The organism is Alteromonas sp. H02 (genome assembly GCF_059682525.1).
Window position 1 is genome coordinate 5,355,869 of sequence record NZ_CM185021.1, and the last position, 57,671, is coordinate 5,413,539.

The window sequence follows — 57,671 nt, forward strand, 5'->3', positions numbered from 1 at the left end:
TCGACCCGCTTCGATTTTCGTGGCGTAGAAGCCAGCTTCGAATACAAAGACAAAACCGTGGTTATGGCCGCCCAGGCCGAATTCCAGCTGCAACAGATGGAATCGATGTTCCGAAATGCCTGTGCCAAGCGAAATCTGGATACCTCAGCCATCGACTGTAAACCGCATACTGTTACCGGCAAAAACTACCGTCAGATTATTGCGTTTAAAGAAGGCATTGAACAAGCCGTCGCCAAGAATATTGTTAAACTGGTCAAAGATGCCAAAATTAAAGTACAAACGGCTATCCAGGGCGACCAGCTGCGGGTTAGCGGTAAAAAGCGCGACGACCTGCAACAAGTCATGCAACTGGTTAAACAGGCTGAGCTGGGCCAGCCATTTCAATTTAATAATTTCCGCGACTAGAGCTTAATTATGACTATCAGCCATACCGACACCATCGTTGCACAAGCTACCCCGCCCGGGCGAGGTGGTGTTGGCATAGTGCGGGTATCCGGCCCGCAGGCGTTAACAGTGGCTGAAAGCATATTGCGTACCCCGCTATCACCCCGACAGGCAACCTACACTGACTTCTACAATGCCATGGGTGAAATCATCGATCAGGGCATCGCTATTTACTTTAACAACCCGCACTCCTTTACCGGTGAAGATGTAGTGGAATTTCAGGGTCATGGCGGACCGGTCATTATTGATATGCTGCTGGAAGCCATTTTGGCAGTACCCAATGTCAGGCTGGCACGGCCAGGAGAATTTAGCGAGCAGGCGTTTTTAAACGACAAACTTGATTTGGCCCAGGCTGAAGCCATTGCCGACCTGATTGATGCCAGCTCTCAACAGGCCGCGAAAAGCGCGTTACGCTCGTTACAGGGTGAGTTCTCAGAGCAAATTAATACCCTCAGCGAAGCCATTATTCATTTGCGCATGTATGTGGAAGCCGCTATCGACTTCCCGGATGAAGAGATCGACTTTTTATCCGACGGCAAGGTCAGCAATGACCTCACCACTATTATCGAGCAGGTTGGCAAGGTTCACAGCCAGGCAAAACAAGGGACGCTGCTACGGGAAGGTATGCAGGTAGTGATTGCCGGTAAACCCAATGCCGGTAAGTCAAGCCTGCTTAATGCACTGGCCGGCCGCGAAAGTGCCATCGTAACCGATATCGCCGGTACCACCAGGGATGTTCTGAAAGAACAAATCCACATTAATGGTATGCCGCTACATATTATCGATACCGCCGGTTTGCGCGAGAGCCCGGATAAAGTAGAACAAATAGGTATTGCCCGAGCCTGGGAAGCGATTAATCAGGCCGACCGGGTATTGTTTGTGGTCGACAGCACCGAATCAGACAGCATCGACCCGTACCTCATCTGGCCAGAATTTATGCAACAGCTGCCTGCCGGTATGCCGGTAACAGTTATCCGCAATAAGGTGGATAAAACCGGCGATGAAATCCGCCTGCATCAGGTCGACTCGGCCCATGGCGCATTTACCACCATCGCGCTTTCTGCCAGTACCGGTGCCGGAGTCGATGTGTTAAAAGACCATCTGGCAGCCAGTATCGGCCTGGACACCACCACCGAAGGCCAGTTTATCGCCCGCCGCCGTCACATGGATGCCATTGATACCGCGCTGGCGCACCTGGAAACCGGCGAACAGCAACTAAACGATAACCTAGCCGGAGAATTACTGGCTGAAGAGTTGCGCCTGGCCCATCAGGCACTCACCGAAATCACCGGCGAATTTACCTCCGACGATTTGCTCGGTCGTATCTTTTCCTCGTTCTGTATCGGCAAGTAACCAGCAGCCGGCAACCTACCCCGACTAAACATATTCCCTGGCGGTTATTATTGTTATAATGCCGCCACTTTAAGCATAACTGCCACAAGGTTTATCCGGAGTAATATGGATCGTCACTTTACACTGCTAGTAGGTTCTGTACTGGGGGCCAGCGAATATGTTGCTGATGCCATTGCTGAGGCACTTCGTGCCCGGGGATATAAAGTTACTATACTCACTCAGCCCGATATGGACGATATCGAAGCAGATTCCACCTGGTTTATCTGCACCTCTACCCATGGTGCCGGCGATTTACCCGACAACATTCAGCCTTTTGCAGCCCAGTTAGAAGACGAAGATCTCAGCGATATTGAGTACTTTGTGGTGGGCTTAGGCGACAGCAGCTACGATACTTATTGCCACGGCGCAATGGCCATGGAAACGCTGATGAATAAAGGCGGCGCTAAACTCATGGCCGAGCCATTACACATCGACGTACTCCACCACCCCATTCCGGAAGATCGCGCCGTAGAGTGGCTGGAACCCATTCTCGACACGCTGGACTAAATGTTTACCCAGGCCGAATTAAATGCCCTGACCTCGCCGCTGAGCAATGCGGCAAGGGTGCTGTATTGTCTGGCGCTGCGTCCTAAAGCGAATCAGGACACATTGCTATCTAACCCGCTGCAGTACAAAGAGCTACTGGCTCTGATGAACAGCGATCCGCAACGAGAACCGGTAACTCGCGGTCGTGAGATTAACACTTTACTCGATGAACTCACTCAGGCCGGTCTGGTGTCATTACCTGAATCGCTGAGCCTGGATATGTCGCTTAACGGCAAACGTGTTCTGTTGCCCCTTATCAGTAATACCCAGGGCTATCAGCCCTTTCATCAGCAACACTACGCCATGCATCGCGACTGGCAACCAGAACAACAGGTGTTTGATGACATTGCAGCACTGATTGGATTAATTGATAAAAGCTTTGATGAACAAGACATTGGTGAGTTTGTGGCCTATTGGCTAGGCCGTCCGGAAGCGGTGTTCAGTAGCTATCAATGGACGCAGAAGTTCACCTACGCGTTGAAGAACCGCCGCACCGCCAAAGGCTATCAGGCCACAAAAAAAGTGGGTAATCAGGTTGTCACCGTTGAACCGGGCATCGAAGCAGATGATAATGCCAGACAGCTTGTTGCTAAATACGCCAATAAATCAGGTAAAAATTAATCATGGATTCATTTAAAGATAAACTTAACTCACTGGCCAGAACGCTGGGTAAAGCGGTGCCAAATGAATCTGAATATATCGATTACAAGACCCTGCGAAAGCAATACGAAACCCAGGCCAATCAGGAAATCGCTCAGCTCCAGCAACAATCCAAAAAGCAGCGCATCGAAATGCTCCATGGTCGCTCTGATCTTAACCCTCGCTGGACCTTCGCCAACTTAATTGAAGACAGTGATGACGTGGTTGAAGCGGTCAGCATTGCCCAGTCTTTTATCGCCGCCCACGAAGACAAAGCCTGGCGTGACGCGGGCTCTCATATGATGATTTTCTACGGTGACTATGGTCGCGGTAAGTCGCACATTGCCGGTGCTATTGCACACCAGCTTATCGATCAGTATGAAGTTACCGTGTTGTACCGCCAGCTATCCACACTGCTGGAGATGCGTCATTCTGCCTATGACTTTGGTTCTCAGGACAACGCCGGGCAAAAATTCCGTGCCGCCCATCAGGAACTGCTGGATGTGGACATGCTGATCCTCGACGAGGTTTGCGTTAACGAGACCGCATTAAAGAAAAACTCACAAAGCTGGCTGGGTAATCTGCTCCGTCAGCGCCTGGTCAACAAGAAAAACTGCATTCTGATCACCAACCACAACCTTGGCGATCTGGAACAGGCACTGGGCCGTTACTGCTTTGAATCGATCAAAGAGTACGATACCTACAAAGTCAGGTTTTCCGGCCCGAGCCGACGTAAAGGCCTCACTCTCGACGAAGAAGATCAGGTCACTACCACACCTCGCTATCAGCCTAATCAGGTCCGCTAACGTCCCAACAAACCACTGAGAAACGCCGTTTATACGGCGTTTTTTTATAGCTGGCGTCTACTATTTACGCTTAAAAATATCCATTCAATAGGTTTCAACGGCCTTCTGACAACAATTATTTGCCCTCCATAACCTGCTATTAACTATTTTTATAAACATTGCCGCATAATGTGATCGGATCGAAAACGTGATCCACAGATCCAAAACCGTTACGATCTGAATAACTTTTTTCCACAGAAAAACACCGCTATAAGCCGCATAATAAGGGTTAACGGCCGATCGGATCCTGGATCTATTAAACAACTTATCCCCAGTTAGATCAAAGCTAGATCACTGCTGTGAATAACCTCTGAGAAGTAGCTGTGTACAAGCTTTGATCTGAATTGTGATAAGATCCGGACGGTGTTGGCATGTGGATAAAACAGTGCCTTATACACAGGATCCCAGTACGGTTGTGATCGGGGTCTTCCAGATCTTATTGATCGCGTAAAATCATGTTTTAAATGAGGAAAAATGACTTACACACAGATCCGGCGATCCCTAATAAGAATAAATATAAAAGATCTAAATAGATCCTATACTTTAATAACACGATCCGCTTTTCAGCTTTACCGGCAAAATGTAGAAAATTTAACCGTTTTCATTAGCCAAGAACTCAGCTAAAATACGCGCCCTTTTTTCTCCACTGGCTAACACTTCGTCCCAGTTAGGTAATTAGTGAGGTAACTATGTTTTATCAGCAGGATTACGATGTCATCGTAGTTGGCGGCGGTCACGCCGGTACCGAAGCTGCACTTGCTGCTGCCCGTATGGGCGTGCGTACCCTATTACTTACCCATAATGTCGAAACCATCGGGCAGATGTCCTGTAATCCTGCGATCGGTGGTATCGGTAAAGGTCATCTTGTAAAAGAAATCGATGCCTTAGGCGGCGCAATGGCACTGGCTATCGATCAGGGCGGGATCCAGTTCAGAACACTTAACTCCAGCAAGGGCCCCGCTGTGCGTGCAACCCGTGCCCAGGCTGACCGTAGCTTATATCGTCAGGCGATTCGTAACATCGTGGAAAACCAGCCAAACCTCACGCTGTTCCAACAAAGCTGTGATGATCTGATCGTCGAGAACGATCGCGTCTGTGGTGTGGTAACCCAGATGGGCCTGAAGTTCCGGGCGAAAACCGTGGTGTTAACCGTTGGTACATTCCTGGGCGGTACCATTCACATTGGTCTGGAGAATTATCGTGGCGGTCGTGCCGGCGATCCACCGTCGATTGCCCTGGCCGAACGGCTACGAGCGCTGCCGTTCAGAGTCGATCGTCTTAAAACCGGTACCCCGGCACGACTGGATATCCGCAGTCTGAACTTTGATGTAATGCAGGCTCAGCCTGGCGACACGCCGGCACCGGTGTTCTCGTTTATGGGTAACCGTGAAATGCATCCGCAGCAGATCCCGTGTTACATCACTCATACTAACGAGCAAACCCACGAGATTATTCGTGGCGGACTGGATCGCTCACCAATGTTTACCGGCGTAATCGAAGGCGTTGGGCCGCGTTATTGCCCCAGCATCGAAGATAAAATTACCCGTTTTGCCGATAAGAATTCACATCAGATCTTTGTTGAGCCTGAAGGGCTGAACAGCGTTGAGGTGTATCCTAACGGGATCTCGACCAGCCTGCCCTTTGATATTCAGCAGGCGCTGATCCATTCCATCAAAGGCTTTGAAAACGCGCATATCATTCGTCCGGGTTATGCCATTGAGTATGATTTCTTTGATCCCCGCGACCTCAAACAAACCCTTGAAACCAAGTACATTGAGGGTTTGTTCTTTGCCGGCCAGATTAACGGTACTACCGGCTACGAAGAAGCCGGTGCCCAGGGTCTTATTGCCGGTGCCAACGCGGCCTTACAGGTACAGCAAAAAGATCCGCTGATCCTGCGTCGCGATCAGGCCTACATGGGCGTACTGATTGACGATCTGGCAACGATGGGCACTAAAGAACCTTACCGCATGTTTACCAGCCGGGCTGAATACCGCCTGCTGCTGCGTGAAGATAACGCCGATATGCGTCTTACCGCTGCAGGCCGCGACATCGGGCTGGTGGATGATGCTCGCTGGCAGGCCTTTAATGCCAAAATGGAAGCGGTTGAACAGGAACAACAGCGTTTGCGTGGTCAGTGGATCCATCCTGAACACGCCGCGGTTGCTGAGCTAAACACGTTGCTTAAAAACCCGGTGAGCCGCGAACATTCACTGGAAGAGCTAATCCGTCGTCCGGAAATGACCTATTCGTCACTGATGAGTATTGAATCGCTGGGGCCGGGCCTTGCCGATCCCATTGCCGCCGAGCAGGTGGAGATCCAGATCAAGTACGCCGGTTACATCGCTCGTCAGCTCGACGAGATCGCGAAAACACAGCGTCATGAAAATACCCTGTTACCAGCAGACTTTGATTACAGTAAAATATCCGGGCTGTCCAATGAGGTAGTGGCTAAGCTTACCGATGCCCGCCCGGAAACCATTGGCAAGGCAGCACGGATTTCAGGAATTACGCCGGCCGCCATTTCGCTGCTGTTGGTTTACCTGAAAAAACACGGCATGTTACGTAAACACGAGAAGCAGTCTGCCTAAATGAGTTTTGACCGACAAAAACTAAGTATCATTTTACGCGACGGCATCGATGCGATGTCATTGGTGCTGTCTGAAGAACAGCAAAATTTGTTGCTCGACTATGTTGAACGTATCCACAAGTGGAACAAGGCGTTTAACCTGACGTCGGTTCGTGATCCCGAACAGATGATGGTAAAGCACATCCTGGATTCACTGGCTGTGGCGCCGTTTTTAACCGACCAGCGCTACATCGATGTGGGTACCGGCCCCGGTTTACCAGGTATTCCACTGGCCATTGCCTGCCCGGATAAACACTTCACGTTACTCGATAGCCTGGGGAAACGGGTGCGCTTTATGAAGCAATGTGCATACGAGATGAAACTGGTCAATATCGAGCCCATCCAAAGCCGGGTTGAGGAACATGTGCCTGCGCAGTACTATGATGCAGTACTCAGTCGGGCATTTGCCTCGCTGAAAGATATGTTGCACTGGTGTGAGCATCTGGTAGATACTCAAGGGAAGTTTCTGGCACTGAAAGGCCAGTATCCGACCGACGAAATCGCTGCCATTCCGGCTACCTTTACTCTGGAATCATCTGTAGAGCTATTCGTACCGGGGCTGGAAGGCGAACGTCACCTGCTGACGGTTCAAAAATCATAGTTGGGATCAAACGTGGCTAAAGTAATTGCAATCGCAAATCAAAAGGGCGGTGTGGGTAAAACCACTACGGCAGTAAACGTATCTGCGTCAATGGCTGCCACAAAACGCAAAGTGTTACTGATTGACCTGGATCCACAGGGTAACGCTACCATGGGTAGCGGCGTGGATAAGTACGAGGTTGATGCAACCAGCTATGAAATGCTGATTGAAGACAAGCCGGTTGACGAAGTCATCGTTAAATGTACCTCGGGTAAATACGATTTAATTGCCGCCAATGGCGACGTTACCGCGGCCGAAATTAAACTCATGGAACAGTTTGCCCGCGAAGTGCGTTTGCGCAATGCCCTGCAGTCGGTTCGCGATTACTACGATTTTATTTTTATCGACTGCCCGCCGTCACTAAACCTGCTTACGGTTAACGCGCTGGCAGCCGCTGATTCAATTTTAGTGCCCATGCAGTGCGAATATTATGCACTGGAGGGACTCACGGCGTTGATGGACACGATTCAGAAACTCGCTTCGGTGGTGAATCCGGAATTAAAAATAGAAGGTGTGCTGCGGACCATGTATGATCCGCGTAATCGCCTGGCCAATGATGTGTCTGAACAACTCAAACGGCATTTTGGCGAGCAGGTATACCGTACCGTGATCCCTCGCAATGTACGTCTTGCTGAAGCCCCAAGTTTTGGCGCGCCAGCCATGTATTACGATAAATCATCGACTGGCGCCAAAGCCTACCTGGCGCTGGCCGGAGAAATTTTGCGACGCCGGGATAAAACGTCAGAAATGCCTGCCAAGGCTAGTTAAGAAAAAGAACATTCAGGCATTGAGGATATTATGTCAGCAAAAAGAAGAGGATTAGGACGCGGGCTGGATGCATTGCTAGCTACCAGTCAGTCAGCCTCACGCAGCGAAGATGGCGAAGCCGTAACTTCACAAAACAGTGAATTGAGAAAACTGCCTATCGAATTTTTGCAGCCTGGCAAATATCAACCCCGTAAAGATATGTCGCCGGAGGCACTGGAAGAACTGGCCTCCTCTATCCGATCGCAAGGTGTTATCCAACCAATCGTTGTGCGGTTAGTAAGTACTGATAAATATGAAATTATTGCCGGTGAACGCCGGTGGCGTGCCGCGCAGCTGGCGCAATTGGATGTAGTTCCCTGCCTGATTAAGGACGTTCCCGACGAAGCTGCCGTGGCCATTGCGCTGATCGAAAACATTCAGCGTGAAGACCTCAATGCCATGGAAGAAGCCCAGGCTCTGGACCGCTTAATGAACGAGTTTGAATTGACTCACCAGGAAGTGGCCGAGGCGGTAGGTAAGTCACGTACGACCATTACCAATCTGTTACGCCTCAACAATCTTAACGACGATGTAAAGTTACTGGTTGAACACGGTGATATAGAAATGGGTCACGCCCGTGCTTTACTGGCGCTGGAAGGTGAATCTCAGTCTGATGCCGCGCAAATTGTTTCTGGCAAGGCGCTCACCGTTCGTGATACCGAAAAACTGGTGCGTAAAATTCTTGAACCTGCAGAACCCAAACCCCCCAAAGAAATTGACCCGGATGTAAAAAGTCTGGTGAATAAGTTGTCGGATAACCTGGGTGCTAAAGTGTCGATTGACCATAACGCGAAAGGGAAAGGTAAGCTGGTGATCAACTTTAATGATTTAGACCAGCTTGACGGTATTTTGTCGCGGATAAAATAGCCTTTTTAAGGCGATTTTTGCGGCTAACTCGTCTGACCTTCTGTTATAGACTCAGAAAATTTTCACAATAACATACAAAAAATCCATAACGGTTGAATTCTACCGCTAAAACAGTATACTTCTGTCGCTTTTTGTTGGGTTTCACAACCAGAGAATACATGTGACAAAAAACTTGGCCGACAAAGGAAAATCAGTGGCCAAAAAAGCGGCGCTTTTTCAGATTATAGGTGCGCTGATTTTCATTCTCATAACAGGGTTGTTGAGTACCGTTGATAAAGCCTTAGCTTTTGCAGCGGGGACTATCATCAGTATCTTACCCAATCAGATTTTCGCATTGTTTGCGTTCAGATATGCCGGGGCGAGTCAATTAAGACTGGTCACGAAAAGTTTCAGCCAAGGCTCAAAGTTAAAACTGGCTGCAACAGTAATTTTGTTTGCTATTGCCTTTGCAGGTTTAAAGTTAGAACCGCTACCGGTATTTGCCGGGTTTGCAATAGCAACGGTCAGCTACTGGCTGGCGTTGTTTCGTCAACGATAGTACTAACAACTAAAAATAAAACGTATCGCCCATAGTCGTAAGTAAACTAAGGCGAAGGTCGTAGAGACGAAACCAGTAAAGCATTTTAAACTTTAATTTTTTAGGTTGAACAATGGCATCTGAATACACTACCTCAGAATATATCAAGCACCACTTGACCAATGCCTCCATGTGCAGCACCGAAAACGGCATCGCGTTTAACGCGCAATGTGCCGATGCTGGATTTTGGACCTGGCATATCGACACGCTGGCATGGTCGATTGGTTTAGGTTTACTGTTTTTGTTTTTATTCCGCTCGGCGGCCAAAAAAGCAACCACAGGCGTGCCTACCAAATGGCAGGCATTCGTGGAATTAGTTATCGAGTTTGTCGATGACAACGTAAAGAGTACTTTCCACGGTAAGAGTGACCTGATTGCGCCGTTAGCACTGACCATCTTTGTATGGGTGTTGCTGATGAACCTGATGGATTTAGTACCGGTAGACGTCATTCCAATGATTTCTGGCCTGATTGGCGAAACCTTCTTTGGTGTGGATGCCCATCACGTATACAACAAAGCAGTACCGACCACAGACCTTAACCTGACCTTTGCGTTAGCCTTAGGCGTGTTTGTACTGATTATATTCTACTCGATTAAAATTAAAGGTGTAGGCGGTTTCATCAAGGAACTGACCATGCAACCGTTTAATCACCCGGCGTTTATTCCAGTTAACTTTATTCTGGAAACCGTTACCCTGCTGGCGCGTCCGCTATCACTTGCGCTACGTTTGTTCGGTAACCTGTACGCCAGTGAGCTTATCTTCATCCTGATCGCAACCATCGGCTACTTCCAGCTACCGTTGCACTTTGCCTGGGCGGTGTTCCACATCCTGGTTCTGCCTTTGCAAGCCTTCATTTTCATGATGCTGACCATCGTTTACCTGAGTCTGGCGAGCGAAGATCACTAGAAACAAACAAGCGGTTGTCGTGAGTAACCTGGATGTTCACGGCAACCACATTGAAACGTGTTTTAACTTTAACTTTTAACTTTAACTTTAAATATAATCGGAGACGTACATGTTATACATCGCTGTTGCACTACTGATCGGTATGGGTGCCCTTGGGACTGCTATTGGTTTTGGTCTGCTGGGTGGTAAATTCCTGGAATCTGCTGCACGCCAACCAGAACTGGCACCTCAACTGCAAGTTAAGATGTTTGTTGTAGCGGGCCTTATCGATGCGATCGCAATGATCGGTGTTGGTATCGCTTTATACCTCTTGTTCGCTGTTGGTGCTTAATTTTTATTAACTCAAGTCTATTAGCGAACATTTATGAGGAGGAGCGGTTGTGAATATTAACGCCACTCTAATTGGTCAATTAATCGCATTCGTTGTTTTTGTGTGGTTCTGCAAAAGCTACGTATGGCCACCATTAATGGCTGCGATTGAAGAGCGTCAGAAGAAGATAGCCGATGGCTTAGCGGCTTCTGATCGCGCTGAGAAAGACCTGGAGCTTGCTCAGGCGAAAGTCTCTGAGCAACTTAAAGAAGCGAAAGCACAAGCAGCTGAAATTATCGAGCAGGCTAAGAAGCGTGGAAATCAACTTGTTGATGAAGAAACGCAACGTGGTCATGCTGAGCGTGAAAAAATTATCTCGCAAGGTTATGCCGAAATTGAAGCTGAACGCAATCGTGCCAAAGAGGAACTGCGTAAGCAGGTAGCAGCATTAGCTATTGCCGGTGCACAACAGATCCTTGAACGTGAAATCGACGCCAGCGCGCAAAGCGACATTGTTGAAAAACTTGTCGCCGAGCTTTGAGATAGGAGATGAGCCATGTCTGAATTGACAACCGTAGCTCGTCCCTATGCGAAAGCCGCTTTCGATTTTGCAGTTGAGCAAAATGCCATTGCTAAATGGCAGGAAATGCTGGGATTTGCTGCTGAGGTTTCGAAAAACGAAACTATCCATGACCTGTCTACAGGTGCCATGGCGGCAGACAAGCTGGCAGACCTGTACATTAATGTCTGTGGCGATTCGCTCGATGAACATGGTCAGAACTTACTGAAAGTACTGGCTGAGAATAAACGTTTAACCGCGTTGCCTGAGATTTCTGCTTTGTTTGATTTACTCAAAGCAGATTATGAAAAAGAAGTAGAAGTATCTGTTACCTCTGCAGCTGAGCTGACTGAAGCACAGCAATCTGAACTCAGCACATCGCTGGAAAAACGTTTGGCACGTAAAGTGAAGCTTATTTGTAACGTGGATCCTGCCCTGGTAGCCGGCTTAGTTGTTAAAGCTGGTGATACAGTCATCGATGGTTCCGTGAAATCTAAATTGAACCGTCTCGCAGACGCGTTGCAAGCATAACGGGGATAAGAGCATGCAACTTAATTCCACTGAAATTGCCGAACTGATCAAGAAAAGAATTGCTCAGTTCGATGTAACCAGTGAAGCACGCAATGAAGGTACTATCGTCGCAGTAACCGACGGTATCATCCGCATTCACGGCCTGGCCGATGTTATGCAGGGTGAAATGATTGAGCTTCCTGGTGGTCGTTACGCGATTGCACTAAACCTTGAACGAGATTCAGTTGGTGCAGTTGTTATGGGTCCTTACTCGGACCTGCAAGAAGGACAAAAAGTCCAGTCTACTGGCCGTATCTTAGAAGTACCGGTTGGTCGTTCACTCCTTGGTCGTGTTGTAAACACCCTGGGTGAAGCGATTGACGGTAAAGGTGCTATCGAAACTGATACTTACGAGCCAGTTGAAAAAATCGCACCGGGCGTAATCGAGCGTCAGTCAGTTGATCAACCAGTACAAACTGGTTACAAGTCGGTTGACTCTATGATTCCAATCGGTCGTGGTCAGCGTGAGCTAATCATCGGTGACCGTCAGACTGGTAAAACTGCGATGGCGATCGATGCCATCATCAACCAGAAAGGTACTGGCGTTAAATGTGTATACGTAGCGGTTGGTCAAAAAGCCTCTACTATCGCAAACGTAGTACGTAAGCTCGAAGAGCACGGCGCACTGGCTCACACCATTGTTGTTGCCGCGTCTGCTTCTGAGTCTGCTGCCCTGCAATACCTGGCGCCATACTCTGGTTGTACCATGGGTGAATACTTCCGTGACCGCGGTGAAGACGCCCTTATCGTATATGATGATTTGTCTAAGCAAGCTGTTGCTTACCGTCAAATTTCACTGCTGCTGAAACGTCCTCCTGGTCGTGAAGCATACCCAGGTGACGTATTCTATCTTCACTCACGCTTACTTGAGCGTGCTGCACGTGTTAACGAGCAGTATGTTGAGCGTTTCACTAACGGCGAAGTTAAAGGCCAGACTGGTTCATTAACGGCACTGCCAATTATCGAAACGCAAGCGGGTGACGTCTCCGCATTCGTACCAACCAACGTAATCTCGATTACTGACGGTCAGATCTTCTTAGAAACTGACTTGTTCAACGCAGGTATCCGTCCGGCAGTTAACGCTGGTATCTCGGTATCTCGTGTTGGTGGTGCTGCGCAGACTAAAATCGTCAAGAAGCTGGGCGGTGGTATCCGTTTGGCCCTGGCTCAGTATCGCGAACTGGCGGCATTCTCGCAGTTTGCATCTGACCTTGACGAAGCGACTCGTGCCCAGCTTGAGCACGGTGAGCGCGTTACCGAACTAATGAAACAGAAACAGTACACGCCACTGTCGGTAGCGGATACTGGTGTTTCCCTGTTTGCGGTAGAAAAAGGTTATCTGAAAGACGTGGAACTGAACAAGATCCTCGATTTCGAAGCGGCCTTACATTCATTCATGAACAGCGACTACGCTGATCTGATGAAGACTATCAATGAAACAGGTAACTACAACGATGACATTGAGTCTCAGTTGAATGACGCTTTAACCAAATTTAAAGCGACACAAACTTGGTAATCAATGGCTGGTGGTGCAAACCACCAGCACAACGTTGAGTAATCGGAGAGATAGTCATGGCCAGCGGTAAAGAGATAAAAGGTAAGATTGGGAGTATCAAGAATACTCAGAAGATTACTAGTGCGATGGAAATGGTTGCTGCGTCTAAAATGAAAAAGGCGCAGGAACGTATGTCTCATGGACGTCCATACGCACAAAGCATGCTTAAAGTGATTGGTCACATTGCTAACGGTAACCTTGAATATCGTCATCCTTACCTGGAAGAGCGTGAAGTCAAGCGCGTTGGTTATATCGTAATTTCTACGGATCGTGGCTTGTGTGGTGGCTTGAACACCAACGAGTTCAAATTAGTATCGCAACAGGTAAAAGAGTGGCGTGCTAAGGATGTAGAGGTCGATTTTGCTGCGCTGGGTTCAAAAGCCTGTGCATTCTTCAACCGGTTCGGCGGCAACGTACTTGCTGCAGAGTCTGGTTTAGGCGATGCACCATCGGTAAGCGATATTGTGGGTGTTGTTCGCGTAATGCTTAAAGCATTCGACGAAGGTAAACTGGATAAAGTATTCCTGGTTTACAATGACTTCGTGAACACAATGACACAGCAGCCTGTGAGCAATCAGTTACTGCCTTTGCCAAAGTCAGAAGACGAAACGTTAAAACATCGCTGGGATTACATTTACGAGCCGGATCCAAAACCAATTTTGGAAGCATTAATGGTTCGTTACATTGAATCTCAGGTATATCAGGGCGTAGTTGAAAATGCCGCGTCGGAGCAAGCTGCCCGAATGGTTGCAATGAAAGCCGCAACCGATAACGCAGGCAACCTGATCGATGATCTTCAATTGGTATACAACAAAGCGCGTCAGGCCGCAATCACACAAGAAATCAGTGAGATTGTTGGCGGTGCCGCAGCGGTGTAGGCAAAGGTTTATAAAAGTTAATGAGGACAAATTATGAGTCAAGGTAAGGTCGTCCAAGTCATTGGCGCCGTTGTGGACATTGAGTTTCCACAGGATGCGGTTCCAAAGGTATATGACGCGCTTAAAGTTACCGAAGGTGACTTGTCTGGGTTAACCCTGGAAGTGCAACAACAATTAGGAGGCGGTGTCGTTCGTGGTATCGCTCTGGGTTCTACTGACGGTTTGCGTCGTGGTCTGGTAGTTGAAAACTCTGGTGCGCCAATTAACGTACCAGTAGGTGTTAAAACGCTGGGTCGTATCATGGACGTACTGGGTAACCCAATCGACGAAGCAGGCCCAATTGGTGAAGAAGAGCGTATGTCTATTCACCGTGCAGCGCCTAGCTACGAAGAACAATCAAGCGCGGTAGAACTGCTTGAAACCGGTATCAAGGTAATCGACCTGGTTTGCCCATTCGCTAAGGGTGGTAAAGTTGGTCTGTTCGGTGGTGCGGGTGTAGGTAAAACCGTAAACATGATGGAACTTATCCGTAACATCGCTATCGAGCACAGCGGCTACTCTGTATTCGCAGGTGTTGGTGAGCGTACTCGTGAGGGTAACGACTTCTATCACGAAATGAACGATTCAAACGTTCTGGACAAAGTATCACTGGTATACGGTCAGATGAATGAACCACCAGGTAACCGTTTACGTGTTGCTCTGACGGGTCTGACGATGGCAGAAAAGTTCCGTGACGAAGGTCGCGACGTACTGTTCTTCGTAGATAACATCTACCGTTATACACTGGCCGGTACCGAGGTATCAGCACTGTTAGGCCGTATGCCTTCAGCGGTAGGTTATCAGCCTACACTGGCTGAAGAAATGGGTGTTCTGCAGGAACGTATCGCGTCTACCAAGACTGGTTCAATCACGTCAATCCAGGCGGTATACGTACCAGCCGATGACTTGACTGACCCGTCACCAGCTACCACCTTTGCTCACTTGGATGCAACGGTAGTACTGTCTCGTGATATCGCGTCTTTGGGTATCTACCCTGCGGTAGACCCGCTGGATTCGACTTCACGTCAGCTGGATCCACTGGTAATCGGTCAGGAACACTACGAGACTGCTCGTGGCGTTCAAACGGTATTACAGCGCTATAAAGAGCTGAAAGATATCATCGCGATTCTGGGTATGGACGAACTGTCTGACGAAGATAAACTGGTTGTAACACGCGCTCGTAAAATTCAGCGTTTCCTGTCTCAGCCGTTCTTCGTAGCAGAAGTATTCACTGGTTCTCCAGGTAAATACGTTTCTCTGAAAGACACCATCAGTGGCTTTAAAGGTATCTTGGAAGGTGAGTATGACCACCTGCCAGAGCAAGCCTTCTACATGGTTGGTTCTATCGACGAAGCGCTGGAAAAAGCCAAAAAATAAGCCCGTTTGAAACCGACCGGCTCGATTAAGCAGCCGGTCTTATTCAAACAAGGCTTTACGTACCTATCAGGAGGTTATTATGGCAATGACAGTTCATCTGGATGTTGTAAGCGCAGAGAAGTCTATCTTTTCTGGTCTCGTTGAAACAATGCAGGTGACAGGAAGCGAAGGTGAACTGGGTATCTACCCTGGCCACGCGCCTCTGATCACTGCAATTAAGCCTGGCATGGTGCGTTTGGTTAAACAGCACGGTGAAGAAGAAGTTATTTATGTTGCTGGTGGGGTACTTGAAGTACAACCTGGCAGTGTAACTGTTCTGGCCGATACGGCAGTAAGAGCAGAAGACTTGGATGAACAAGCTGCTGAAGAAGCTAAACGACGTGCAGAAGAGCACATCGCCAATCCAGGTGCTGATTTTGATTACGCCGAAGCTGCATTAGAGCTAGCCGAAGCAATTGCCCAGTTACGATTGATACAGAAACTGCGCAAGTAAATCGTTATAAGCATTATTTGAAAACCCGGGCACTGCCCGGGTTTTTTTATGGTGCGCCGGGCATGGCGCGTAGTGCTTTAGCACTGTTCGACTCACTGTGGTGGTGAGTTGATGACTTGGAGGTGGAAGTCCTCTGCACACCCGGCAAGGGGAAGTGCTAGCCGAACGGCAAGGGTGTTCATCGTGAGGTGAAATCTGAAGGAAGCCGAAGGCAAAATGCTGGCCTGACGAACAGGAAGCGGTTTAGGCGTTGTTGCAGGGTGAGGTGGCCATTATCACTAAAGCCCAATACTTGCACGGAATGCAGCAACGTAGAGCCGACAGGCATAAGCAGGAAGGTCGCGCGAATTACCCCGGGAGGTCTGATATTTTGCTAAAGAGCTACCCGCATCGTGAGGTGTAGGGATGGGATATCAGAAGTCAGCAGACGCCGTAGTAGTGCTAGTAAACCAATAGCACGAAGGGCTGAACCTGTCACGAGCGGCAAGTCACGCGTGCTCTCGCGTTATCGGAACACAAGGCAATGAAGAATCATTGCTCCGGGACAAATATACAAGAAGGGTCGGAAACCTGGGCGGTGTTTGCGGAGTTCTAAACGGTAAAGCGGCGACACGATGCACGAAACAGACTCAGGTATTGGCTATGGTCAATACAGACAGGAACCGCCGTGGTACGGAACCGTATGCCCGGTGGTGTGAGATGTATGGACTCCCTTCCCTGAAAGGGGTACGGTCTTAATTGTCAAATTAGCCAAAGGGGTCCATACATGATTAAGAATACAATTATTGCAATTGACCTTGCAAAGCATTCCTTTCAGGTTTGCAAGTTCAACAGTGACGGAAAAATTGATTATAACAAAGCAATGAGTCGTAAAGCATTGATAGCACTTCTGGGAAACCATGTGTCAGCGTTAGTGGCAATGGAAGCCTGTGGTGGCTCGAATTACTGGGCGCGTTTAGCGAGGCGGCATGGTCATCAAGTAAAAATCATTCAGCCTCGCGCAGTAAAAGGGCTGCAATTAAAGCAAAAAACAGATAAAAATGACGCCTACGCTATCGGTATTGCGGCTCAATTACCTCATATAAACTCTTGTGGCATCATGGAGGAAGATGAACAGGGTCTTCAGGCCCTGGAGCGGGTGCGAATGCTGCAGTTGGAGCAAAGGACGGCGTTGGCAAACCAGATACGAGGACTGTTGACGGAATTCGGGATTGTGATAGCAAAGGGGTTAAATCATTTAGTCACTGCGCTGCCTGACATTTTAGAAGATGCAGAAAACGGCTTGCCGATGAATTATCGTCAGGCTTTGGCTGCGCAGTCACAAATGTTACAACTCTATACGACTCAAATAGAAAGTTATGACAGGCTCATAGCAGAACACACGCGGCATAATCCTGTTTGCCAGAAATTAAGTAAACTCGAAGGCGTAGGCCCTTTGATTGCTTTGGGGTTAACCGTTCGATTGGGAAATGCGACAGAGTTCAATACAGGCCGGGATGCATCAGCATGCATAGGTTTGACACCGAAGCAGCATTCGACCGGCGGTAAAGAGCGATTGGGACATATTTCTAAAAACTGTGCAGATAAAAGATTGCGAAGTTTGCTCTATCAGGGAGCAATGTCGGTAGTGAATAAAGCAGTATCCAGAGAGCCTAAGACTGTGAAAGAGCAGTGGCTGAAGGCGTTAGTTGACCGAAGGGGAAAGAAGGTTGCTGCCATCGCGTTAGCAAATAAAACGGTGAGAACCGCTGTTGCTCTAATAAAGAATAATGACGATTACAATCCGATACTGTTAGCAGCCTAAGAGTTAGTAAATCAACAAATTGCGAAAATAAATGGTAAGACCAACCAGCAGAATTCAGCCAGTCCTCTCAAGTGACTAAACACTGTGTGTGAGAATTGAACTGTTGGTGCGTATACATCGAAGGGCAGGAGTAGCTCTCCATTTAAAGCCCGTATATAAGAGCGCATCTACTACTAATTTTTCAAAAGATGTTGATTACTTCAGGGAGTCCATATAAGAGGACGGGAGTTGCGAAACTCCCTCCTACTCGATCGCGAAATAGATTGCCTGATAAACTGTATTTATATACAGTTTTATTTGGGCGATATCGCCAGGAACTGTAATACACAATGTTATTCATAAGTTGTCATCGCCATTGCCTGACGGTGTTGAATAGAACAATTAACACCAGTAAAGGAGCAACTAATGACTATAAAAACCCTTAAATCCACCTGCCTTTGCGGCAATACCCACATTGAAGTGACTGCCCAGTCATGCCAGATTGGCGCGTGCCATTGTGCTATGTGCCGAAAGTGGTCTGGCGGGCCTTTTATGGGTATCGAGTCTGAACAGGTAACGGTATCCGGTGACAATATAGTTTGTTACCCGTCGTCAGAATGGGCAGAGAGAGCTTTTTGCCGGCAATGCGGTACTCACCTCTTCTACAGATTAAAAGACAATAATGTGCATTATGTGCCGGTTGGTCTGTTCGATGAAAACGATCAGATGACCTTATCCCACGAGATTTTTATCGACAGTAAACCGCACTATTACCACTTTGCTGAGGATACTCACAAGATGACAGGCGCAGAGGTGTTTGCTGCTTTTGAAGGAGAGAAACCATGACAAAAGATACGCTGATAAATTATGTGGAGCTGCCATGCCGCAATCTACCTGCTACAAAAGCATTCTTTGCGGCGGTATTCAACTGGACCTTCACTGATTACGGCCCGGCTTATGTCGAGTTTCATGATAAAGGCATCGTGGGCGGCTTGTATCAATCGGAACTTGCCTCCGTTACTGCTAATGGTTCGGTCTTACTGGTGTTTTACAGCCCGGACTTAGCCATAACTCAAAAGCTTATAGAGGCGAATGGCGGTGCTATTATAAAACCGGTATTCGATTTTCCGGGTGGCAGACGCTTTCATTTTACTGAGCCGAGCGGTAATGAGTTTGCAGTATGGAGTGATAAGTAAACGCTTACAGAAAAGCTACCATCACAGTGCTGCATAAGGTAATGTATTGCGTCGCATTTAATTTGCAACGTAATACATTATTTAATTTAGAAAGCAGATGAAAAATAACAAAAACGCAGTGCTGCATGTCTGGATTTTGCCGCTTCTGTTTGTCTTAACCTGTTTTACCGCTTGTTATCTGGCCGGGTCGTTAGACTACCGGAGCATAATAGACGAACGTTCCCAACGCGATTTCAACGCGGCGCTGGGTATGCCTCTACTCATTGGTTATTTATGGCTGGCACTGCGTATATTACATCGTCGATCAGGTAAACGGATAGCCGATTTTCTGGTCCAGACCAACCAACTGTCGCAATACACCCAGCACATGAAAACGCTGGAAAAAAAGCTGATACGCCATGTTATTCTGGCTGCAACGCTGTCTATTGCTATTACCCTGGTGTACCTGATCAGCGAAGACCTTCTGGCCTTTAATCAGCCATTCTCGGTACTTCTGCTAAATGTTATCGCCGTGCCTTTCTGGTTTTTTCTGTTTTTGTTCCTGATGCAATCAGCGTCATTCACGCGTTATCTGTATAAACGCCTGGTGCTGCCGAATATCCACCAGCACTTCTGCTACTGCAAGCCCATTTGCGATCTGGGTGTCAGCAATGTGATATTTTCACTGCTAATGTTGCTGTTAATACCTGTGTTCTGGATAGGTAAACCGGTGCCGCTCATCGACGGGCTAATACTGTCTGCGGCGACGTCATTTATGATCGTTCTGCTGTTTCTGCCAGTATTCAAAACAGTTTATCTGATGCGTAAGCATCGCAACCAGAGTATTCAGCAAATAGAAGGGCAGCTTGCCAGCCTGATTATGCAGGGCAGAGATAATCCCGGAGCAAATTCGGGAGACGTGCTCTACAAACTTAATCAGCAGCTCGAAGACTTAAGACAACATCGTTGCTGGCCAAAAGATGGTGTTGTAAATACGAAAGTTTTTATTATGTCGACCGGTCTACCTTGCTGTTTTTTAGTGCTCATCTGGTGGTTAATTTAGGGAAGTCGTTAAAAATGAAAGTGTATGGTGACAGCCGCTCGGGCAACTGTTACAAAATCCAGTTACTGTTAGGATTATTGGGCAAGCAGTGCGAATGGAAAGAAGTTGATATTTTAAACGGAGAAACGCAGACCGATGCGTTTAGACAGCTTAATCCGCTCGGTAAGATCCCGTTGCTCGAACTCAGCGATGGCCGTTGCCTGAGCGAGTCGAATGCTATTCTGAATTATCTGGCCGCGGGCAGCGCGTTTATTCCCTCCACCGAATTTGAACTGGCTAAGATGCTGCAGTGGCAGTTCTTTGAACAATACAGCCATGAGCCTGCCATTGCGGTAGCGCGCTTCATAAACGTATATCTTGGTCTTCCCGCTGAGCGCCAGCTAGAATATGAACTCAAGCAACAGGCCGGCCATAAAGCCTTAGCGGTAATGGAACAGCAGCTAATGCAAACCGTCTTCCTGATTGGCGATCAAATGACTCTGGCTGATATATCTCTGTACGCCTATACTCATGTGTCTCATGAGGCGGGCATTTTGCTCGATGGGTACCCGGCTATCCGCCGTTGGTTGTCGATGGTAGAGGAGCATCGCGGCTACATGCCAATGCAGAACAAAGGCTAATTAATTGGCATTAATCCCGCCGCGGGAGAAAACGCTGCCATTGGGCAGTAAACGTATTGAGCAAACTTAGCAGTGGTGCCGGATCGAGTTGTTCGACATACTCCAGGGTATAAGCCACTGCCTCCAACGTAGAAAAACTGTATTCCAGTTCAGAATTGCGAATTGTATACTGACCACTATGGTGCAGTGGCAGTTTATAAAACGGATATCGGTTAAGCCAGGCATTGTTCTGCCAGATACCATAGGCCTGCTTCCAACTGGCATCGATAAAAATCGCGCGTTTGATGCGAGTAGAAACATTTTCAGCACCGGGGGATAACTCGGTACTTTGCTCTGCAGGGTAAAACACCGCCGTTGGTTTAGGATCGACCGCCAGGTACTGGTCAAGCTCAGTAAAGTCGACAGCCAGTTTGCCCGTCAGAACGGTGATGTTTGACAGTGTCAGGCTAAGCAGCCGTACCGTGTTTTTAGCATGCAGCGATTCTTTGGGATGTTGCAGGATGATGACTTCGGTATAGTTAGTAACCGGTTGAACTGCATGGCAGAGGCAGGTTTGTACAGGGTAACCACAATTAGGGCATTGTTTGCGCATGACTAAACAGGAGTCGACTGGTACGGATAGCCGTAAGCTTACCCCAGCGGAACGCATTTGGCACACCGTAGGGCTCCTTCCAGAGGGAAATGTGGCGTCTTACGGAAAAATTGCCGATTTAGCAGGACTACCAGGGCGTGCCCGCTATGTCGGGTATTGTTTGCGCAATGTACCCGCCTCTCTTACACTACCCTGGCACCGTGTATTACGCAGCAATGGGCAGATTGCTTTTGTGGCCGGTACGCCACAGGCCCTTACCCAATGTGAGCTGCTGGCAGATGAACAGGTACTGGTGCAGAATAATCGGGTAAATCTCAAGCTGTATGGCTGGGAGCCGGGGCTGGATGTACTGCTGCATCAGTTAGCATTTTAATGTCTTCTCTCTGAGCAAGGAACTTATGGCATCGTTAACAATAGGAATTGAACAGCTGGAAGTCGGCATGTACGTGCTGCAGATCGCTGAACAAAAAGCCGGAACGGTGCAAATAAAAACCCGTGGCCGGGTAACCAGTCAGGCCATTATTGACCAGTTAAAGCGCAAAGGCATCAAGCGGTTAATTATTGATACCGACCTGTCTTCCCACACCGCAAAACCAAAAGCAAGCGAACAAAGGCAACCTGAGCTGGATACCCGAGTGCCGCTTGCCGCGGAACTGGTTAAGGCGGAAAGCTTGTACCAGCAGGGAATTGTCCTGCAGAAGAGCCTGTATGATGCCGTCCAGGAAGGTACCCCTTTCGACGACTTTGTACCGGCAGAATTTGCCCGGGCGCTGGTGGGCTCGCTGGATAGAAACCCGGATGCGTTGTTATTGCTTTCGCGGATCCGCGAGAAAGACACCTACTTACTCGAACATTCCCTCAACGTTGGCATTTTATCTGCTCATTTTGCCCGTTCCCTGGGAATGTCTCAGCCTGAGATCGAAGCGGCTGCCTACAGCGGGCTGCTTCACGATCTGGGTAAAATCAAAATCCCTGATGAAATTCTGCATAAACCCGGTCGGTTAACCGAAGATGAAATGGACGTGATGAAAAAACACGTTGAGTATGGGGTTGAGTTCTTGTCTGCCATGAAATTAGATACCGGCCTGATAAAAGTGGTTAGTGAACACCACGAGCGACTCGACGGCCAGGGATACCCCAATCGTCTGAGTGGCGAGGATATTTCTTACAACGGTCGTATACTGGCCATCACAGACATGTACGATGCACTAACGGCCGATCGCTGTTACAAAGCCGGAATGCCGAGTCAGAAAGCCCTGCAGATCCTGATGAAAGACAGTGAAACCAAGTTGGATGCCACCTTATTGCAGCAATTTATTAAATGCATGGGCATCTATCCACTGGGGTCACTGGTTGAGTTATCCAATCAACGGGTGGCGATGGTTATGCATCAAAATGAGCAGCAGCCTCTGCGACCGGTAGTTAAAACTTTCTATTCCATTAGCGGCGGGCACTACATAACGCCCAAAGACATCGATCTCAGTAAAGATTTGCAAATCAATATTGTAAAGGCCGTCACCCCGGCGCAATACAATATTGATATTAATCGCTTCTTTAAAGAGTCAATCATGGTTTAACAGAAGGTGTTGCAATTTAGAAACAGCTGAATGTGTAAACATTGCAATTATTGCACTGAGCGGTTGCTGTAATTACTGCCACATTACCTCTCATCTATTCGCCCCTAAACCTCCACAACTCCCTGATATCTATAACTGAACGGCGGATTCATCTGACGTTCATTAATCTAAAGTTATTGTTGGAACAGGATTTGCTCCCGTCACATTGTATGCGTAAGTTATCTGAGGAAATTATGAAAAAGCTATTATTAGTGTGTGCCGTTTCTGCTGCTATTTCTTTAACCGGTTGTGCTAACAGCAACAACACCCAGCGCGGAGCCGCTATTGGTGCGGTTGCTGGTGCCTTATTAGGTAAAGCCACCGGCGACCACGATAAAAAACGTTACGCCTGGGGCGCAGTGGTAGGTGCCATTGCCGGCGGTGCAATTGGTAATTACATGGATAAACAGGAAGAAGCATTGCGCGAAGAGTTGGCTGATACTGGTGTGGATATCGTTCGTGAGGGGGACACACTGCGTCTTATCATGCCGGGCGATATCACCTTCGCGACCGACTCATCGGCAATAAGTCCTAATTTTAATCCGGTGCTCAATGATGTGGCGCTGGTTATTAATAAATTCGAGAAAACGGTATTGATGATCGAGGGCCATACTGACGATACAGGCGCTGAGGATTACAATCAGGCGTTATCGGAGCGTCGTGCCAATGCCGTAAAAAACCTGCTGGTTTCGTACAATGTAAACAGCCAGCGTATCACTACTGTTGGTATGGGGGAGTTTCAGCCTAAGGTGCCTAATACCTCTGCCGCGAATCGTCAGCTAAACCGTCGTGTTGAGCTGTCTATCCAGCCTATTACCAACTAATCACGCATAATCTGACCCGCCTGAATGGCGGGTCTTACTCAGTGCATCCCATTATAAGCTTTGATCTGCTCAGCTACGTTGTCGGCAATGTCATTGGGAATTGGAATGGTTAAGTGATACTGAGTGACTTTCCAGCCCGCCTCGGTTTTAACCAACACGCCCGTCCCCCGGGTCAATCCCAGTGAGGCATTATCCAGCAGTTCGTCAAACCAGGCGACATCCTTGTTGGGTGAAAAGTAAATGTGACGCTCCCTGGATTTATACGTCCAGCCAGAACCCCGATCAAAAACCGGTTTCGCATAGTTTTTAAATTCTTCCAGCGTCCAGGTTTCAGACGCATCGGTGCCAATAAATACGGCTTCCTCGTCATACTGCGCAAAATAACTGGCATAGTTTGCCTGTGCAGCAAACTTATGTAAGTTGCTGATTACCTTATCAACAGCTTCTTTATCTGTGGCTAATGCTGAATGGCAAAAAAGCCCTATTAAACAAATTAACCAACGCATAATGTCTCCTTTGTTGTGGTTTTGCTCCCGATGATGACCTCTTTGAGCAAGATCACATAAGACGCTGTTTTCAATATAAACGCCGTGCTGTTTACTTGCAAATAAGGGGGCGTCGACTACTTTTCATGGTATAGGCGCGGCGATTATGGCCGTCTTGGTGTATTTAATTCTCTGGAGCTATAGCGTTCATGAACTTACTTTTGAGGCTGACTGTCGGACAAAAAATTCTCCTTATCCCGATCATTGGCACCCTCAGTTTTGCAATCTTTGTGATTATCAACAGTGTCGTTTCGGCACAAAATGCCAGCGAGCTAGAGACCGCCCAAAACGTTGACTTTCCTGCGCTGCAATTAAGTACCTCAGCGTTAACCAATATGGAAAAGGTCCGCGACATACTCGCTTCCTCGGTGACCACTGGTGACACAGAGGGCGTTGATACAGCCAGGCAGAAAGCGGACGTGGTGAGAGCCGATCTGACCTCCATAAGCCGGATTGCGCCGGAACTATCCGGCGACATTAATACGATTCTTAATACCTTTAATGCCTACAGTAAAATGGCTTTATCGCTGACCAGTTCCATTCTGGACAATACAGCAGACTTTGCCACCCTCGGTGATCAGCTCGAAACCATGAATAGCCGTTACGACGAGGCGATAAATCAGCTCAACGGATTTAAAAGTAGTCGGCAGCAAACTTTTGAAAAGGCTTTTGAGCAATACAACAGTGCTCAGGATTTCCTGTTTTGGCTGGGGCTTCTGATGGGGGTGTTAACCACGCTGGTGTTATTTGGTACAGCCATCCCGATTACCAAAACCATTACCGGTAATTTAACCCGGGTGGTTAAATCTCTGCGTGACATCGCTGAGGAAGACGGCGATCTGACCATTCGTATTCAGACTAACGCGCAGGATGAAGTGGGCGATCTGGTGAAATACTTCAACCGCTTTATGGAAAAACTTCAGCGTGTGGTAAAAGACATTGTTGATACTACCCTGCCCCTGTCTGATCTTGCTCAGAACCTGAATCAGCTAACCGACACAACCAATCAGAATATTAGTCAGCAACAAGGGGCTGCCGTCCATGCCAAGCAGGCTGTTGATAATATGAATCACTCAGTGATTGCGGTGGCCGAGAGTGCCGCAGAAGCTGCCAGAGCCGCAGACGAGGCCTCATCTGCCTCTAACAACGGTCAGCAGGTGGTCAACAGTACGGTCACTAATATTCAGGCCTTGGCCCAGAATGTGGAAGAAACGGCTGAAGTAATAAGAAAGCTCGAAAATGACTCTAATCAGGTGGGCGTGGTGCTCGATGTTATTAAAGGCATTGCCGAGCAAACCAACTTACTGGCACTCAATGCGGCCATCGAAGCTGCCCGGGCTGGTGAGCAGGGCCGCGGCTTTGCTGTGGTGGCCGATGAAGTGCGCACTCTGGCCTCAAGAACTCAACAATCAACAGAACAAATTCAACAAACTATCGAACGTTTACAAACCGCTGCCCATCAGGCTGTTTCCGTGATGTCCAGCGGTACGTCTCAGGCTGAGGGGAGTGTTGCGGAAGCTAATAAAGCGGGTGACAGCCTGGTTGTTATTGCCGAAACGATCAACCGAATCAGCGCCATGAATGGCCAGATTGCCAGTTCGACGGATGATCAGCAGGCGGTTGCACGGCAAATCGTTGGGTTTGTAGATGAGATATATGCCCGCACGGATGAAACCTCGCAGAATTCCGATCGACTTGCTTCTGCAAGCACCGAACTGGCTGGTCTGGCCAAGAATCTGGAAAATATCGCCCGCCAGTTCAGGGTCTGACATTCATCACGAAACAGTTTGATTTAAAAGCCCGGGGATAACGGGAATTGATAAATTGGTCTGCCATCGTGAGATGGCTGGTTATTCATTTACCTGGAAAATACTATGAAAAAACAACTGATAGCTGTAGCCGTTTCACTTCTTGGTGTAACGCACAGCGCCCATGCCGAAATTAATTTCAGTGGATTTGGTAGTGTTGTCGGTGGAATAGCGACTGACGATGAGGTGACAGTTCGTGGCTACACGGACGACATTGAGTTTAAACAAGGCTCATTTTTTGCCCTTCAGGCTTATTCAGATCTCACTGACGGATTAACTGCAACGGTTCAGGTCAGAGCGCGGGGAAGTGATGACTGGGAGCCTGAATTCACCTGGGCTTACCTGTCTTATGAACTTGACTCGAATTGGCGTATTCAGGCCGGAAGGCAGCGTATACCGCTCTACCTGTACTCCGATTATCTGGATGTGTCTTATGCTTATCACTGGATTTCACCGCCTTCTGAAGTCTACAAAGCCCCTTTTGACTCCATCGATGGTATCGCCTCAATCCACAATTTCACTGTTGGTGATGCGAATCTGGACTTGCGGTTGTATTACGGTCAGGAGGACTTTGAAGCCGGCGCTAATGCTTATGAGATCAATAACATTATCAGCGTAGTGGCGAGCGTAAATTATGGCTGGTGGACATTTCGCAGCAGTTACACTCAATTTGAGATCACCGGTGAACTTGGCCTTGGGCCGCTGGTTGATGCCTGGTCCGCCACCCCTTTCCCGCAGGTAGGTAGTGATCTCGATGTCAATGAGGATGATTACAGTGGTCTTGAGGTCGGCGTGATTTTTGATAATCAGGACTGGCTTTTTGTGGCTGAATATATTCCGTCATCACTGGATAACGGTTTGATCGGCGATTACACGCCATGGATGGTCTCAGTGGGTAAACGGTTTGGTTCTGCACAGATTCACGCAACCGTTGGCGAGGATAAGGTGGAAGCTTATGACGAAAGCTTTAAGCAGGTACCTCTCGGCGCGAGTGCCGAGCTCGATGCCCTGATAGGTGCAACTCAGACTGTAATCGACAACAATACTTACACCCGGCCTTTTTATTCCGTTGGCGTAAGGTGGGATTTTCATCCATCTGTTGCTCTCAAAGTTGAATACACCAATGTGGATTTTGAAGATGCGGGTAATCAGGGTGTAATCCAGACTGCTTTAGTCACAGTCTTTTAAGGAGTCGTGGTGATGAAACAACGATTAATGCTTAATAAATTAACACTGGTACTGGTAACCGCCATGATGACAATATCGACCAGCGTGGTTGCTGATGTTGCTGTGGTGGTTAATTCCTCAAGCGCTGAGATGCCAGACCAAAGTAAAGTGGCGCAGATTTTCCTGGGTAAAGACAAATCGCTCACCCCTTTTATGCAAAAAGGGGCTGTGGCGGAAGAGTTTATAGACAAAGTGCTATCGCGAAACGCGTCGCAATATAAAGCTTACTGGGCCAAACTTGCATTTACTGGTGGTGGCCGGCCGCCAAAAGAGCTGGGCAGCGATGCTGAGGTACTCAGTACGGTGAGTGGCTCAGCCGATGCCATTGGTTTTGTCGATGCGGCAGCGGTTAATGATTCGGTAAAGGTGTTATTTACCCTGTAGTCCGGTGAATTGACATATAGAAGGAAAAGGCCCACCAGCGTGTGGGCCTTAAACCATAAAAAGCGCTTTGTTTAGTTGTTTTGGTGTAGGATTAACCGGGTTGAAACTCATCCGGTACCCTGCATGTTATTAAGAAGCTTTATTCTTGCTATGCTGCTTGGCCTTATCTGCGCCTGTAGCACTCTTTCTTCCATTGCCTCCTATACAGTCACTGAGCATGACATTGAGCAAGGTTTGTTAGAGCATCTCGACCAGCTAAGCCAGAAAACCTCAGTAGCGGGCATACCAGTTATGCTTAGTGTGTCATCGCTGGAGGTGATAGTAGGGCAGGATAATCGTTCAGTGGTTGCGCTGCGGGCAGACGCCATTGCCAGTGTGTCAGTGTTTGGGTTGCGTTACCCGGCTAAGGTCAAACTGGGGCTGGAAGGTGAGCCGTATTACAACCAGCAGGAAAAAGCCCTGTATGTGCGCTCGCTGACACTGACCCGCAGTGAGATAGATGCGGCGGGTTTTAAGGGTAACCTGACTCCGCTGGCAGACCGTTATATGGGGTTATTTAACAGTTACCTGGCTACGCATCCGGTTTATCAGATTGATACGACAAAAGGTGGTCTGGCATGGCTTGGTAATGTGCCGTTAAAGATGGAGATCGTGCCTGGCAAAATCACCTTTTTGCCGCAATTTAACCAAGCAACTAAATAACAAACTGTGCCATGAGGTGGCGCAATGACTGCATCTGGCCGGCCAGCTTATCAGCCGTCTGCTGACTCACCTCAGAACGTTCTACAATGTCTTGAAGCGTAGTAACCAGATCTCGAACGTGATGTTGCAACTGATCGCCCAAAGCTACCTGACTCTCTGTTTCAGCTGCAGTTGAATCACTCATCGCGTTAATGGTTGCCAGTGCGGTATTCACCTGGCTAAGTGCTTGTTGTGATTGTTGGGTTACCTGACTGGCCTGAACACTTTTGGCGCTGCTTACAGTCATGGTTTCTACCGCATTAGCTGCCGATTGCTCAAGGCGAGTGATGGTGTGACTTATTACTTCGGTGCTGCCCTGGGTGCGTTGTGCCAGTTCGCGTACTTCGTCGGCTACCACCGCAAAGCCCCTGCCCTGTTCGCCGGCGCGGGCCGCTTCAATCGCCGCATTTAAGGCCAGCAGGTTGGTTTGGTCGGCAATCCCATTAATCACCGCCAGTACTTTACCTATTTCCACTACGTCTTTTTGTAGCGTGGCGATTTGCTCGGCAGATATGGAAATTTCAGACTCAAGGCCACTCATCACCTGTACGGTTTCATCGATAGAGCGATTGGCTTCATCACAGTGGCTTTTCACCTGGCTCGCCGCATTAGCGGTTTGCGTAGCATTGGTTGCAATTTCTCTGGCTGAGACCACCAAATCGCCAACAAAGCCCGATACCGTGTGGCTGCTTTGCTGGCCTTTACGCAGTTGTGCACCGGCGTGTTTGGTATCGCTGCTGATGGCAGTGGTCGACTGATACGCGGATTCGCTCTGTGACGCTACCTGGCTGATTAACTGATGGATGCGTGAAGCAAAGCCGTTAAAGTTACGCGCCAGCCCGCTGACTTCGTCGTTACCACCGTCGTTAACACGCTGAGTCAGATCGCCATCGCCCTGCGTGAGTTCGTGAAATGAATTACTCAACGATAGCAGACGCTGCAGGATCCCTCGGGAAATTAAAAACGACGTGCCAACCGCAATCAGTAAAATCACTACCGTAATCACCAGAGTCAGAATGAAAGTGTCCTGACGAGCTTCGCTGGCTTCTTCCCTTAAGGTACTGATGTAATTATCGATATCATCAATGTAAAAACCGGCACCAATGACCAGATCCCAGGCCGGAATGTAGCGAACATAGGACAGTTTGGGCAGCGGTGTACTCTCGCCCAGACGCGGGAAATAATAAACGTAATAGCCACCATTGGTTTGTTTACCGGTGGCGACCAGGTCGCGCACAATGTACTGAGATTTTTTATCCTGAAGATCCCAGAAGTTCTCTCCCAGGCCGTTGTCACTGCTACCCAGCAGGTGTCGTATGCCCTGACTGTCGTAGCCAAAAAAGTAGCCGTTGTCGCCAAATTGCTGTTGGCGCAAACGAGCCAGCCCCTCTGCACGGTTGGCGGGATCTGTCGTTAGGTCGCTTACCGATGAGAGGGCCAGGTCGATGTAGTGCCTGAGTTCCTGGTGTTTAACTTCCAGTAGTTGCTCGCGGGTTTCTTGCAGTTGCGATTCAACCAGTGATTCCGCTTCATAGTTATTTAAAAAGAGTAGAAAAATACTAAGAAACAGGACCGGTAGAATTGCTAACGCGCGGAGTTTATTTTTTATGGTTAACTGCATAGCAACTACTTCTTGTTATTTTTTAAATGGTCTTGTGGACGTGCGCCATTTTGTGTCAGTCAACCGGATTTTTAAGCGCTGAGCCACAATACTTTCGTACTATGACAGCCCAAGCCGCTGTTTTTTGAATTGAAGAGGCGGAATTTTCCGTGCTATTAAAAAAGAAAACCCCGCGTCAGCGGGGTTTTAAAGGGGGGATTGCAAAGCGAACTGACTACATTCTGTAGCGAATACCCAATGCAAATGTACGGTCGCGGATATAGGTATCACGCGGGTACAAACGGGCATCTTCAGATGAGTCACCACCAAAATAGTCGTTTGCCACATCGTCAGTAAGGTTGGTACCGTCGAAGCTGACTGTCAGGTTCTCGTTTACGTCGTAGTTAATTGAGAAGTCCAGAGAGCTGATTGGATCGTGAACCACTGAACTACCTGGCTGGTCGCCTACTTCGTTAAAGCTACCATACCATTCACTACGCCAGTTGTAGGCTAAGCGAACGTTCAGACCTTCACGCTCATACATCAAAATGGCGTTGTAAGACTCATCAGACACGTTTGGTAATGGTTCCATCACACCTTCCGCATTCTCTGCCTCGTGGTCCATGAAGGTAGCATTTAACTGAACACCCAAACCGTCCAGTACTGCTGGCAGGTTTTCAAAGAACTGAGTATAGGCAAGTTCAACCCCTTCCAGTGAACCGGCGCCGGAGTTAACCGGGCGGGTAATAGAGAAGTCACGGCCATCAACGATTTCTTCGTTGGCTACGTACTTCACATAACCGTCGATATCACGGTAGAACAAGGTACCGGTTAACGAGCTGGCTTCTCCAAAGTACCATTCTGCTGCTAAATCGTAGTTTTGTGACTCAACCGCGCTCAGCTCGGGGTTACCGCCGTTACCGTAACCAATTGAACCGGTTTCGGTAGGCAGGAAGTAAGACGCGCTTGGATTCAGGTCGGCAAAGTTAGGGCGCTTAATGGTTTTACCATAAGCCGCACGCAGGAAGACTTCATCGGTAACCTGTAAACGCAGGTTCACCGCTGGCAGTACTTCGGTAGCGCTCGTATCAACCGTAATCGGCTCTACTACACCGTCGGTAATGCTATTACCGTTCAGCTCAGATTCAAGACGCACTACACGGAAACCCGCCTGGCCATCAAGCAGCATATCGCCAAACTCATTGCTGAAGTTAGCCTGCGCGTAGATGGCGTAGTTTTTCTCGGTGTTATCGTAATAACGTGCTGGCAGGAAGTCTGGCTCGGCACGCGAGTAACCCATGGCTTCACGGATGTCGGCACGGTTGCTCAACAGGTAGCCTGCATTTGGCGTTAACCACTGGGTATTGTTGAGGTTAGTTACGTCACTCATGTAACCGCTGGGTGAGTAGTCCTCCAGGCCCGGGAATTCGGTTAATGGAATATCGCGGCCAGAGATATTACCACGGCCCGCGGTATCGGCTTCCTGGTTGAAAGCAGAGCGGTTATTAACCCGCACGCCTACGTCTACAGAGTGGATCCAGGAGTCCAGCGCAATGTTGGCATCGAGCGTCCAGTCGATAGCATCACCTTCCTGGTGACCACGTGAATCGAAGTTGGTCCACAGGTAATATTGGCTAAGGTCGGTCATGTCATAAGGCTGACCGTCGCTGTTAAGGATCTGAACGTCGGAGATACCTGCGCCGTTCTTGTCGAAGTCATAGATAATAGTGTCAGCAAAGAACGCTAAATCCAGAATAAAGCCACGGTTATTCGCTTCGGTATCGGTGTAAGCCAGGTCTGATTCAACGGTAACATTATCGAAGTACCATTTACCGCCCAGGGCAAACTGGTAGGTGTCAGATTCGTTGAAGAACGACTGGTTACTGGTGATAGTGCCTGGTGCATCCGGACGAACTACGGACTGCGCAACGTTAGAGCCTTCTTTATATGACTCTACGTAGCCCTGGCCCCAGCCACCCCAGCTTGGCAGCGGTACCCAGAAGTTCAACTGGCTGTTTTGCTCGTAATTAACACCGAACACGTCCAGGTAATATGAACTGTTGCTATTTGGCTCCCACTGGAAGCTGGCATTGAATGAATCACGCGTACGGTCGCCGTAGCGGAAGTAGCCACCAATCACGTTTGGCGCCATTGCCGGCGCGCCGGCTACATTAAGCGGCGCAGAATTCGGGTTGTTCACCACGCTGTCTGGCAGGATAAACGGCGCAGTAACAAAGTTTACCTGGTCCTGGAAGTCGCGGTCCTGGTGAGAAACGCTGAGCATAGCACCAAAGCGGCCGTTGCTGTTTTCCCAGTTATTATTAATGGTAATACTACCTACCGGGTTCCATGATTCAGCTTCATCGCTGTATTCATAGCGCAGGTTACCCGCGGCTGAAAAGCCATCGTCGAAATCAAACGGACGACGTAACTGAATGTCGATACTACCGGCGATACCGCCTTCGATATCTGCCGCGCTGATGGATTTTTTCACATCAACGGAGTAAACCAGGTCAGCCGGAATATCGGCCAGTGAAATAGAGCGACCTGTGGTTGTGAAGATATTACGGCCGCTCATGGTAGTAACGACATCGGGTAATCCACGAATCAATACCTGGGCAACTTCGCCGTTTGTACGTGCTACCTGAATACCGGTTACCCGTTGCAGTGCTGCGGCTACGCTGTTATCCGGTAACTTACCGATATCCTGAGCAACAATAAGGTCAGAAATGTTCGAAGCGTTCATTTTCATGTTTTGCGCGGAATTAAGGCTGGCCTTTACCCCACGTACATCAATAACTTCAACCTCGTCCTCGCTGGGCATGCTGTCGGTGTCCTGGGCATACAGAGGCTGTGCGGAAAGTGCGAATAAAACGGCGCTGGCAAGTTGAGCACGTTTAAACATGTATTATCTCCAAATATATGTGAATGCGCAGTTCACAGGTATGTCGTCCAATTGTGAAAATCCTGGCGCGTTGTAAGGTATCGACTTCAATCAGGTCGAAATCTAAATTCTTTATCATTGTTATTCTTGGGGTGTTGATACTATTGTATGATAATACTACAGTCAACATACCATTAACGAATTATTCCCGGGGTATGGTTGGCTTTAAATGGCGAAAAAGAGTATAAATTTATATAAAACAGCAACTTGTGATTAGGTGGTTGTTTATTGATCTTAATTAATAAATTACGAATTATTAATAAGTTTAGTTTTCCTACCGTTTAAATGTTAAATAATTGTGTGGTTTTTCCTGTTGAAACAGTGCGGATTAATCGCTTTATTCATCGTAACGCATTGCAATGACCCGGGGGATCGGCAATCATCTCTGCCAGCATTATCGCGGAGGTCTTTATGCTTAACTGGTGCTTGTTACCCTTCTCTGGGCTCACTACCGACCAGCTCTACGAATTACTCAAATTACGCACCGACGTATTTGTTGTGGAACAAAACTGCCCCTACCCGGAACTCGACGACAAAGACCGTATCAATGGGGTTTATCACCTGTTGGGTACCAGTAATAGCGAGCTGGTGGCTTACGCCAGACTATTACCGCCCGGCGTCAGCTTTCCGCAGGTGAGTATTGGCCGGGTCGCTGTCGCGGGGCACACCAGAGGTAAAAAGTACGGGCACCAACTCATCGGTAAAGCGTTAGAAGAATGTCAGCGGCTATGGCCGGATACGGACATTCAGATCGGTGCACAGGTCTATCTTGAAAAGGTTTATCAGCAGTTCGGCTTTGTCAGAAACTCCGAAGACTACCTGGAAGATGGTATCCCTCATGTGGACATGGTGCTGAGCAAAGGGCGCTGATCAGACAACTTTGGCCAACACCCTGTAGCGTGGCTACAGCCGGATAAGCAGCTTGCCTTTGTTGGCGCCGGTAAAAAACAGGTTAAGCGCGCTCATGGCGCTTTCCAGTCCATCTAGTACATGGGTGCGGTATTTTATTTTGCCTGCGGCCACGTAGGGGTTGAGTTGGCTAAGCAGCCTGGGCGCTTCATGCAGATGGTCGGGCATGGCAAAACCCTGAATTAAAATCCGTTTCTTAATTAGCGGGATCCAGTTAGGCCCCGGCGCTGGCGATGCGGCGGTGTAGTCGGCAATCATACCGCATACAACTATTCGCCCGTGTACATTCATGCGATCAAAAATGTGCTGTTGCACCGGGCCGCCGGTGTTTTCAAAGAAAACATCTACACCGTTTGGGGTCAGAGACTCCAGCTTACTGGCTACATCATCGGTTTTGTAATTTACCGCGCCATCAAAGCCGAGCTCGTTGACTATCCAGTCAGTTTTTTCGTCACTGCCGACCACACCGATAACCCGCAGTCCTTCGGCTTTTGCCAGCTGACCAACCATAGAACCAACCGAACCTGCTGCGCCGGTGACTACCAGGGTCTCACCGGCCTGAGGCTTGCCAATATTAAATAAGCCCTGGGTGGCGGTCAGGCCCGGCAAACCAAATACAGCCAGCGCAGTTTCACCGTCGACGCCAGCGGGTAATTTGTTGAGTCCTTTTCCGTCGCTCAGGGTATATTCGGTCCAGCCCATCATGCCCATTACCTTATCGCCCGGAGAGAAATCCGGGTGGTTTGAGGTAATCACTTCGCCGTATCCGCTCGAGCGCATGCGGGTATTAAGGGCCACGGGCGGGATATAGCTGTCTTCATCGGGCGTCATCCAGCCCAGCATGGCCGGGTCCATCGACATATGGGTTTGCTTAATTAACATTTCACCCTTGCCCGGTGTAGGGATACCTTTATTGATTACCTCAAACAGGTGTGGGCCTACTGGCTTGCCGTCTGGGCGTGCCGTTAACAGAATTTCTTTATACTGGCTCATCGCATTCTCCTTTATTAATTGCTGTAGTATGGCATATCGTCTTACTGTCAAAAATGGTATAAAAAAGGAATAACTTTTGTTAATAAAGCAATAATATGGATAAGCTGAGAGCCCTTAACTATTTCGTTGAAACAGCAGAGCACGCTAGCTTCTCCGCCGCGGCGAAGCGCTTTAATGTGCCCGCATCATCGGTATCCAGGCGCATTGCGGATTTAGAAGCCGAATTAGGCGCACAGTTATTAAAGCGCAGTACGCGAACAGTGACTTTGACTGAAGTCGGCAATCTGTTTTTACACCAAGCACAGGAAATACTGGCAAAAGTTAAGCTGGCAGAGCAAACTGTGCATGAGTATCAAACTGAGCCCTCAGGCGTACTAAAAGTGTCGGCGATGGCAGGCTTTGGTGATCAAATCTTACAGCCTGTGCTTGAGCGCTTTGTCGATCAGCACCCTAAGATCACGCTGGACGTGACCATTAGCGATACACTCACAAAGCTTGGCCGGGATGATGTGGATATTGCCATTCGGGGAGGGTTTGCCCCTGATGAGCATGTTATTGCCAAACGTTTAATGGATAACACCTTCATCCCTGTAGCTGCACCACAATATCTTGCCAGACACACTATGACGCAAAATCCGTTGGCATTAACTGAGCATGCTGGCCTGTTTTTTAAAACACCGGCGGGCCCCAACCGCTGGTACTGCGAAATCCAAGGCCAGTGGCACGATGTATCGGGTAAAACACAACTCACCAGCAATAATGGCCGTTGGTTGATCAACAGTGCCGTAAAAGGGAAAGGTATTTTAATGTTGCCACGCTGGTCCGTTAGCCGGGAGCTATCAGCCGGATTACTGACGGAATTAACCTTTGAACACCCGGTACAAGTAAGTCGGGGACAGGATTTAGGTATTTATTTGCTATATCAAAAGGTAGATTACACCAGCCCAAAGATTAAAGCAGCGGTGGATTTTATTGTTGAATCGATTGTTGGAAATTCAGCGACTGGCGGTTAATGAGCCAAAATCTGCACTGCGTGAACGCACAGACGCTGGTTTCAGGAAAACAACCATATAATGATTAAGGTTTATTTTGGGGAAGCGATTTAACTAGTACAAATGCTTGGCAAAGTACGACACAAAGCTCCGGCAGATATGGAATAAAAAAATAAGCGAACAAATGTCTAAAGCGTGGATACAGCGACTTAAAGATGAAAGTTGGGGAAGCCGACCAGAGCCAATGTGCCGATAACATCATCATCGTAACTAACAGTTAGTTGCTATGCATTGGTGTTCGCCATTGGTTAAACCCATTCCTTTTCTGATGAGGAGTCTGCTGTCGGCGTTAGCGCTGTCGATGTCAGTGTGATACCCAGCCCATTGAGAACAGAAAAAACTGCAGCTAAGGTCTGAGCTATCCCCACGAATAGTAAAATAAAGTCAAAGAGTTAGGGAACATTCATGGCATTTGGTGATCAGATCTTTCGCCAAAAAAAACCAACACAGAAAACACCATGAATGCACGCTCTATATTGAACAATCTTGTCTCTTTTGTCAGCCATAAAATGCATAAAACCCGCAAACAGGCCGTTGTCGCCTGTGTGCGAAGCTTGATTGAGAGCGGTTCGGCCACTGTGACCAGTATGGGGCGCGGTATCCGTTCCAATGCCTATGAGAAACACCGTATTAAGCGGGCTGACCGGCTGTTATCTAATGGTCACCTCCAGCGTGAAGTACCGTTTATCTATGCAATGATTTGCCGGTTATTTTGTACCTGTAAACATCCTGTCATTGCCGTTGACTGGTCAGATTTGGATAAGTGCAAAAAGCACTTTTTACTTCGCGCCGCAATTGTCGTTAAAGGGCGGCCTATTACCCTTTATCAGGAAGTGCATGATAGAAAAGCCAGTGCAAAAGCGACTACACATAGAGACTTTTTAGAGATATTGCACACGCTCTTACCGGATACCTGCCAGCCCATTATTGTCACTGATGCGGGCTACAAATCGCCGTGGTTTCGTGAAGTGCAGGCATTGAGATGGCATATTGTCGGACGTGTGCGAAAGCCACATTTATATTCGCTGGATGGCGGTAATGAATGGCAATCTATCGCTGAGCTTTATCTAAAGGCTACAACACGGCCCAAGCGATTTGATAACGCGCTTATCGTCAAGTCACGACCTTTTGCCTGTACCTTGGTGTTGGTTAAAGAGAAAGCGAAAGGTCGACGAGCGTTTAATGCCAATGGCTCGCGCCAACGGGATACCAATTCATTGAAATATGCTGATGGCGCAAGAGATCCGTGGCTACTGGCGACGTCATTGCCCTACCATCGTCACTTATCTAAACAAGTCATCGATATTTATCGCCAGCGCATGCAAATAGAAGAAGGCTTTCGGGATATGAAAAGCACGCGCTTTGGTCTGGGGTATGAAAATAATCGCAGCACAACCAAGACACGCATTACTGTTCTGGTCTTGCTTACCACACTGGCTTCGTTAGTGGCTGTACTGTTGGGCATGCTATTAGTTGTCAGTAACAAGCATCGACGCTTTCAGGCAAATACCGAAACAAAATCCGTACTATCCTTTCACTTTCTTGGCTTGAGAGCTTTTAACACCTCAATGCGATTTACCCTGCATCAGTGGAAAAAGACGATCCGCTGGCTTGATGAACTCACCGCTGAAGCTTGCATGAGCAAGATTACATGCTAAATTCGTGGGGATCCCTCAGTATTGGATTAGAGAGTATTTATTCAATCATTGATGCGGAACCCGGCAGTTATCAAGATCATTTTTACGTTATGGAGACCGTATGGCGAAGAATAAATTCTGCAACTCAAATGACGAAAAACGAATTTGCTAAGCAATATGTTGTTAGAGATTTTTTAAACATTGTCTTCGGCAACTCAGATAACCATGGCCGCAATATTTCATTTTTAAAATTTGACGGCGATATTTGTTTTGCACCCATCTATGATTTTGCACCTATGAAAGCAGACGAAGAAGGCATAACTCGTTTATTTAAGTGGGGCCGAAATTGTGAAGTAGGTGGGCACGTTAATTTTTCAAACATTGCTGAGCAGCTTTCAGATTTTTGTGAGCCGAATGACATGATTTTATTTTTGCAGCAACTGGCAGAAAAATTAATCGACTTGCCTGAGCGGTTAACAAGATTAAATTGCCCAGACGAGATATTAAATTTTCCGGCGATTGGGTTTAGCAACATTAAAAATAAATTAGTAGAGATGGGAGTCTATGATGGTTAGCTTATCGGGCGAACAACGAAAAGATATTCTAGCGCAGCTCGAAAATGATCTTGCTAACAATGTTATTGGCATAGGCGAACTGGTTAAGCAGGTTCGAACTCAACTTTATGGCATGACGCAAACACAGTACGCGAAATTTATTAAGGTGTCTGATAAAACTCTTCGTGATATAGAGAAAGGGAATACTGATCCACGCGTCTCGGTTCTAAATAAAATTTTAGCGCCAGGTGGCTTTCAACTTTCCGTTCGGTCGGTGCGCCACGATATATAAATTAGGTTTTGACTTGAATTTGATCACTGGATTTCATCATCTGATGCAAGTACTGGTGAAATTGCCTAATTGTGTCTTCGTACAAATAGTTTCAAATCTAAGCGTATTATTCTTCGGAGGAAAAAGCGAAAGATCTTTGACACTATCGTCTCAATACGCCTAAAAAGCAAAAGGCCCAGTATGACTGGGCCGAGCGGATTATTTTGTAGGGTATTGGATCTTACTCAATATTCTGAATCTGCTCATTGAGTAGCGGCCTAGAACCTAACAAACTCAACGAGTTATCGAAAAGAAACCGTTCAAAAATGCCTGTTTGCCCACCAAACTGCCCACCACTTGCCTATGGCTTTTACTAAATCTTAGTGGTTAGCAATGGAAAAACAGTGCCGTTTTTATGCTGCTGTTAGAGCTAAAACATAGCAGTTTTGAAGGGCTTTATCGAGCACGATTTCCGTCAACATAGCTTTGCCATTTTTTCACTGGTTCTACGCGATAGTAATGAGTCAGCAGAAAGCTCACTTAGCCTGAAATGGACATTATGATGTCCATTTTAATAGAAATAAGCTCAATATGGATACTATGGTATCCAAGAGAGATAAGACTGAGTGTCGAATGGTAAGCATCAGGTCTACAAATTGTTATCCCTAAGGTAACTTTGTGTAGACCTTCGGGGCTAGGCAACGCGCTTTTACCACCTCTTTGGTAAATACTGCGTGAAATACAAAGGCATCACGATATTGGTTTGTTCTAACGCTGAAGAGCCTTGTGTACCCGTTAACTTAAAGGTTTTATTTGGAGTACATTTTTCAACGTAGGATGCCAACGATTTTGCTCTTGTACGTTTACCACTTTTGACTTCCACAGGGATGATATCGCCTTCATCGGTCGCCAAAATAAATTCGATTTCGGCGCGGGCGTCATTCCATGAATAGCTTGGGTCAACGCCAATAGCTGTGAGCTCTTGTTGCACAAAGTTTTCAGCCACATAGCCTTTGTATTCATAGTTTTGTTGCTTAATCTCTTTATAACTGCTGCCCAGCATATGATTGAGCAGGCCCACATCAAACAGAAATAGTTTAACCATATTGTCTTTTTTATAGGCCGCCAACGGAGATTTAGGTAATCCTTCAATAGGGTAGTTTGGCAAAGCTAAGCGGCAGCAGTTAAGCCAATGGATCGCGGTTTCAAAATCGCTATAACGAGATTTACGCTCATGCACATGCTTAAATTTAAAGCGTTTAACTGACTCATCGCTGACAAGTGATAGCTGGGCTGGAATGTTATTAAACACCGATTCAATCAGTGTGGCATCGACCTTGCCCGCGTACTTACCGAAATCGCGGCGATAACCTTCAACTAAATCGGCATGAATTTTTGTGACTTTTTCAACACGCTCTAGAATGCTTGAATCCTTAAACTGATACCAAGCAGAAACGGCTTCCGGCATACCACCGGTAAAAAAATAGTCGGTTAGTTTATCCATCAATTTAGTGTGCACCGCCGGTGTGCTTGCTTGACTATCAAATGCTTTGATCAGTGCTTGCTCGTTGGATGCGTAAATAAATTCTTGGAAAGTCAGTGGTCGTAAATTGTATTGTTCTACCTTGCCCACAGGGAAGGTGTTGAGCAAACCAATATTTGAACCGCTGGCTGCGACAAAATAGGACGGTGCTTTTTCGGCAAAATACTTCAGCGAAGTTACGGCTCGTTCACATTCGCCAATTTCATCTAATATCAGCAAGTCGGTGTCTGGATTGAACGCTTGGTTGGTTAACAACTCAATGTTCATTACTAGCTCGTCAGGTGACAACGAGCCATCGAACGCTTCTTTGTAAGCTGGGTTTTCAAGGAAGTCGATACGAAGGATGTTGGCAAAGGTATTCCCAAACAACTCTTGCAGTAGATAGGTTTTACCTGTTTGTCTTGCGCCATCGATCAATAATGGCTTGCGCACAGGTTGACTTTTCCATGCTATTAGGGCGTTGAGTAAGTTGCGCTGCATTGTCATTTCCCGCCAATTTAGACTGTTAACTGCCTGTAGTATAACTCAGTCTACACTTTTACGCGCAGAAAAGTGTGATATTTTACATTTTTATGCGCGTAAAAGTGTTGTGGCGTTCTAATTGAGCAAGACTCTCCCTTTTTGATAAAGCTTTTGGCACTCATCCCTTGGGCTTTTGGGGCAGTCTGGGCAAAGCCTTGGTTCACGCCACTTAGGCACACACTAACCCTGCCCACAGAGCATTTATTGTTTTGGGCACTATCTACAAACTGGGGCAAGTAGCTACCCGTACCCTCAGAAAGCTACACGATCTGGGCATTTATCTGCCTACTGCGTCCGTTTAGTACTGGCAAACTCCTAACTGAACTTAACAGATCAGTGAGGAAGCAAACGATGAACCCAACCACACAATCACCCACAAACACATTACACCCAGCGCGTCAGCAGCGGATTTTGCGCTTGCCCGAGGTAAAGGCAAAAACAGGCTTTGGCCGCAGTACCATTTATGCCCTGATGGCCAATGGTGAATTTCCCCGTTCCATTCGTATTGGCGCGCGTGCCGTGGGCTGGTTAGAAAGCGATATCGACCAGTGGATTGAAACCCGCCGTATCGGTGCTGCTTATGGCCGTGGATAAACCATCAGCATTAAACCAATTATCTGCCAGTGATATGCCTAGCAACGAGCCAACATTACCGGCTGGTTTTGCCTATAACGCGCAAAACTGGCTGGTGATGCAACCAACGGGGCAAGATAGCCCAGTTAAAATCTGCTCTTGGTTGCAAGTAGCTGCTCGTACTCGCGATCCACAAGGGGACAACTACGGCTATTTATTGCACTGGTTAGACGATGACAATCGCCATCGCTATTGGGCTATGCCAGCAGAACTATTGGCCGGAGACGGCAGCGAGTACCGCCGAATCCTACTCAGCCGAGGCATGCGGCTGAGTAACAGTGTCAAAGCGCGGCAGTTGCTCTCCCTGTTTATTCAACAAATGGGCGAACTGGCCACGCAAAAGGCCATCAGCGTGAACTGCATTGGCTGGCATCACCACGCTTATGTGCATCCGCGCCTAACCTTTTACCGAAGCGAACACAGCAACAACCCGCGCATGGTGCTGCAAACTATGCACCCGATAGAAGGCTTTATTCAACAAGGTAGTAGCGATAGTTGGCGGCAGCACGTTGGCCGTTATTGTCTGGATAACCCGCTATTAATTGTTGGTGTTTGTGCTGCGCTGGCTGCGCCTTTGTTGCATTTGTGCGGGGTGGATGGTTTTGGTTTGCACCTCTACGGTGCCAGCAGTACTGGTAAAACTGCGGCGCTGTATCCGGCATTATCGGTGTGGGGCGAGCCTAATCAGCTACGCCACAGTTGGCGTGCCACGGCCAACGGTTTAGAAGGCACTGCGTTAGCCCATAACGATGCCTTGCTGGCGCTCGATGAAATGGGCGAAGTTGACCCAAAAGAGGCAGGCGATGTCGCTTATATGCTTGCCAATGGACAAGGTAAAACCCGTGCAGGTAAATACGGTGAAATGCGCTTACCCGCCCGTTGGCGTTTGGTGTTTTTATCTACTGGCGAAGTGACGCTCGAAAGCCATCTTGCCAGTATCGGCAAACGCGTAAAAGCCGGCCAGCAAGTGCGCGTGATTGATCTCAATGCCGATGCCGGTGCGCAAATGGGCGTGTTTAACCAGAGTCATGGTATGAACGCCGCCGATTTAGCCGATCATCTAAAACAGCAAAGTCGCCAACACTACGGCTGCTTGGCTTTGGACTGGTTACGGTATTTATCGCAGCACAGCGCGCAGGTGCGACCCGTTTTCCAAAACGTACGCCAACGTTTTTTAGCTAGCTTACCAATCGAGGCTGACGGCCAAGTGCGCCGGGTCGCCGAAAAGTTTGCCTTACTGGCTAGTGCTGGGTTGTTAGCCATTCAAGCCAAAGTACTCGATTGGCCAGCCCAAAGTGTCGAAGCCGCTTGCTTAAATCAGCTTAACCAATGGATACTCGCCCGCGGTGGTGTGGCCGCCAATGAAGATCAACAAGCCATTCGCCAAGTACGCAGCTTTATTGAGCAGCATGGCGAAAGCCGTTTTACACCCAAACAAACCGGTTACAGCAGCCAAGTGCGCCAACGCGCGGGTTGGCTTGATACTACTGGCCCACAAACCCTCTACCTGTTTTACCCAACCGGCTGGCGTGAAGCCACCGAAGGCCTAAGCCCAGATCGCGCCGCCAAAGCACTGATGGCCGCAGGCTACCTAGTCCCCGATGGTAATCGGCCACAGCGCAAAGTCAGCCTGCCCGATAACACCCGCCCGCGCATGTATTGTGTTAAAGGCAGCATCTTGGATGACTAAAATGGCGATGAATCCTGTGTAGGCTTGTCGCCTTGCAGTGCACCGCCAGTCAACACAAATAGCTAGCGAGGCTTGAAGTCCAATACAGACAATACCGCTAGAGGTATTCCCGTGAACCGCCAGCGTACCAATAACCAGCACCGAACGAATAACAAATACGCTCAATTATTTGGTTTTAACTCAAATAAGTTGAGAATAATCATAATCGTGGTAGGGTAAGCAACAGTGAAAAATCCCCAAGTTTATGGTTAAGAAAACACCGTGGAGAGAGCATGATCCGCTGCCACCTAGCCCGATTAATGGGTGAGAGAAAAATGCGCATTAGCGACGTGATGCGAGAAACCGGCCTAAGCCGTACCACCGTCACGCTACTGTACAAAGAAACCGCGCTCAAGGTGGACTTAGAGGCGCTCGATAAGCTGTGTGATTTATTTAACTGCCCATTGAGCGACATATTGGAAAAAATGCCAAGCGATAGACAGGGCTAAAAATCATCAAGGAGTGACGATATGTCGTCAGAAGCAGACACCAGAGCAAACTACATCGACCCAGCGTTAAAAGCCGCTCATTGGCAACCGGGCAATATCATTCGGGAGCACTACTTTACCGATGGCCGTAAGCTTGCTGGCGGTGTCCGTGGTCGTCGATTATCTGCTGCACAAAGACAATCGTTACCTTGCGGTTGTTGAAGCGAAAAAAGAATCTGAACATCCAACCAAAGGCCTTCAACAAGCCATCGACTATGCCAAGAAGCTACTCGTTCGCTTTGTCTATTCAAGCAACGGCAAACAAACCTATGAGTTCGATTTAGAAACGGGTAAAGGCGACTACATCGAGTTTTACCCGACACCACAAGAGCTTGAAAACCGCTACGCGGGTGTTAACTCGAACCTAGGCCAGCAGCTTCGTAATGTGCCCTTTCATTTAGAAGGCGCAATGCAGCCACGTTATTACCAAGAATTAGCGGTCCATGCCGCCACAGATGCCATTGGTAAAGGTAAGCCACGGGTGCTATTAACGCTGGCGACTGGTACAGGTAAAACCTTTATTGCCTTTCAAATCGTCCATAAACTGTTTCAGTCTCGTTGGAACAAAGAATCTCCGGGTACACGTAGGCCTAGAATTTTGTTTTTAGCCGATCGCAATATTTTGGCCGATCAAGCTATCAATACTTTTAACCCCTATGAAAAAGACCTTATTAAGATAAATGGGGAAGAGGTACGCAAACGTGGCGGTGTAGTGCCAACCAATGCGCATATCTTTTTTGCTATCTACCAAGCCATTGCTGAGCGAGAAAACATTGAAGGCTACTACAAAGCGTATCCAAGTGATTTCTTTGACCTTGTAATGATTGACGAGTGTCACCGTGGCAGTGCTAATGAGACGGGCTCTTGGCGAGCCATACTCGATCATTTTGGCAGTGCGGTGCATGTCGGCCTAACAGCTACACCGAAACGTGAAGCCAACGTGGATACCTATGATTACTTTGGTACACCTGCATTTGAATACTCATTAAAAGACGGCATCAACGATGGTTTCTTAACGCCATATCGTGTTAAGCGGGTACGTACCAACTTAGACGAGCTAGTGCTGACCAAAGATGACCAAGTGATCGAAGGTGAATCAGGGCAAGACGTCTATCAGGTAGAAGATTACGACAAAAAAATCGTCGTAGATGAACGTACCGAGCTGGTCGCAAAAGCCATTTTGGACAATATCAATCCACTAGAAAAAACCATCGTCTTTTGCGAAAACCAAAATCATGCACTGACCATGCGTGACATGATCAACAAACACAAAAAACTGAAAGATCCGCACTACTGCGTGCGCGTTACCAGTGATGAGGGCAAAGTCGGCCGCGAGCTACTAGAAAAATTCCAAGATAACGACAAAGACATCCCCACCATTATTACCTCCTCACAAATGTTAACCACAGGGGTGGATGCCCGTAACGTGCGTAACGTAGTGCTGGATAGAACCGTTGGCTCAATGGTGGAGTTTAAACAAATTGTCGGTCGCGGCACCCGTGTTTTTGATGGCAAAGACTATTTCACCATTGTCGATTTTCGCGGTGCAACCAATAAGTTTTACGACAAAGATTGGGATGGTGAACCCGAAGCACCAGAGCCAGGAGGTATTGGTGAGCCAACACCACCTTACACACCAGAACCACCCGGAGGAACAGATGGCCCAGAGCCTGAACCGGGTGAGCCAAAACCTCGGTTGAAAGTAAAGTTAGGCAAACACCGTGAACTGAAAGTCATTGACGTTGAAACTCGTTATATCGATGAAAACGGCAAACCTCTCACGGTGCAAGAATTTGTTGAGCGCTTGATCACCCAATTACCAGGGTTGTTTAAATCGGTTGAGGAATTGCGGCAGATATGGTCAGACCCAGACGAACGCGAAACCTTGCTCGGAAAACTCGTACAAGCAGGCTTTGATAAAGAGCAACTCGCCACACTTCGACGGATGTTTGAAGCAGAAGAGTGCGATATCTTCGATCTGCTGGCTTTTTTAGCCTTTGAACAGCCTATGGCAACCCGCAAAGCTCGTGCCGATCAAGTACGTACTAACAGCGCCTTCTTTAATCAGTACCAACAAGAAAAGGCACAGCAGTTTTTGCACTTTGTGCTTAACCGGTATGAGCAAACCGGCAGCACCGAGCTATCACGCGAGCGCTTGCCAGCACTTATCGAGCTATCAGGGTTGGGTACTGTCAAAGACGCCTCAACAGCATTCGGTGGAAAACCAGCCTATTTGCTAGCGGCTTTTAAGCAATTACAACAACAGCTTTATCACGTGAATTGAAATGGAATTAACACTCGCACCTAACCCGTTGCACGACCAGCCACAAACTTTAAACATCAATAAGGTTGCTACTTTAATTGGTGAAAATGGCAGCGGCAAATCCAGTATTTTACATTCAATCTTTAAGAAGCAGATTGAAGAGCCTAGTGGCACGCTTCAGCTGATCTGTGCTACTTCAGGACAAAATGAAAACTTCTCTACCTTTTTTGAACGAAGACTAACCTCTTTACGATCAAGGAAAGATATAAGTGACATTGATTTTTCGAGCCTTTTCTTTACTCAGAAAGATGTTCGCTTCCTTACGTTTCTCGCCTACACATTCAAGAACAGCGGCTTAGTTTTCAATTTTGTTAACAACCACAAGGCATTCAAGGATCAAGTTTCAGTTAAATTGAAACTGAAAATATCTGTTCCTGATACTTATATAAAAAATGTACAACAAGACCAGATAGCTGAAGCTAAAGACTATGAACACCCATCGATAAGAAAAAGACCTTTTAATCAGCGACTTGATACCTTTCTTGAAAGGATAGAAACACTTCCTGACCTTGATGCTCTGCTAGAAACAGGTAAAGGCTTAAAGTCAACCGAGGTAGAAGTAACTAATGAACAATTTTTTGATGTTTTTGATGGCTCTAGAGTTGATGCCACAAAATTTCTAATCGAAGGCTCATACAACGAATATTTCTTTTCAGCTTCTGAAGTATTGCTTTACCTAACTGATAATATTGAATTTTCATTGCTCAGTGATGGAGAGTATCAGTTTCTATTCGTAGCTTCACTAATTGATCTTTTTGATAGCACTTCTTCTCTCTTTATGTTTGATGAAGTTGACTCACACCTGCACCATAAAAACGTTGAGCTCCTGTGGGATATCCTAGGCAGAACTAAGGGTAAGGTCCTAACCACCACTCATTTGGTCGACTCAATCGCTGAGAATGACTTCGAATCATTGTTTTTGGTTGAAAATGGGCAGATAAAAAATGAGCAAAAGTCTCAAAAGTTATTGGAAAGATTGAAGGTTTTATCCAAAAGTAAGGTCGTCGAGTTAGAAATAGCCTCCAAATTGAACAACATTTGCTTGATTGATTACTACAACGATTGGAAGATTTTTGAGTTATTAGTAAAGCAGAAAGGGCTTGACTGGACGCCTCTGTCCTCAATAAATCCTATCGCCAAATCATCTGGTTACAGTTCAGCGGCGGACAGCTTTGGTGCGTCCAAGATCAAGTGGCTGAATGAGTTGAGAGATATGAAAGACTATATCAGGGCATGCAAAGCTGAGAAATATGGCAAAACGCCTGCGCTGCATGACCGCAAAGCAACCAACGTCTTTTTGGTATGCGATCGTGATGAACTGCCAGAAGCTAACATTCACGCACAAAGCGGTGTCAAGGTAGTTGGAGTTGATTACCCTGACAAATTTGACTTAGGTTTGCCTTGTCCAGAGAGAATAAACTGCCATTTGCTGACTTGGAAACGCCGCGAAATCAAAAACTATCTGCTGTCACACTCAGCTCTACAGCACCATGGTGTTTTAGATCAAATTAATAATGCTGAGATGTTAAGAGTGCCATGTTATTTACAACCAAACAACCCAGGTGATAACGACGATATCCGGCGACTGAATGCCAAAAGTGTTATTGATCCGCTGATCAATACCGAGGGTATTGGGCTCGACATTGACAAGCTCCAAGCCTATATCGACTTGATTCAAAAAGAAGAAATCAGCGAAGACATCACCAATATGTACAATTTTATTATCGGAAAACTATAAGCCATGTCATTACAACAAAAAATTGACCGAATTACCGACATACTGCGCCGCGACGATGGCATTAGTGGTGCTATGCACTATACCGAGCAAACCTCTTGGGTACTGTTCTTAAAGTTTTTGGATGATTATGAATCTGAAAAAGAAGATGAAGCAGTACTGTCAGGTAAAGCCTATCAACCTGTATTGGATGAAGAACATCGTTGGTCGAATTGGGCCTGCCCGAAAAATGCCGATGGCAAGCTAGACATCAACAAAGTTCGCACAGGTGATGACTTAACCGAGTACGTGAATAACGAGTTATTCCCTTACTTAAAGAGCTTTGCCAATGCCGCCGTTACCGGTTCAGACCCTAAATCCTTCGCCTATAAAATTGGTGCCATCTTCCAGTATTTAGACAACAAGGTGGCGTCTGGTCATACTTTGCGTGAAGTGCTGGATATTATCGATACACTGAATTTCCAGTCCAGTGATGAAATGTTTGAGCTCTCGCTAGTTTATGAAGGCTTATTGCAAAACATGGGCGATGCCGGTGGTTATGCGGGTGAGTTTTACACCCCGCGCCCAGTAGTGCGTGCCATGATTAAGGCCATTGACCCACAAGCCGGGCAAACCATTTACGATGCAGCGGCTGGCTCATGCGGATTTTTAGTGGAAGCCTTTGATCATCTAAAGGGCAAAAAGAACCAACTATCTACCGAGCAATGGGACTTTATCCAGCGCGATACCTTCTTTGGTTTTGAAAAAACTTCGCTGGCTTACGTCATGGGCATGATGAACATGATTTTGCATGGCATAGAGTCACCCAACTTGTTCCGTGGTAATACCCTGACCCAGAATATCCGTGATATTCAGGAAAAAGACCGTTACGACATTATTCTGGCTAACCCACCGTTTGGCGGGAAAGAAAAAGATCAGATCCAACAGAATTTCCCCATTAAAGCGAATGCCACCGAATTGCTGTTTTTGCAGCACTTTATGAAAACTCTGAAAAGTGGCGGTAAAGCAGCCATCGTAGTGCCAGAAGGCGTGCTGTTCCAAACCAACAGTGCGTTTAAACAGGTCAAACAAGAACTGCTGGAAAATTTTAACCTACACACCATTTTAAGCCTACCCGCTGGGGTATTTTTGCCATATTCGGGCGTAAAAACCAATGTGCTGTTTTTTGAGCGCAGCGGCGGCACCAGCGATGTCTGGTACTACGAATGTGAGCCTGAGCAAAAGCTCACCAAAAACAAACCAATCACCGACGAGCACCTTAAAGAATTTGTTGAGCTGTATAACAACCGCGAAACAACCGATCGTTCCTGGACGGTATCCGCCAGCAAATTGGCTGAAGATTTCGACCTGTCTGCCAAAAACCCAGCCAAGCAGAAAGATGCCGAGCATTTAGCACCTAGCGATATTCTTAAGCAGATCCGTACCAAAGAAAAGCTGGTGTCAGGCCTGTTGGATGAAATTGAAGACCTGTTGGCGGAGAAATAAGCATGGAGCAGGTTTTGTATCAATTACCGGAGGGCTGGAAATGGGAAACGTTAACAGATGTGACGCAATTTATTGGTGGTTCACAGCCACCTAAATCAGAGTTTTCCGATACGGCGAAAGATGGTTATGTGCGGCTGATTCAGATCAGGGACTATAAAACAGATGCTCACATTGTTTACGTCGATAGAAACTCAACAAAAAAATTCTGCAATCGTGACGATGTGATGATTGGCCGATACGGTCCACCTGTTTTCCAAATCTTACGAGGTCTAGAAGGGGCATATAATGTTGCTTTAATGAAAGCCGTGCCGGATGAGAATGTTTTAAGTAAAGACTACTTATTTGCCTTTTTACAGTCGAGCCCTATCCAGAGTTACATTGTGGGGCTATCTCAGAGAGCTGCTGGTCAGTCAGGCGTCAATAAGAAAGCTCTTGAAAACTATAGCATCCCAATTCCTCCCATGGCGGAACAAACACGCATCATCGAAAAGTTCGATGCACTGCTGACCCGCATTGACACCTCCATCGAGCATTTGCAGGAAAGCGTCGCATTGGCTGATGCGTTGTTTGAAAGTTCACAAAGTGAAATATTTAATGATGTCCTTAGCAACTATCAGCACAGCACAATTGATGAAATCTGCATCGTCACATCAAGTAAGAGAATTTTTAAAGCTGATTACGTTGAATCAGGCATTCCATTTTACAGAACAAAGGAAATCGTAGACCTATCCAAAGAGAAAAATATATCCACTGAACTGTTTATTGATAAAGAAAAGTTTTCCGAAATATGTGGCAAATTTGGAGCCCCTAAAAAGGGTGACTTATTATTCTCTGCCGTGGGTACGATTGGTGTCATGTGGATAGTTGATGAACGAGAGTTTTACTTTAAGGATGGAAACTTACTTTGGCTAAAAGACATGAACGGGGTTACCCCAGAATATCTTAAATCGGCAATTAGTGCGGTGTTAACCGAGAAAATTAAAGATAGAAGCCAAGGTGCTGCATATAAAGCCATATCGATCACTAACCTGAAAGCATTTGAGATTCCCCTTCCTTCAATAGAGGAGCAAAAATCAATTGTGGCTAAAATTGAGCATGTTAGTTCTGTGACAAAAAAGACAAAACAAGAACTTAGCCTGCAAATAAACGATTTACATAACCTAAAAGCATCAATTCTCGATTCCGCCTTTAAAGGCGAGCTCTAAGGAGGGAGTATGGCATTCGATACCACAGTTTTTGAACAGAAAGAGTTCAGAGAGGCAATTAACAAACTCGAAGAGTTGCTCTCACACTCAAAAGCGTTTCTGTTAGGTGCAGGGGCGAGTGTTTGCGCTGGGCTTCCATTAACAAATCAGCTAACAGCAAGAGCACTAAACAGTGACAAGCTCTCTGACGATTCAAAGCAGATATTGACTGCCATACAAAATTCTTTTGCTGGCGCAAATCCAGCTTCGCATATAGAAGACTACTTAAGCGAACTCGTAGATTGGCTTGCTATCACTGCTCGCCGAACAAATCGCAATGCAACGGCTAGCGATGTATCTATTGGTGGTACTGAATATAGTAATGATCAGCTATTAGCAGCGATAAACGAGATAAAACTCGCTATTTTTGACGTAATTAAAGTTGATGTAGATTCTGCTGTGCATGAGCGCTTTGTTCAGGCACTGCATCGACCAATGCGGCCAGGCAAAGACAGCCTTCCGAGCACCATTGATTATCTGGTGATGAACTACGACACGTTAATTGAAGACTCACTCGCACTATCACAATTGCGATATGCCGATGGTTTAGAAGGCGGCGTATCAGGATGGTGGAACCCTTCGACGTTTGAACAGAACAATCTAGATGCCAGAGTATTTAAGCTACATGGCTCCATCAATTGGGCTGAACATACTTCTTCATCAACACCATTGCGTATTGCTCCACATTTGAAGCGCAGCCAAGATCAAGCTGCGAAGATTATGATTTGGCCTGCATCGACTAAATACCGTGAAACTCAACTCGACCCCTACGCAAATTTAATGCACAGAGCAAGAGCTGTTTTAACCCCGCGAGATGGTAGCCAACGAGTTTTATTGATTGCAGGTTATAGCTTTGGCGATGCCCATATCAATCTAGAAATCGAACGTGGTTTAAGGGCTTCAAATGGCAATTTAACCGTGATTGCGTTTACCAGTGATGCCGAGCCTAGTGGCGCGCTGAAAATTTGGTATGAAGACAGCTCAATCAACGAACAAGTACTTATTTTTGCTGATAAGGGATTTTATCACGCCGATCACAAGGCAACCTCAGAAAATAGCATTGAATGGTGGAAGTTTGAAAATCTAACTCAGATCCTTGAAGGAGGTATTTGATATGGATAACAAATACATAAAACCCATTGAGAATCTCTCTATCGGGAAAATTATTGAGGTAGATGGCTCGCGTATTATCGCCGAACTCGACCCTACGATTTCAGACTTGTCCCGCGTATTTGCTGGTGAAAACTATCCGATTGGGCAGTTTGGCTCAATCATCAAAGTTCATTTTGGTCGCCGCTCCATTTATGGGTTAGTTAGTCGATTACGTATGAAGGCTGACTACCAACTAGAAAAGGGCTTGCCTGTTGCGTCTTCAGATGAGCGAATAATTGAAGCGGATTTATTTGGCGAAGGGGAATGGCGCAGGAAAGGTGAAAATGAGTTTTCCCTTGAGTTTGAACGCGGTGTTGCTACTTATCCACTACCACAACAAACTATTTATCTGACACCCAAATCAGAACTTAGGTTTATTTACGGTGACGCCAAAGGTGCGGTTATTCAACTTGGCGAGCATGTTGGCTCTGGCGGTGCACCTTGTTACGCTGAGTTGAATGAATTACTAGGTAAGCACACTGCCATCCTTGGCTCCACCGGTGCCGGTAAATCAGGCACTGTAGCGGCAGTTATTCACAGTATTCTCGAACGTGGCCAGATAGCCAATCATGAACACTGGCACCCACAAATTATTATCCTTGACCCACATAATGAATACGGCAAAGCGTTCCCCAAACACCAACGTTTATCAACCGATGAAGGTTCGCTAAAACTACCGTATTGGTTACTCGATTTAGAAGAGTCATTGAGCTTGTTTATCGGCAAGACCGAGTTTGCAGCAACCTCACAATCAAACATTGTTAAAAATGCCCTAATAGCGGTTCGTGAGCAGGCGGCTGATCAGCTTGGGCTTGATAAGAACCAATTAACGGTTGACTCGCCGATTCCTTATATCATTGGTGACAGCAGCGGACTTGATCACTTTGGAAAAAAGGATGGCGAGCTGTATACAGACGGATTAATCGGAGCTATTAACCAGCAAAGGCCATCTGGTGCGAATAAAAAAGACCACGAAGATTACAGTAAAGTAATTCGCAAGATTGATTCATTGCTAAAAGATGGTCGACTCAAATTTATGATGGAAAGCTGGGACGGTGACAAAGATCCGCTACCCGCTATCGTCAATCAATTCTTAACACAAAAAGCCACAGTGCAGATTGTTGACTTGTCTGGTGTACCCAATGAAGTGGCAGGGGTAGCTAGCGCCGCAATCGCGAGAATCGTATTTCAACTTAAAGTCTGGCAAACCGAAGCTGAACGGCAAAATAGCCCTGTATTTTTGGTGTGCGAAGAGGCACACCGATACGTACCGAATCGTGGTGAAGCTCAGTATGAGGCTGCTCAATCTGCAATTCGTAGAATTGCAAAGGAAGGCCGAAAATATGGCGTTGGTCTGTTATTAGTTTCGCAAAGACCAAGTGAAGTTGAGGCAACGGTATTGTCGCAATGTAATTCATGGATTGTACTTCGAATAACCAATGATGCCGACCGCGAGCATGTTCGTAGTGTGTTACCTGATTCGATGTCCGGTTTAACAAAAATGCTCTCCGGTTTAAGGCGTCAAGAGGCTATATTTGTCGGGCAAGCAGCAACGTTACCAACCAGAGTGATGATTCGCAGCTTGTCTGATGATCAACTACCTCGTTCGAATGATGTGGATTTTGACAAGGGTTGGCAGCAACGTGCAATGACGATAGAGCAGATTGGTGCGGTGGTTACGAAGTGGCGCTATCAGAGTAAGTAATTTATTGAGTACGAAGAATGACAACCTATAACGTCTATTGCGACGAAAGTCGCCATACATCAGACCCGTCTCAACACTATATTGTTATCGGTGCACTGCAATGCCCTCGTGAAGAAAAACACCGTATTGTTGGGCGCTTACATGGCCTGATGACTAAATATGGTATTAAGACCGAATTTGGCTGGAAAAAGCTATCGCCTAACAAGGCTGATTTTTATCGAAGCCTTATACAATTGTTTTCTGAAGAAAACTCACTTTCATTTCGATGTATTGTGGTCGACCGCAGGCAACTGAATCACAAACAGTGGAACGATGGGGATAAAGAGCTTGGTTTTTACAAGCTGTACTATCAATTGCTAGTCCACTGGCTTCAACCTGGCGACAGCTATCATGTATATCTTGATTGGCAGCAGAATGCTTCAAGTACACGCTTTGAAGAGTTACGTCAGATCTTGGCTCATAAGTTGTCTGGCCGCGCTAAGCTTGCTTGTTTAGAGCCAGTTGAATCACATAACCAACCACTGATACAACTCTCTGATTTATTGATGGGAGCGGTAGGATATAGCTGGAACGAAATGCAGAACCGACCTAATGCAAGTGCATTTAAAGCTGCGTTTGTTGATGAACTTGCGAGATCGTTAGGTAAGGCTAGCCTGCGTTACACCACAACCAAAGGCGAGCGAAACTTTAATATCTTCAATTGGCAGGGACGATAGCTGTGGCAGAAAGTTTGTGGCCGCAACTGCGGTTGAAAGCCGATAGCGAAGACGAGCTGATTGAGAAATACCGTCAGGTATATCTGGAAAATTATGTTCATGATGAAAATGGCAATGCCAGAGTATTTACCGATTGGTGTGGTGTAACCTACCAGTTTGGTGCGGGTGCTTTTGATCATGCCTTTACGGAGTCTACCAATTACCGAACCAGTGCAGGTATTCACGATGGCGGTTTCTCCAAAAAGCGTGCTAGACGAATAATGTGGATTAAAGAAGTGTTGGCTCTATCAGCCGGGACGGTGCAGCGTTACAGCCAATCTCGTCAAACCGATCGCGGTAAAACCGCAAAGCGTAGGACATTGGTCGTCGTTGAAGAAAAGTATGTAGTTGTATTTGATGATCCAAGGAAGGTCGGAGATCCACATTGGTTTGTCACAGCATTTCCAGCAGACCAAGCCTATTTTGATCGGATAAAGAGGACTAGCTTTTTAGTGGAAACTAAACAAGGAGGGAGATAAGCCCCAGTCTTATCGGCGACTGAGGCGCAGCCACGAACCAAAACACTAGGTAAAGGTTCAACCAGTTCCGAAGAACTTGGGTGAATTATGGTGCTCTTAATGAAAAATATCAAGCTATTTAGCCTTGTTGTTGAGTTTCGTTCTCGTTAACAAAGCATTTGTTCGTAATCCACACATCATTCTCCGGCCCACAAAGGTGGTGCAGCAGCGCTAGGTTGATCTGATGGCTGATCACGTTGCCGTTTCGTTTTCCGTTGTCTTTTCTCAAACCTCTAAGTAATAACCCCGTGCATGATTGGCCTATTTGCTCCGGCGAACTGGGCAGGCAAAAAGCGCGGTTTTGCTGTGTGGGGTGCAAGGTAGTGCGCTTTCCTGTTTTAGATAAAGGCGTAATGCACCAAAAGATACAGGCGTTGGCGGGGGTGTTTGCGTGCAATGTGTTGGTTTGAATCGTGCCATCCACATATACCGATAAAAAATCTGCCGGTAATAAATGCGCTGGTAACAAAACCAACCCGCCTTGCGCGTGGCCATCAACCTCAGGTAAAGGTAGCCAATACAGGTTTGGCCATTGCTCGGGGCTCTGCCATTTTTCTACGATCACTTGTGCGCCAATGCTATTTAGCCATTGGTGAATCGGGCAGCCTGGGTGCGCTTGTTTAACGCGCGGTAACTGATAGGTCAGCCAGCGGGTTAAGCGTTCGGTTGCATTCTCGCACTGGCTTAGTGCTGGGTAGAGGGTAAACGCGCCATGCCCAACCAGTAAAGCGACCACCTGCTGTATCCATTCTCTATCCCAATCGTTAGCACTTGCCCATAACACGTTACTTATCACCTTGTTGGTTCGTCATGCCGTCTATTTTCAGTCGTCGGGTGCAGACTCAGTGGTGAAATAGATGAAAGAAATGGCCATCAAACTAACCAATCAAATCGGTTGTTTATGATGACCTGTGCGCAGCTAACTGTTTGATATACATAGTCCAATGCGGCGCTGTTTGGCGGCATTTGGCTATTTAAAAAAAATCGAGACGCCAAACGATCGTTTGCATTTTGGGTTTAAAAAATCAAACGGTTTGTACTTTGGGCTCGAAGTTGGTTTAAGGCGCAAAAAGTGCCAAACCTTGCTTTGATCCAGTACTGGCAAGGCTTAGCAGCGTTGTATTTCAATCGAGAAGCCAAACAGTGAATGGGCTAATTTCCCTGTTTGGCGTTTCGATCCAAAAGCCAAACGGATAGTGGTTTTGGCGTATGGGGGTAAAGGCATGGGGAAGTGTGTGCGCGAACACGCGAATGATTGCCCTGTAAAACCAATCGACAAAAACGCCAACTTGGTTTATATTTTTAAAATAATTTTAGTTTTCATAAACCAGAGGTCTGTATGATTGGAGAGCGCATAAAACGAGCCCGTGCAGCCGCTGGCCTGTCGATGCAGGCCTTGGGTGAGCAAGTTGGTATTAGTGCCAACATGGTTAAAAAATACGAGCACGACCAGAGTATGCCTTCGTCGGGAGTTTTACTTAAATTGGCGACGGCTTTGTCGGTTCGTACTGAATACTTCTTTCGCCCAGCACAGGTGACTTTGGGTGAGGTGGAGTATCGTAAAAAAGCCTCAGCTTCAGCTAAGTTGCTAAAGAAGATTGAGTCTGATGTGGTTGACCAAGCAGAGCGCTGGTTAGCGCTTAAAAATGTATGGCCAAACTTCCCGATAGCGAGTTTTAACTACCACCCCGACGTTCCTGTTGTTAGTACTTTAGACGCAGTAGAGCAGGTTGCCACCAAAGTCCGTACTGATTGGCAGTTAGGTATGAATCCATTGCCAGACTTAATCGACTTGCTTGAGTCTAAAGGTATTTTGGTGATTGTCAGTAACGTACCCCAAGCCGATAAATTTGATGGGTTACAAGCCCAAATATCAGGGCAGCCAATTGTTGTTGTGTCTTCTCATTGGCCTGGTTGCCGCCAGCGGTTCACATTGGCGCATGAGCTTGGCCACCTTGTTTTACATGGCTTACTCGATGAATCCCTTGACGAAGAGATGGCCTGCAACCGCTTTGCTTCTGCGTTTTTACTGCCCGAAGTAGGCCTTTTTCAGCATCTAGGAGAGCGACGTTCGAACGTAGACCCCAAAGAGCTATATTTCCTGAAACACGAATATGGCTTAAGCATGGCAGCTTGTTTGTATCGCAGTGCCGACCTTGGTGTGATCACCGAAGAGAAAAAACGCCAAATATTTATACAGTTCTCAAAAAACGGTTGGCGAAAGCAAGAGCCTGGGAACCCTTTTCCACAAGAACAAACATTATTGTTTGAGCAGTTGGTTTATCGTGCATTGGCAGAGGGAATTGTTAGTGAATCGAAAGCCGCTGAGCTGTTACAGATGTCAGTGATGGCATTGCATAAGCAACGCCAAATGTTGGCTGAGGCTGTTTAAATGTATTTGTTGATCAGTGATGCCAATATCCTCATTGATCTCGAAGAAGGCCAATTATTAGGCGTCTTTTTCAATTTGCCTTACCAGTTCAAAGTTCCAGATGTGTTATTCCACGAGGAGTTAAGCGATCAACATGGCTATTTACTCGAGTTGGGGTTGTTGTTGGGGGAGTTAAGCCCTGAGTCTATGATGTACTCATTTGAACTGAGGCAAAAGTATGCTGGCCCTAGCATGAATGATTGCTTTGCACTTGCGTTGGCGAAACAAGAACAGTGTCCATTGCTAACTGGGGATATGGCGCTTAGGAAGGCGGCTGAAAAAGAAGCGATATTAGTTCAAGGTACGCTATGGGTTGTTGAGCAGCTCGTCACCCATGGTGTATTGTCAGTTGAAGAAGCTCAAGCTGCCTACGATAAAATGGCAAAAGCTGGTCGTCGCTTACCTTGGGCGCTTGCAAAGCAGCGTTTAACCCAATTATAAACTTTGCATAGCCCCAATTGCTCCATCCCTTGGGGCAGTTTAATATCCTCTTATTCACCCTCTAAAGCTCGGCATATCAAGTGTTGCCCCATTGTCCCAACTGCCCACGGTAAGTGAGCAAATGGGGGATTGTTAGTTTCGCCTGATGGGCCTTTTCGGCATGCGGCTGCGTTTGCCATCGAAGAAGGCCAATACTCTGAACCAATAGAGTGATTCTTCATACCCCAAGCTGTGCGTTGGACGTGCAGGCGGGATGAGTCCCAGTTTGCGTCCTAGGCTGACAATCACGTAGAACGTGAGTTTTAGTGTAAGCCAAGGAGTGAGTACCAAGAATACCATCAGGCAATACCGAGTAAGTGCGTAGCCTATACCATAAGGCTGTTCGAGTAGGGCAATGCCAATACACCAGCCAAGGCCTGCCAGCATGGCTATTGGAAAGGTAATGGGGGCGAGTCGTATCATCAGTTGCATGTTAACGCCCTCCTGTGTTGTGCTGTGAAGAGTGCTCAAAGTTCACCAGTGGTTCAACCACATCAGCTACGGTTTGATGGGCAA

56 protein-coding genes and 1 pseudogene (2 of these 57 running past the window's edge) are annotated in these 57,671 nt (G+C 47.2%); 48 read left to right on the top strand and 9 right to left on the bottom strand.

From position 1 onward, the window contains the following. From AC566Q_RS24675 to AC566Q_RS24785, 23 genes are all read left to right on the top strand, one after another. Positions 1-405, top strand: partial view of a YajQ family cyclic di-GMP-binding protein gene (locus tag AC566Q_RS24675; protein WP_499612194.1) — the 3' portion only. Its footprint begins 78 nt before the window's first position; 405 of the gene's 483 nt are visible here — the last part of the coding sequence; the start codon falls outside the window, past its left edge; its stop codon occupies positions 403-405. Positions 406-414: 9 nt separating this feature from the next. Continuing rightward, positions 415-1,797: a tRNA uridine-5-carboxymethylaminomethyl(34) synthesis GTPase MnmE gene (gene mnmE, locus AC566Q_RS24680; RefSeq protein ID WP_499612196.1), complete on the top strand. Its 1,383-nt coding sequence runs from the start codon at positions 415-417 to the stop codon at positions 1,795-1,797. Between the two features lie 105 nt (positions 1,798-1,902). Further along, positions 1,903-2,343: an FMN-binding protein MioC gene (gene mioC, locus AC566Q_RS24685; protein ID WP_499612197.1), complete on the top strand. Its 441-nt coding sequence runs from the start codon at positions 1,903-1,905 to the stop codon at positions 2,341-2,343. Beyond that, on the top strand, positions 2,344-3,003 hold the full coding sequence (locus AC566Q_RS24690; RefSeq protein WP_499612199.1) for a DnaT-like ssDNA-binding domain-containing protein: 660 nt from the start codon (positions 2,344-2,346) through the stop codon (positions 3,001-3,003). Positions 3,004-3,005: 2 nt separating this feature from the next. Next, the gene (locus AC566Q_RS24695; protein ID WP_499612201.1) at positions 3,006-3,827 is read left to right on the top strand and encodes an ATP-binding protein; all 822 of its coding nucleotides are present in this window, start codon (positions 3,006-3,008) and stop codon (positions 3,825-3,827) included. A gap of 728 nt (positions 3,828-4,555) precedes the next feature. Beyond that, positions 4,556-6,457: a tRNA uridine-5-carboxymethylaminomethyl(34) synthesis enzyme MnmG gene (gene mnmG / locus AC566Q_RS24700; RefSeq protein WP_499612202.1), complete on the top strand. Its 1,902-nt coding sequence runs from the start codon at positions 4,556-4,558 to the stop codon at positions 6,455-6,457. Next, positions 6,458-7,096 (top strand): 16S rRNA (guanine(527)-N(7))-methyltransferase RsmG, encoded by a 639-nt coding sequence (rsmG, locus tag AC566Q_RS24705; RefSeq protein ID WP_123324217.1) that lies wholly within the window; start codon positions 6,458-6,460, stop codon positions 7,094-7,096. A 12-nt stretch (positions 7,097-7,108) separates the two neighbouring features. Continuing rightward, positions 7,109-7,903 (top strand): ParA family protein, encoded by a 795-nt coding sequence (locus AC566Q_RS24710; protein WP_499612204.1) that lies wholly within the window; start codon positions 7,109-7,111, stop codon positions 7,901-7,903. A gap of 30 nt (positions 7,904-7,933) precedes the next feature. Further along, a complete protein-coding gene (locus tag AC566Q_RS24715) occupies positions 7,934-8,809 on the top strand; it encodes a ParB/RepB/Spo0J family partition protein (protein ID WP_123324216.1) in 876 nt (291 codons plus the stop codon). A 160-nt stretch (positions 8,810-8,969) separates the two neighbouring features. Next, the gene (locus AC566Q_RS24720) at positions 8,970-9,347 is read left to right on the top strand and encodes an ATP synthase subunit I (RefSeq protein ID WP_499612205.1); all 378 of its coding nucleotides are present in this window, start codon (positions 8,970-8,972) and stop codon (positions 9,345-9,347) included. Between the two features lie 112 nt (positions 9,348-9,459). Further along, on the top strand, positions 9,460-10,293 hold the full coding sequence (atpB, locus tag AC566Q_RS24725) for a F0F1 ATP synthase subunit A (RefSeq protein WP_123324214.1): 834 nt from the start codon (positions 9,460-9,462) through the stop codon (positions 10,291-10,293). Positions 10,294-10,402: 109 nt separating this feature from the next. Then, complete coding sequence (gene atpE / locus AC566Q_RS24730) at positions 10,403-10,624, top strand: F0F1 ATP synthase subunit C (protein WP_070177268.1); 222 nt, start codon at positions 10,403-10,405, stop codon at positions 10,622-10,624. Positions 10,625-10,673: 49 nt separating this feature from the next. After that, a complete protein-coding gene (gene atpF, locus AC566Q_RS24735) occupies positions 10,674-11,144 on the top strand; it encodes a F0F1 ATP synthase subunit B (RefSeq protein WP_105935426.1) in 471 nt (156 codons plus the stop codon). A gap of 15 nt (positions 11,145-11,159) precedes the next feature. Further along, positions 11,160-11,693: a F0F1 ATP synthase subunit delta gene (gene atpH, locus AC566Q_RS24740; RefSeq protein ID WP_499612208.1), complete on the top strand. Its 534-nt coding sequence runs from the start codon at positions 11,160-11,162 to the stop codon at positions 11,691-11,693. Positions 11,694-11,706: 13 nt separating this feature from the next. After that, the gene (gene atpA, locus AC566Q_RS24745) at positions 11,707-13,248 is read left to right on the top strand and encodes a F0F1 ATP synthase subunit alpha (RefSeq protein WP_499612209.1); all 1,542 of its coding nucleotides are present in this window, start codon (positions 11,707-11,709) and stop codon (positions 13,246-13,248) included. A gap of 56 nt (positions 13,249-13,304) precedes the next feature. After that, on the top strand, positions 13,305-14,165 hold the full coding sequence (atpG, locus tag AC566Q_RS24750) for a F0F1 ATP synthase subunit gamma (protein ID WP_123324211.1): 861 nt from the start codon (positions 13,305-13,307) through the stop codon (positions 14,163-14,165). A gap of 33 nt (positions 14,166-14,198) precedes the next feature. Continuing rightward, on the top strand, positions 14,199-15,581 hold the full coding sequence (gene atpD / locus AC566Q_RS24755; protein ID WP_123324210.1) for a F0F1 ATP synthase subunit beta: 1,383 nt from the start codon (positions 14,199-14,201) through the stop codon (positions 15,579-15,581). Positions 15,582-15,660: 79 nt separating this feature from the next. Then, positions 15,661-16,074: a F0F1 ATP synthase subunit epsilon gene (locus AC566Q_RS24760; protein WP_105935421.1), complete on the top strand. Its 414-nt coding sequence runs from the start codon at positions 15,661-15,663 to the stop codon at positions 16,072-16,074. Between the two features lie 766 nt (positions 16,075-16,840). Then, on the top strand, positions 16,841-17,878 hold the full coding sequence (locus AC566Q_RS24765) for an IS110 family RNA-guided transposase (protein ID WP_105933382.1): 1,038 nt from the start codon (positions 16,841-16,843) through the stop codon (positions 17,876-17,878). Positions 17,879-18,283: 405 nt separating this feature from the next. After that, on the top strand, positions 18,284-18,703 hold the full coding sequence (locus AC566Q_RS24770) for a GFA family protein (RefSeq protein ID WP_499612211.1): 420 nt from the start codon (positions 18,284-18,286) through the stop codon (positions 18,701-18,703). Beyond that, positions 18,700-19,053 (top strand): VOC family protein, encoded by a 354-nt coding sequence (locus AC566Q_RS24775; RefSeq protein ID WP_499612212.1) that lies wholly within the window; start codon positions 18,700-18,702, stop codon positions 19,051-19,053. Before AC566Q_RS24770 ends, AC566Q_RS24775 begins: the two co-directional genes overlap by 4 nt. 97 nt (positions 19,054-19,150) lie before the next feature. Then, complete coding sequence (locus AC566Q_RS24780; protein ID WP_499612214.1) at positions 19,151-20,095, top strand: hypothetical protein; 945 nt, start codon at positions 19,151-19,153, stop codon at positions 20,093-20,095. 14 nt (positions 20,096-20,109) lie between these two features. Beyond that, complete coding sequence (locus AC566Q_RS24785; RefSeq protein WP_499612216.1) at positions 20,110-20,715, top strand: glutathione S-transferase family protein; 606 nt, start codon at positions 20,110-20,112, stop codon at positions 20,713-20,715. A gap of 10 nt (positions 20,716-20,725) precedes the next feature. Here AC566Q_RS24785 and AC566Q_RS24790 read toward each other — a convergent pair whose 3' ends face one another. Beyond that, positions 20,726-21,307: a tRNA-uridine aminocarboxypropyltransferase gene (locus AC566Q_RS24790; protein WP_499612218.1), complete on the bottom strand. Its 582-nt coding sequence runs from the start codon at positions 21,305-21,307 to the stop codon at positions 20,726-20,728. On the opposite strand from AC566Q_RS24790, the gene AC566Q_RS24795 reads away from it, so the two are divergent. From AC566Q_RS24795 to AC566Q_RS24805, 3 genes are all read left to right on the top strand, one after another. Further along, positions 21,306-21,680, top strand: coding sequence for an MGMT family protein (locus AC566Q_RS24795; RefSeq protein WP_499612219.1), 375 nt, complete (start codon positions 21,306-21,308; stop codon positions 21,678-21,680). The genes AC566Q_RS24790 and AC566Q_RS24795 overlap by 2 nt on opposite strands. 25 nt (positions 21,681-21,705) lie before the next feature. Further along, a complete protein-coding gene (locus AC566Q_RS24800) occupies positions 21,706-22,884 on the top strand; it encodes a cyclic di-GMP phosphodiesterase (RefSeq protein WP_499612221.1) in 1,179 nt (392 codons plus the stop codon). A gap of 233 nt (positions 22,885-23,117) precedes the next feature. Then, positions 23,118-23,747, top strand: coding sequence for a YiaD family glycine zipper/OmpA-like lipoprotein (locus tag AC566Q_RS24805; protein WP_123324224.1), 630 nt, complete (start codon positions 23,118-23,120; stop codon positions 23,745-23,747). A 38-nt stretch (positions 23,748-23,785) separates the two neighbouring features. On the opposite strand, the gene AC566Q_RS24810 is transcribed toward AC566Q_RS24805, so the two are convergent. After that, entirely contained in the window at positions 23,786-24,253 is a 468-nt protein-coding gene (locus AC566Q_RS24810; RefSeq protein WP_499612223.1) for a nuclear transport factor 2 family protein, read from the bottom strand. A gap of 188 nt (positions 24,254-24,441) precedes the next feature. On the opposite strand from AC566Q_RS24810, the gene AC566Q_RS24815 reads away from it, so the two are divergent. The 4 genes from AC566Q_RS24815 to AC566Q_RS24830 all read left to right on the top strand — a co-directional run bounded on the left by AC566Q_RS24815 (position 24,442) and on the right by AC566Q_RS24830 (position 28,413). Beyond that, entirely contained in the window at positions 24,442-26,061 is a 1,620-nt protein-coding gene (locus AC566Q_RS24815; protein ID WP_499612225.1) for a methyl-accepting chemotaxis protein, read from the top strand. A 105-nt stretch (positions 26,062-26,166) separates the two neighbouring features. Further along, a complete protein-coding gene (locus AC566Q_RS24820; RefSeq protein ID WP_499612227.1) occupies positions 26,167-27,288 on the top strand; it encodes a porin family protein in 1,122 nt (373 codons plus the stop codon). Between the two features lie 12 nt (positions 27,289-27,300). Next, positions 27,301-27,711 carry a phosphate ABC transporter substrate-binding protein gene (locus tag AC566Q_RS24825; protein ID WP_240621983.1) on the top strand — a complete coding sequence of 137 codons (411 nt, stop codon included), beginning with the start codon at positions 27,301-27,303 and terminating at the stop codon, positions 27,709-27,711. 123 nt (positions 27,712-27,834) lie between these two features. Further along, on the top strand, positions 27,835-28,413 hold the full coding sequence (locus AC566Q_RS24830) for a YceB family lipoprotein (RefSeq protein WP_499612229.1): 579 nt from the start codon (positions 27,835-27,837) through the stop codon (positions 28,411-28,413). On the opposite strand, the gene AC566Q_RS24835 is transcribed toward AC566Q_RS24830, so the two are convergent. Further along, on the bottom strand, positions 28,406-30,073 hold the full coding sequence (locus AC566Q_RS24835; RefSeq protein ID WP_105935410.1) for a methyl-accepting chemotaxis protein: 1,668 nt from the start codon (positions 30,071-30,073) through the stop codon (positions 28,406-28,408). The genes AC566Q_RS24830 and AC566Q_RS24835 overlap by 8 nt on opposite strands. Before the next feature lie 214 nt (positions 30,074-30,287). Beyond that, positions 30,288-32,957: a TonB-dependent receptor gene (locus tag AC566Q_RS24840; RefSeq protein ID WP_105935409.1), complete on the bottom strand. Its 2,670-nt coding sequence runs from the start codon at positions 32,955-32,957 to the stop codon at positions 30,288-30,290. A 450-nt stretch (positions 32,958-33,407) separates the two neighbouring features. Between AC566Q_RS24840 and AC566Q_RS24845 the strand changes: the two genes are divergently transcribed. Then, positions 33,408-33,866, top strand: a complete 459-nt coding sequence (locus AC566Q_RS24845) for a GNAT family N-acetyltransferase (protein ID WP_105934775.1) — start codon at positions 33,408-33,410, stop codon at positions 33,864-33,866. 33 nt (positions 33,867-33,899) lie between these two features. Here the strand turns inward: AC566Q_RS24845 and AC566Q_RS24850 are convergent, their stop codons facing one another. Further along, on the bottom strand, positions 33,900-34,898 hold the full coding sequence (locus AC566Q_RS24850) for an NADP-dependent oxidoreductase (RefSeq protein WP_499612231.1): 999 nt from the start codon (positions 34,896-34,898) through the stop codon (positions 33,900-33,902). Positions 34,899-34,993: 95 nt separating this feature from the next. On the opposite strand from AC566Q_RS24850, the gene AC566Q_RS24855 reads away from it, so the two are divergent. From AC566Q_RS24855 to AC566Q_RS24870, 4 genes are all read left to right on the top strand, one after another. Continuing rightward, on the top strand, positions 34,994-35,911 hold the full coding sequence (locus tag AC566Q_RS24855) for a LysR family transcriptional regulator (protein ID WP_105935476.1): 918 nt from the start codon (positions 34,994-34,996) through the stop codon (positions 35,909-35,911). A 497-nt stretch (positions 35,912-36,408) separates the two neighbouring features. After that, entirely contained in the window at positions 36,409-37,608 is a 1,200-nt protein-coding gene (locus tag AC566Q_RS24860; protein ID WP_100970741.1) for an IS4 family transposase, read from the top strand. Next, positions 37,602-38,162 carry a HipA domain-containing protein gene (locus AC566Q_RS24865; protein WP_499612233.1) on the top strand — a complete coding sequence of 187 codons (561 nt, stop codon included), beginning with the start codon at positions 37,602-37,604 and terminating at the stop codon, positions 38,160-38,162. Before AC566Q_RS24860 ends, AC566Q_RS24865 begins: the two co-directional genes overlap by 7 nt. Then, entirely contained in the window at positions 38,152-38,433 is a 282-nt protein-coding gene (locus tag AC566Q_RS24870) for a helix-turn-helix transcriptional regulator (protein WP_483313344.1), read from the top strand. The genes AC566Q_RS24865 and AC566Q_RS24870 overlap by 11 nt, the downstream gene beginning before the upstream one ends. A gap of 688 nt (positions 38,434-39,121) precedes the next feature. On the opposite strand, the gene AC566Q_RS24875 is transcribed toward AC566Q_RS24870, so the two are convergent. Next, positions 39,122-40,435, bottom strand: a complete 1,314-nt coding sequence (locus AC566Q_RS24875; protein WP_499612234.1) for an ATP-binding protein — start codon at positions 40,433-40,435, stop codon at positions 39,122-39,124. Positions 40,436-40,828: 393 nt separating this feature from the next. On the opposite strand from AC566Q_RS24875, the gene AC566Q_RS24880 reads away from it, so the two are divergent. The 11 genes and pseudogenes from AC566Q_RS24880 (at position 40,829) to AC566Q_RS24930 (ending at position 54,205) form a co-directional block, all read left to right on the top strand. Further along, a complete protein-coding gene (locus AC566Q_RS24880) occupies positions 40,829-41,071 on the top strand; it encodes a helix-turn-helix transcriptional regulator (protein WP_045610741.1) in 243 nt (80 codons plus the stop codon). After that, complete coding sequence (locus AC566Q_RS24885) at positions 41,058-42,800, top strand: DUF927 domain-containing protein (protein WP_499612237.1); 1,743 nt, start codon at positions 41,058-41,060, stop codon at positions 42,798-42,800. Before AC566Q_RS24880 ends, AC566Q_RS24885 begins: the two co-directional genes overlap by 14 nt. A 272-nt stretch (positions 42,801-43,072) precedes the next feature. Beyond that, positions 43,073-43,288, top strand: coding sequence for a helix-turn-helix domain-containing protein (locus AC566Q_RS24890; RefSeq protein ID WP_005458449.1), 216 nt, complete (start codon positions 43,073-43,075; stop codon positions 43,286-43,288). Positions 43,289-43,309: 21 nt separating this feature from the next. Beyond that, a pseudogene (gene hsdR, locus AC566Q_RS24895) lies at positions 43,310-45,611 on the top strand (EcoAI/FtnUII family type I restriction enzme subunit R). Between the two features lies 1 nt (position 45,612). After that, a complete protein-coding gene (locus tag AC566Q_RS24900; protein WP_499612239.1) occupies positions 45,613-47,388 on the top strand; it encodes an AAA family ATPase in 1,776 nt (591 codons plus the stop codon). 3 nt (positions 47,389-47,391) lie between these two features. Continuing rightward, a complete protein-coding gene (locus AC566Q_RS24905) occupies positions 47,392-48,870 on the top strand; it encodes a class I SAM-dependent DNA methyltransferase (protein WP_499612240.1) in 1,479 nt (492 codons plus the stop codon). A 2-nt stretch (positions 48,871-48,872) separates the two neighbouring features. Next, entirely contained in the window at positions 48,873-50,075 is a 1,203-nt protein-coding gene (locus AC566Q_RS24910; protein WP_499612242.1) for a restriction endonuclease subunit S, read from the top strand. A 9-nt stretch (positions 50,076-50,084) separates the two neighbouring features. Continuing rightward, positions 50,085-51,227 carry an SIR2 family protein gene (locus AC566Q_RS24915; protein WP_499612244.1) on the top strand — a complete coding sequence of 381 codons (1,143 nt, stop codon included), beginning with the start codon at positions 50,085-50,087 and terminating at the stop codon, positions 51,225-51,227. A gap of 1 nt (position 51,228) precedes the next feature. After that, positions 51,229-52,971, top strand: a complete 1,743-nt coding sequence (locus tag AC566Q_RS24920) for an ATP-binding protein (protein ID WP_499612246.1) — start codon at positions 51,229-51,231, stop codon at positions 52,969-52,971. Positions 52,972-52,988: 17 nt separating this feature from the next. Then, positions 52,989-53,687, top strand: a complete 699-nt coding sequence (locus AC566Q_RS24925; RefSeq protein WP_499612248.1) for a DUF3800 domain-containing protein — start codon at positions 52,989-52,991, stop codon at positions 53,685-53,687. Between the two features lie 2 nt (positions 53,688-53,689). Continuing rightward, entirely contained in the window at positions 53,690-54,205 is a 516-nt protein-coding gene (locus AC566Q_RS24930; RefSeq protein WP_499612250.1) for a hypothetical protein, read from the top strand. 118 nt (positions 54,206-54,323) lie between these two features. On the opposite strand, the gene AC566Q_RS24935 is transcribed toward AC566Q_RS24930, so the two are convergent. Continuing rightward, positions 54,324-55,028 carry a hypothetical protein gene (locus AC566Q_RS24935; RefSeq protein WP_499612252.1) on the bottom strand — a complete coding sequence of 235 codons (705 nt, stop codon included), beginning with the start codon at positions 55,026-55,028 and terminating at the stop codon, positions 54,324-54,326. Between the two features lie 555 nt (positions 55,029-55,583). Between AC566Q_RS24935 and AC566Q_RS24940 the strand changes: the two genes are divergently transcribed. Together AC566Q_RS24940 and AC566Q_RS24945 are read left to right on the top strand one after the other, a co-directional pair. After that, the gene (locus tag AC566Q_RS24940) at positions 55,584-56,636 is read left to right on the top strand and encodes a helix-turn-helix domain-containing protein (protein WP_273492824.1); all 1,053 of its coding nucleotides are present in this window, start codon (positions 55,584-55,586) and stop codon (positions 56,634-56,636) included. Next, entirely contained in the window at positions 56,637-57,116 is a 480-nt protein-coding gene (locus AC566Q_RS24945) for a PIN domain-containing protein (RefSeq protein WP_095500538.1), read from the top strand. It begins immediately after the preceding gene. 132 nt (positions 57,117-57,248) lie between these two features. Here AC566Q_RS24945 and AC566Q_RS24950 read toward each other — a convergent pair whose 3' ends face one another. Further along, positions 57,249-57,587 (bottom strand): hypothetical protein, encoded by a 339-nt coding sequence (locus tag AC566Q_RS24950; RefSeq protein WP_499612255.1) that lies wholly within the window; start codon positions 57,585-57,587, stop codon positions 57,249-57,251. 1 nt (position 57,588) lies between these two features. Further along, positions 57,589-57,671 carry the final stretch of a tyrosine-type recombinase/integrase gene (locus AC566Q_RS24955; protein WP_499612257.1) on the bottom strand. It continues 1,174 nt past the right edge of the window, so only the last 83 of its 1,257 coding nucleotides appear in the window; the start codon falls outside the window, past its right edge — the gene reads right to left on this strand; it ends in the stop codon at positions 57,589-57,591.

Excerpts from the sequence above, each read along its gene's own strand:
- mnmE (WP_499612196.1), top strand. The coding sequence starts at position 415 with ATGACTATCAGCCATACCGACACCATCGTTGCACAAGCTACCCCGCCC.
- mioC (WP_499612197.1), top strand. The coding sequence starts at position 1,903 with ATGGATCGTCACTTTACACTGCTAGTAGGTTCTGTACTGGGGGCCAGC.
- AC566Q_RS24690 (WP_499612199.1), top strand. The coding sequence starts at position 2,344 with ATGTTTACCCAGGCCGAATTAAATGCCCTGACCTCGCCGCTGAGCAAT.
- AC566Q_RS24695 (WP_499612201.1), top strand. The coding sequence starts at position 3,006 with ATGGATTCATTTAAAGATAAACTTAACTCACTGGCCAGAACGCTGGGT.
- mnmG (WP_499612202.1), top strand. The coding sequence starts at position 4,556 with ATGTTTTATCAGCAGGATTACGATGTCATCGTAGTTGGCGGCGGTCAC.
- rsmG (WP_123324217.1), top strand. The coding sequence starts at position 6,458 with ATGAGTTTTGACCGACAAAAACTAAGTATCATTTTACGCGACGGCATC.
- AC566Q_RS24715 (WP_123324216.1), top strand. The coding sequence starts at position 7,934 with ATGTCAGCAAAAAGAAGAGGATTAGGACGCGGGCTGGATGCATTGCTA.
- atpB (WP_123324214.1), top strand. The coding sequence starts at position 9,460 with ATGGCATCTGAATACACTACCTCAGAATATATCAAGCACCACTTGACC.
- atpE (WP_070177268.1), top strand. The coding sequence starts at position 10,403 with ATGTTATACATCGCTGTTGCACTACTGATCGGTATGGGTGCCCTTGGG.
- atpH (WP_499612208.1), top strand. The coding sequence starts at position 11,160 with ATGTCTGAATTGACAACCGTAGCTCGTCCCTATGCGAAAGCCGCTTTC.
- atpA (WP_499612209.1), top strand. The coding sequence starts at position 11,707 with ATGCAACTTAATTCCACTGAAATTGCCGAACTGATCAAGAAAAGAATT.
- atpG (WP_123324211.1), top strand. The coding sequence starts at position 13,305 with ATGGCCAGCGGTAAAGAGATAAAAGGTAAGATTGGGAGTATCAAGAAT.
- atpD (WP_123324210.1), top strand. The coding sequence starts at position 14,199 with ATGAGTCAAGGTAAGGTCGTCCAAGTCATTGGCGCCGTTGTGGACATT.
- AC566Q_RS24760 (WP_105935421.1), top strand. The coding sequence starts at position 15,661 with ATGGCAATGACAGTTCATCTGGATGTTGTAAGCGCAGAGAAGTCTATC.
- AC566Q_RS24765 (WP_105933382.1), top strand. The coding sequence starts at position 16,841 with ATGATTAAGAATACAATTATTGCAATTGACCTTGCAAAGCATTCCTTT.
- AC566Q_RS24770 (WP_499612211.1), top strand. The coding sequence starts at position 18,284 with ATGACTATAAAAACCCTTAAATCCACCTGCCTTTGCGGCAATACCCAC.
- AC566Q_RS24775 (WP_499612212.1), top strand. The coding sequence starts at position 18,700 with ATGACAAAAGATACGCTGATAAATTATGTGGAGCTGCCATGCCGCAAT.
- AC566Q_RS24780 (WP_499612214.1), top strand. The coding sequence starts at position 19,151 with ATGAAAAATAACAAAAACGCAGTGCTGCATGTCTGGATTTTGCCGCTT.
- AC566Q_RS24785 (WP_499612216.1), top strand. The coding sequence starts at position 20,110 with ATGAAAGTGTATGGTGACAGCCGCTCGGGCAACTGTTACAAAATCCAG.
- AC566Q_RS24795 (WP_499612219.1), top strand. The coding sequence starts at position 21,306 with ATGACTAAACAGGAGTCGACTGGTACGGATAGCCGTAAGCTTACCCCA.
- AC566Q_RS24790 (WP_499612218.1), bottom strand. The coding sequence starts at position 21,307 with ATGCGCAAACAATGCCCTAATTGTGGTTACCCTGTACAAACCTGCCTC.
- AC566Q_RS24800 (WP_499612221.1), top strand. The coding sequence starts at position 21,706 with ATGGCATCGTTAACAATAGGAATTGAACAGCTGGAAGTCGGCATGTAC.
- AC566Q_RS24805 (WP_123324224.1), top strand. The coding sequence starts at position 23,118 with ATGAAAAAGCTATTATTAGTGTGTGCCGTTTCTGCTGCTATTTCTTTA.
- AC566Q_RS24810 (WP_499612223.1), bottom strand. The coding sequence starts at position 24,253 with ATGCGTTGGTTAATTTGTTTAATAGGGCTTTTTTGCCATTCAGCATTA.
- AC566Q_RS24815 (WP_499612225.1), top strand. The coding sequence starts at position 24,442 with ATGAACTTACTTTTGAGGCTGACTGTCGGACAAAAAATTCTCCTTATC.
- AC566Q_RS24820 (WP_499612227.1), top strand. The coding sequence starts at position 26,167 with ATGAAAAAACAACTGATAGCTGTAGCCGTTTCACTTCTTGGTGTAACG.
- AC566Q_RS24825 (WP_240621983.1), top strand. The coding sequence starts at position 27,301 with ATGAAACAACGATTAATGCTTAATAAATTAACACTGGTACTGGTAACC.
- AC566Q_RS24830 (WP_499612229.1), top strand. The coding sequence starts at position 27,835 with ATGTTATTAAGAAGCTTTATTCTTGCTATGCTGCTTGGCCTTATCTGC.
- AC566Q_RS24835 (WP_105935410.1), bottom strand. The coding sequence starts at position 30,073 with ATGCAGTTAACCATAAAAAATAAACTCCGCGCGTTAGCAATTCTACCG.
- AC566Q_RS24840 (WP_105935409.1), bottom strand. The coding sequence starts at position 32,957 with ATGTTTAAACGTGCTCAACTTGCCAGCGCCGTTTTATTCGCACTTTCC.
- AC566Q_RS24845 (WP_105934775.1), top strand. The coding sequence starts at position 33,408 with ATGCTTAACTGGTGCTTGTTACCCTTCTCTGGGCTCACTACCGACCAG.
- AC566Q_RS24850 (WP_499612231.1), bottom strand. The coding sequence starts at position 34,898 with ATGAGCCAGTATAAAGAAATTCTGTTAACGGCACGCCCAGACGGCAAG.
- AC566Q_RS24855 (WP_105935476.1), top strand. The coding sequence starts at position 34,994 with ATGGATAAGCTGAGAGCCCTTAACTATTTCGTTGAAACAGCAGAGCAC.
- AC566Q_RS24860 (WP_100970741.1), top strand. The coding sequence starts at position 36,409 with ATGAATGCACGCTCTATATTGAACAATCTTGTCTCTTTTGTCAGCCAT.
- AC566Q_RS24865 (WP_499612233.1), top strand. The coding sequence starts at position 37,602 with ATGCTAAATTCGTGGGGATCCCTCAGTATTGGATTAGAGAGTATTTAT.
- AC566Q_RS24870 (WP_483313344.1), top strand. The coding sequence starts at position 38,152 with ATGATGGTTAGCTTATCGGGCGAACAACGAAAAGATATTCTAGCGCAG.
- AC566Q_RS24875 (WP_499612234.1), bottom strand. The coding sequence starts at position 40,435 with ATGCAGCGCAACTTACTCAACGCCCTAATAGCATGGAAAAGTCAACCT.
- AC566Q_RS24880 (WP_045610741.1), top strand. The coding sequence starts at position 40,829 with ATGAACCCAACCACACAATCACCCACAAACACATTACACCCAGCGCGT.
- AC566Q_RS24885 (WP_499612237.1), top strand. The coding sequence starts at position 41,058 with ATGGCCGTGGATAAACCATCAGCATTAAACCAATTATCTGCCAGTGAT.
- AC566Q_RS24890 (WP_005458449.1), top strand. The coding sequence starts at position 43,073 with ATGATCCGCTGCCACCTAGCCCGATTAATGGGTGAGAGAAAAATGCGC.
- AC566Q_RS24900 (WP_499612239.1), top strand. The coding sequence starts at position 45,613 with ATGGAATTAACACTCGCACCTAACCCGTTGCACGACCAGCCACAAACT.
- AC566Q_RS24905 (WP_499612240.1), top strand. The coding sequence starts at position 47,392 with ATGTCATTACAACAAAAAATTGACCGAATTACCGACATACTGCGCCGC.
- AC566Q_RS24910 (WP_499612242.1), top strand. The coding sequence starts at position 48,873 with ATGGAGCAGGTTTTGTATCAATTACCGGAGGGCTGGAAATGGGAAACG.
- AC566Q_RS24915 (WP_499612244.1), top strand. The coding sequence starts at position 50,085 with ATGGCATTCGATACCACAGTTTTTGAACAGAAAGAGTTCAGAGAGGCA.
- AC566Q_RS24920 (WP_499612246.1), top strand. The coding sequence starts at position 51,229 with ATGGATAACAAATACATAAAACCCATTGAGAATCTCTCTATCGGGAAA.
- AC566Q_RS24925 (WP_499612248.1), top strand. The coding sequence starts at position 52,989 with ATGACAACCTATAACGTCTATTGCGACGAAAGTCGCCATACATCAGAC.
- AC566Q_RS24940 (WP_273492824.1), top strand. The coding sequence starts at position 55,584 with ATGATTGGAGAGCGCATAAAACGAGCCCGTGCAGCCGCTGGCCTGTCG.
- AC566Q_RS24945 (WP_095500538.1), top strand. The coding sequence starts at position 56,637 with ATGTATTTGTTGATCAGTGATGCCAATATCCTCATTGATCTCGAAGAA.
- AC566Q_RS24950 (WP_499612255.1), bottom strand. The coding sequence starts at position 57,587 with ATGCAACTGATGATACGACTCGCCCCCATTACCTTTCCAATAGCCATG.